This is a genomic window from Nocardioides daejeonensis (genome assembly GCF_003194585.1).
GTDB classification, from domain to species: Bacteria; Actinomycetota; Actinomycetes; order Propionibacteriales; family Nocardioidaceae; genus Nocardioides; species Nocardioides daejeonensis.
Window position 1 is genome coordinate 112,373 of sequence record NZ_QHKZ01000005.1, and the last position, 55,271, is coordinate 167,643.

The 55,271-nt window shown below is 69.1% G+C and carries 59 protein-coding genes (2 of these 59 running past the window's edge); 40 read left to right on the forward strand and 19 right to left on the reverse strand.

Features of this window, described 5'->3' with window-relative positions; translation table 11 throughout:
* Positions 1-295 carry the 3' portion of a DUF4446 family protein gene (locus tag DNK54_RS14070; RefSeq protein ID WP_110207635.1) on the forward strand. The gene continues 101 nt to the left of window position 1, outside the view, so 295 of the gene's 396 nt are visible here — the last part of the coding sequence; the start codon falls outside the window, past its left edge; its stop codon occupies positions 293-295.
* A 31-nt stretch (positions 296-326) separates the two neighbouring features.
* Positions 327-809 (forward strand): nitroreductase family deazaflavin-dependent oxidoreductase, encoded by a 483-nt coding sequence (locus DNK54_RS14075; protein WP_239460101.1) that lies wholly within the window; start codon positions 327-329, stop codon positions 807-809.
* Between the two features lie 79 nt (positions 810-888).
* Here DNK54_RS14075 and DNK54_RS14080 read toward each other — a convergent pair whose 3' ends face one another.
* On the reverse strand, positions 889-2,553 hold the full coding sequence (locus DNK54_RS14080; protein WP_110207636.1) for an FAD-binding dehydrogenase: 1,665 nt from the start codon (positions 2,551-2,553) through the stop codon (positions 889-891).
* A gap of 196 nt (positions 2,554-2,749) precedes the next feature.
* Between DNK54_RS14080 and DNK54_RS14085 the strand changes: the two genes are divergently transcribed.
* Entirely contained in the window at positions 2,750-3,442 is a 693-nt protein-coding gene (locus DNK54_RS14085) for an AzlC family ABC transporter permease (protein ID WP_239460102.1), read from the forward strand.
* On the forward strand, positions 3,439-3,756 hold the full coding sequence (locus DNK54_RS14090; RefSeq protein WP_110207638.1) for an AzlD domain-containing protein: 318 nt from the start codon (positions 3,439-3,441) through the stop codon (positions 3,754-3,756). The genes DNK54_RS14085 and DNK54_RS14090 overlap by 4 nt, the downstream gene beginning before the upstream one ends.
* An 83-nt stretch (positions 3,757-3,839) precedes the next feature.
* On the opposite strand, the gene DNK54_RS14095 is transcribed toward DNK54_RS14090, so the two are convergent.
* Positions 3,840-4,508 (reverse strand): hypothetical protein, encoded by a 669-nt coding sequence (locus DNK54_RS14095; protein ID WP_162602470.1) that lies wholly within the window; start codon positions 4,506-4,508, stop codon positions 3,840-3,842.
* Between the two features lie 3 nt (positions 4,509-4,511).
* Positions 4,512-5,582, reverse strand: a complete 1,071-nt coding sequence (locus tag DNK54_RS14100) for an endonuclease/exonuclease/phosphatase family protein (protein ID WP_110207640.1) — start codon at positions 5,580-5,582, stop codon at positions 4,512-4,514.
* 72 nt (positions 5,583-5,654) lie between these two features.
* On the opposite strand from DNK54_RS14100, the gene zwf reads away from it, so the two are divergent.
* The 5 genes from zwf to DNK54_RS14120 all read left to right on the forward strand — a co-directional run bounded on the left by zwf (position 5,655) and on the right by DNK54_RS14120 (position 10,264).
* Positions 5,655-7,088: a glucose-6-phosphate dehydrogenase gene (gene zwf, locus DNK54_RS14105; protein WP_110207641.1), complete on the forward strand. Its 1,434-nt coding sequence runs from the start codon at positions 5,655-5,657 to the stop codon at positions 7,086-7,088.
* A gap of 80 nt (positions 7,089-7,168) precedes the next feature.
* The gene (locus DNK54_RS14110) at positions 7,169-8,200 is read left to right on the forward strand and encodes a MerR family transcriptional regulator (RefSeq protein ID WP_162602471.1); all 1,032 of its coding nucleotides are present in this window, start codon (positions 7,169-7,171) and stop codon (positions 8,198-8,200) included.
* A 192-nt stretch (positions 8,201-8,392) separates the two neighbouring features.
* Positions 8,393-8,527 (forward strand): hypothetical protein, encoded by a 135-nt coding sequence (locus tag DNK54_RS21730; RefSeq protein WP_275426270.1) that lies wholly within the window; start codon positions 8,393-8,395, stop codon positions 8,525-8,527.
* A gap of 11 nt (positions 8,528-8,538) precedes the next feature.
* Positions 8,539-8,979, forward strand: a complete 441-nt coding sequence (locus DNK54_RS14115) for a hypothetical protein (RefSeq protein WP_110207643.1) — start codon at positions 8,539-8,541, stop codon at positions 8,977-8,979.
* A gap of 43 nt (positions 8,980-9,022) precedes the next feature.
* On the forward strand, positions 9,023-10,264 hold the full coding sequence (locus DNK54_RS14120) for a M20 family metallopeptidase (protein ID WP_110207644.1): 1,242 nt from the start codon (positions 9,023-9,025) through the stop codon (positions 10,262-10,264).
* Here DNK54_RS14120 and DNK54_RS14125 read toward each other — a convergent pair.
* Genes DNK54_RS14125 through DNK54_RS14140 form a run of 4 tightly spaced genes read right to left on the reverse strand, consistent with a single transcriptional unit; the run spans position 10,261 to position 13,726 of the window.
* Complete coding sequence (locus DNK54_RS14125; RefSeq protein ID WP_275426271.1) at positions 10,261-10,578, reverse strand: DMT family transporter; 318 nt, start codon at positions 10,576-10,578, stop codon at positions 10,261-10,263. The genes DNK54_RS14120 and DNK54_RS14125 overlap by 4 nt on opposite strands.
* The gene (locus tag DNK54_RS14130; protein WP_110207645.1) at positions 10,575-10,928 is read right to left on the reverse strand and encodes a DMT family transporter; all 354 of its coding nucleotides are present in this window, start codon (positions 10,926-10,928) and stop codon (positions 10,575-10,577) included. Before DNK54_RS14130 ends, DNK54_RS14125 begins: the two co-directional genes overlap by 4 nt.
* Positions 10,929-10,970: 42 nt before the next feature.
* Complete coding sequence (locus DNK54_RS14135) at positions 10,971-12,128, reverse strand: acyl-CoA dehydrogenase family protein (RefSeq protein ID WP_110207646.1); 1,158 nt, start codon at positions 12,126-12,128, stop codon at positions 10,971-10,973.
* A gap of 2 nt (positions 12,129-12,130) precedes the next feature.
* Positions 12,131-13,726 (reverse strand): class I adenylate-forming enzyme family protein, encoded by a 1,596-nt coding sequence (locus DNK54_RS14140; protein ID WP_110207647.1) that lies wholly within the window; start codon positions 13,724-13,726, stop codon positions 12,131-12,133.
* A gap of 122 nt (positions 13,727-13,848) precedes the next feature.
* Between DNK54_RS14140 and DNK54_RS14145 the strand changes: the two genes are divergently transcribed.
* Together DNK54_RS14145 and DNK54_RS14150 are read left to right on the forward strand one after the other, a co-directional pair.
* Positions 13,849-14,322, forward strand: a complete 474-nt coding sequence (locus tag DNK54_RS14145) for a MaoC family dehydratase (protein WP_110207648.1) — start codon at positions 13,849-13,851, stop codon at positions 14,320-14,322.
* A 26-nt stretch (positions 14,323-14,348) separates the two neighbouring features.
* Complete coding sequence (locus DNK54_RS14150; RefSeq protein WP_110207649.1) at positions 14,349-14,993, forward strand: TetR/AcrR family transcriptional regulator; 645 nt, start codon at positions 14,349-14,351, stop codon at positions 14,991-14,993.
* 19 nt (positions 14,994-15,012) lie between these two features.
* On the opposite strand, the gene DNK54_RS14155 is transcribed toward DNK54_RS14150, so the two are convergent.
* From DNK54_RS14155 to DNK54_RS14165, 3 genes are read right to left on the reverse strand one after another with little or no spacing between them, the layout of a single operon-like run.
* Positions 15,013-15,525 carry a flavin reductase family protein gene (locus DNK54_RS14155; RefSeq protein ID WP_110207650.1) on the reverse strand — a complete coding sequence of 171 codons (513 nt, stop codon included), beginning with the start codon at positions 15,523-15,525 and terminating at the stop codon, positions 15,013-15,015.
* Positions 15,518-16,357: a VOC family protein gene (locus tag DNK54_RS14160; protein WP_110207651.1), complete on the reverse strand. Its 840-nt coding sequence runs from the start codon at positions 16,355-16,357 to the stop codon at positions 15,518-15,520. Before DNK54_RS14160 ends, DNK54_RS14155 begins: the two co-directional genes overlap by 8 nt.
* On the reverse strand, positions 16,354-17,085 hold the full coding sequence (locus DNK54_RS14165) for an enoyl-CoA hydratase/isomerase family protein (RefSeq protein WP_110207652.1): 732 nt from the start codon (positions 17,083-17,085) through the stop codon (positions 16,354-16,356). Before DNK54_RS14165 ends, DNK54_RS14160 begins: the two co-directional genes overlap by 4 nt.
* 72 nt (positions 17,086-17,157) lie before the next feature.
* Here DNK54_RS14165 and DNK54_RS14170 point away from each other — a divergent pair, with 72 nt between their 5' ends.
* The 12 genes from DNK54_RS14170 to DNK54_RS14225 all read left to right on the forward strand — a co-directional run bounded on the left by DNK54_RS14170 (position 17,158) and on the right by DNK54_RS14225 (position 30,228).
* Positions 17,158-18,018, forward strand: a complete 861-nt coding sequence (locus DNK54_RS14170; protein ID WP_162602472.1) for an alpha/beta fold hydrolase — start codon at positions 17,158-17,160, stop codon at positions 18,016-18,018.
* A gap of 269 nt (positions 18,019-18,287) precedes the next feature.
* On the forward strand, positions 18,288-19,676 hold the full coding sequence (locus DNK54_RS14175; protein ID WP_162602473.1) for an ABC transporter substrate-binding protein: 1,389 nt from the start codon (positions 18,288-18,290) through the stop codon (positions 19,674-19,676).
* Position 19,677: 1 nt separating this feature from the next.
* Positions 19,678-20,514, forward strand: a complete 837-nt coding sequence (locus DNK54_RS14180; RefSeq protein WP_110207655.1) for an ABC transporter ATP-binding protein — start codon at positions 19,678-19,680, stop codon at positions 20,512-20,514.
* Complete coding sequence (locus DNK54_RS14185; protein ID WP_110207656.1) at positions 20,511-21,422, forward strand: ABC transporter permease; 912 nt, start codon at positions 20,511-20,513, stop codon at positions 21,420-21,422. The genes DNK54_RS14180 and DNK54_RS14185 overlap by 4 nt, the downstream gene beginning before the upstream one ends.
* A gap of 5 nt (positions 21,423-21,427) precedes the next feature.
* Positions 21,428-22,315, forward strand: a complete 888-nt coding sequence (locus tag DNK54_RS14190; RefSeq protein ID WP_110207657.1) for an ABC transporter permease — start codon at positions 21,428-21,430, stop codon at positions 22,313-22,315.
* Positions 22,312-23,133, forward strand: a complete 822-nt coding sequence (locus DNK54_RS14195; RefSeq protein ID WP_110207658.1) for an ABC transporter ATP-binding protein — start codon at positions 22,312-22,314, stop codon at positions 23,131-23,133. Before DNK54_RS14190 ends, DNK54_RS14195 begins: the two co-directional genes overlap by 4 nt.
* On the forward strand, positions 23,126-24,511 hold the full coding sequence (locus DNK54_RS14200) for a zinc ribbon domain-containing protein (protein ID WP_110207659.1): 1,386 nt from the start codon (positions 23,126-23,128) through the stop codon (positions 24,509-24,511). Before DNK54_RS14195 ends, DNK54_RS14200 begins: the two co-directional genes overlap by 8 nt.
* A 4-nt stretch (positions 24,512-24,515) precedes the next feature.
* Positions 24,516-25,700: an acetyl-CoA acetyltransferase gene (locus DNK54_RS14205; RefSeq protein WP_204164612.1), complete on the forward strand. Its 1,185-nt coding sequence runs from the start codon at positions 24,516-24,518 to the stop codon at positions 25,698-25,700.
* Positions 25,697-26,608, forward strand: coding sequence for an SDR family NAD(P)-dependent oxidoreductase (locus DNK54_RS14210; RefSeq protein WP_204164613.1), 912 nt, complete (start codon positions 25,697-25,699; stop codon positions 26,606-26,608). Before DNK54_RS14205 ends, DNK54_RS14210 begins: the two co-directional genes overlap by 4 nt.
* Positions 26,609-26,645: 37 nt before the next feature.
* Positions 26,646-27,149, forward strand: a complete 504-nt coding sequence (locus DNK54_RS14215) for a VOC family protein (protein ID WP_110207661.1) — start codon at positions 26,646-26,648, stop codon at positions 27,147-27,149.
* On the forward strand, positions 27,149-28,687 hold the full coding sequence (locus DNK54_RS14220; protein WP_110207662.1) for a class I adenylate-forming enzyme family protein: 1,539 nt from the start codon (positions 27,149-27,151) through the stop codon (positions 28,685-28,687). Before DNK54_RS14215 ends, DNK54_RS14220 begins: the two co-directional genes overlap by 1 nt.
* Positions 28,684-30,228, forward strand: a complete 1,545-nt coding sequence (locus DNK54_RS14225) for a class I adenylate-forming enzyme family protein (protein WP_110207663.1) — start codon at positions 28,684-28,686, stop codon at positions 30,226-30,228. Before DNK54_RS14220 ends, DNK54_RS14225 begins: the two co-directional genes overlap by 4 nt.
* A 155-nt stretch (positions 30,229-30,383) precedes the next feature.
* Here the strand turns inward: DNK54_RS14225 and DNK54_RS14230 are convergent, their stop codons facing one another.
* From DNK54_RS14230 to DNK54_RS14240, 3 genes are read right to left on the reverse strand one after another with little or no spacing between them, the layout of a single operon-like run.
* On the reverse strand, positions 30,384-31,142 hold the full coding sequence (locus tag DNK54_RS14230) for an enoyl-CoA hydratase/isomerase family protein (protein ID WP_110207664.1): 759 nt from the start codon (positions 31,140-31,142) through the stop codon (positions 30,384-30,386).
* Entirely contained in the window at positions 31,142-32,137 is a 996-nt protein-coding gene (locus DNK54_RS14235) for a zinc-binding dehydrogenase (RefSeq protein ID WP_110207665.1), read from the reverse strand. Before DNK54_RS14235 ends, DNK54_RS14230 begins: the two co-directional genes overlap by 1 nt.
* Positions 32,134-33,120, reverse strand: a complete 987-nt coding sequence (locus DNK54_RS14240; RefSeq protein WP_110207666.1) for an MBL fold metallo-hydrolase — start codon at positions 33,118-33,120, stop codon at positions 32,134-32,136. The genes DNK54_RS14235 and DNK54_RS14240 overlap by 4 nt, the downstream gene beginning before the upstream one ends.
* A 70-nt stretch (positions 33,121-33,190) precedes the next feature.
* Here DNK54_RS14240 and DNK54_RS14245 point away from each other — a divergent pair, with 70 nt between their 5' ends.
* The 12 genes from DNK54_RS14245 (at position 33,191) to DNK54_RS14310 (ending at position 45,563) form a co-directional block, all read left to right on the forward strand.
* The gene (locus DNK54_RS14245; protein ID WP_162602474.1) at positions 33,191-34,726 is read left to right on the forward strand and encodes an AMP-binding protein; all 1,536 of its coding nucleotides are present in this window, start codon (positions 33,191-33,193) and stop codon (positions 34,724-34,726) included.
* Position 34,727: 1 nt separating this feature from the next.
* Complete coding sequence (locus DNK54_RS21160) at positions 34,728-35,879, forward strand: acyl-CoA dehydrogenase family protein (protein ID WP_162602475.1); 1,152 nt, start codon at positions 34,728-34,730, stop codon at positions 35,877-35,879.
* Positions 35,880-35,892: 13 nt separating this feature from the next.
* Positions 35,893-36,903, forward strand: a complete 1,011-nt coding sequence (locus tag DNK54_RS14265; protein ID WP_110207669.1) for an acyl-CoA dehydrogenase family protein — start codon at positions 35,893-35,895, stop codon at positions 36,901-36,903.
* 70 nt (positions 36,904-36,973) lie between these two features.
* Positions 36,974-38,062: an LLM class flavin-dependent oxidoreductase gene (locus tag DNK54_RS14270; protein WP_162602476.1), complete on the forward strand. Its 1,089-nt coding sequence runs from the start codon at positions 36,974-36,976 to the stop codon at positions 38,060-38,062.
* Positions 38,059-39,066 carry an LLM class flavin-dependent oxidoreductase gene (locus DNK54_RS14275; RefSeq protein WP_110207671.1) on the forward strand — a complete coding sequence of 336 codons (1,008 nt, stop codon included), beginning with the start codon at positions 38,059-38,061 and terminating at the stop codon, positions 39,064-39,066. Before DNK54_RS14270 ends, DNK54_RS14275 begins: the two co-directional genes overlap by 4 nt.
* Positions 39,063-40,601, forward strand: a complete 1,539-nt coding sequence (locus tag DNK54_RS14280; protein ID WP_110207672.1) for a class I adenylate-forming enzyme family protein — start codon at positions 39,063-39,065, stop codon at positions 40,599-40,601. Before DNK54_RS14275 ends, DNK54_RS14280 begins: the two co-directional genes overlap by 4 nt.
* Positions 40,598-41,584, forward strand: coding sequence for an LLM class flavin-dependent oxidoreductase (locus DNK54_RS14285; RefSeq protein ID WP_110207673.1), 987 nt, complete (start codon positions 40,598-40,600; stop codon positions 41,582-41,584). The genes DNK54_RS14280 and DNK54_RS14285 overlap by 4 nt, the downstream gene beginning before the upstream one ends.
* Before the next feature lie 95 nt (positions 41,585-41,679).
* Positions 41,680-42,651: an enoyl-CoA hydratase/isomerase family protein gene (locus DNK54_RS14290; RefSeq protein ID WP_110207674.1), complete on the forward strand. Its 972-nt coding sequence runs from the start codon at positions 41,680-41,682 to the stop codon at positions 42,649-42,651.
* Positions 42,652-42,656: 5 nt separating this feature from the next.
* Positions 42,657-43,640 (forward strand): LLM class flavin-dependent oxidoreductase, encoded by a 984-nt coding sequence (locus DNK54_RS14295; protein WP_162602477.1) that lies wholly within the window; start codon positions 42,657-42,659, stop codon positions 43,638-43,640.
* Positions 43,637-43,975, forward strand: coding sequence for a VOC family protein (locus DNK54_RS14300; RefSeq protein ID WP_110207676.1), 339 nt, complete (start codon positions 43,637-43,639; stop codon positions 43,973-43,975). Before DNK54_RS14295 ends, DNK54_RS14300 begins: the two co-directional genes overlap by 4 nt.
* Positions 43,975-44,772: an enoyl-CoA hydratase/isomerase family protein gene (locus DNK54_RS14305; RefSeq protein WP_110207677.1), complete on the forward strand. Its 798-nt coding sequence runs from the start codon at positions 43,975-43,977 to the stop codon at positions 44,770-44,772. The genes DNK54_RS14300 and DNK54_RS14305 overlap by 1 nt, the downstream gene beginning before the upstream one ends.
* Positions 44,773-44,813: 41 nt before the next feature.
* Positions 44,814-45,563: a nitroreductase family protein gene (locus DNK54_RS14310; RefSeq protein ID WP_110207678.1), complete on the forward strand. Its 750-nt coding sequence runs from the start codon at positions 44,814-44,816 to the stop codon at positions 45,561-45,563.
* On the opposite strand, the gene DNK54_RS14315 is transcribed toward DNK54_RS14310, so the two are convergent.
* Positions 45,516-46,136, reverse strand: coding sequence for a DinB family protein (locus tag DNK54_RS14315; RefSeq protein ID WP_110207679.1), 621 nt, complete (start codon positions 46,134-46,136; stop codon positions 45,516-45,518). The genes DNK54_RS14310 and DNK54_RS14315 overlap by 48 nt on opposite strands.
* A complete protein-coding gene (locus tag DNK54_RS14320; RefSeq protein WP_239460103.1) occupies positions 46,133-47,137 on the reverse strand; it encodes a sigma-70 family RNA polymerase sigma factor in 1,005 nt (334 codons plus the stop codon). The genes DNK54_RS14315 and DNK54_RS14320 overlap by 4 nt, the downstream gene beginning before the upstream one ends.
* 153 nt (positions 47,138-47,290) lie before the next feature.
* On the opposite strand from DNK54_RS14320, the gene DNK54_RS14325 reads away from it, so the two are divergent.
* Positions 47,291-47,686 carry a VOC family protein gene (locus DNK54_RS14325; protein WP_110207681.1) on the forward strand — a complete coding sequence of 132 codons (396 nt, stop codon included), beginning with the start codon at positions 47,291-47,293 and terminating at the stop codon, positions 47,684-47,686.
* Positions 47,687-47,702: 16 nt separating this feature from the next.
* Here DNK54_RS14325 and DNK54_RS14330 read toward each other — a convergent pair whose 3' ends face one another.
* Together DNK54_RS14330 and DNK54_RS14335 are read right to left on the reverse strand one after the other, a co-directional pair.
* Positions 47,703-49,235: a glycerol-3-phosphate dehydrogenase/oxidase gene (locus DNK54_RS14330; RefSeq protein ID WP_110207682.1), complete on the reverse strand. Its 1,533-nt coding sequence runs from the start codon at positions 49,233-49,235 to the stop codon at positions 47,703-47,705.
* The gene (locus tag DNK54_RS14335) at positions 49,232-49,804 is read right to left on the reverse strand and encodes a TetR/AcrR family transcriptional regulator (RefSeq protein ID WP_110207683.1); all 573 of its coding nucleotides are present in this window, start codon (positions 49,802-49,804) and stop codon (positions 49,232-49,234) included. The genes DNK54_RS14330 and DNK54_RS14335 overlap by 4 nt, the downstream gene beginning before the upstream one ends.
* Positions 49,805-49,821: 17 nt before the next feature.
* Here DNK54_RS14335 and DNK54_RS14340 point away from each other — a divergent pair, with 17 nt between their 5' ends.
* Together DNK54_RS14340 and DNK54_RS14345 are read left to right on the forward strand one after the other, a co-directional pair.
* Positions 49,822-51,393, forward strand: a complete 1,572-nt coding sequence (locus DNK54_RS14340; RefSeq protein WP_239460104.1) for an FAD-binding oxidoreductase — start codon at positions 49,822-49,824, stop codon at positions 51,391-51,393.
* Positions 51,390-52,286, forward strand: a complete 897-nt coding sequence (locus tag DNK54_RS14345; protein WP_110207684.1) for a diacylglycerol/lipid kinase family protein — start codon at positions 51,390-51,392, stop codon at positions 52,284-52,286. The genes DNK54_RS14340 and DNK54_RS14345 overlap by 4 nt, the downstream gene beginning before the upstream one ends.
* A 109-nt stretch (positions 52,287-52,395) precedes the next feature.
* On the opposite strand, the gene DNK54_RS14350 is transcribed toward DNK54_RS14345, so the two are convergent.
* Positions 52,396-53,097 (reverse strand): pirin family protein, encoded by a 702-nt coding sequence (locus DNK54_RS14350; protein ID WP_162602478.1) that lies wholly within the window; start codon positions 53,095-53,097, stop codon positions 52,396-52,398.
* Positions 53,098-53,131: 34 nt separating this feature from the next.
* Here DNK54_RS14350 and trxA point away from each other — a divergent pair, with 34 nt between their 5' ends.
* Complete coding sequence (gene trxA, locus DNK54_RS14355; RefSeq protein ID WP_110207686.1) at positions 53,132-53,494, forward strand: thioredoxin; 363 nt, start codon at positions 53,132-53,134, stop codon at positions 53,492-53,494.
* A 5-nt stretch (positions 53,495-53,499) separates the two neighbouring features.
* Positions 53,500-55,221: a DEAD/DEAH box helicase gene (locus DNK54_RS14360; RefSeq protein ID WP_110207687.1), complete on the forward strand. Its 1,722-nt coding sequence runs from the start codon at positions 53,500-53,502 to the stop codon at positions 55,219-55,221.
* A gap of 33 nt (positions 55,222-55,254) precedes the next feature.
* Here DNK54_RS14360 and DNK54_RS14365 read toward each other — a convergent pair whose 3' ends face one another.
* A protein-coding gene (locus DNK54_RS14365; protein ID WP_110207889.1) for a GNAT family N-acetyltransferase crosses the window boundary here: on the reverse strand, positions 55,255-55,271 show its final stretch. The gene runs 892 nt beyond the window's last position; the window shows 17 of its 909 coding nt (coding positions 893-909); its start codon lies beyond the right edge, outside the window; the stop codon is at positions 55,255-55,257.

A 55,271-nucleotide genomic window follows, 5' to 3' on the forward strand; every position in this document is an offset into this window, starting at 1 on the left:
CGACGGTCTGCCCGAGGACGTCTTGGGGCTGCGTCAGGAGGTCGCCGCGCTGCGCGCGGAGGCGCGTGGATCGCTGCGGCATCTCGCCGTCGTCCGCTACGACGCCTTCGGCGACATGGGCGGCGCGATGAGCTGGTCGGTGGCCCTGCTCGACGATGCGGGAGACGGCGTCGTCCTGACCTCGATCCACGGACGCTCGGAGGCGCGCAGCTACGCGAAGCCGGTGCTCGCCTGGAGCAGCGACCAAGTGCTCTCGCCCGAGGAGGCAGAGGCGATCACCAACGCCCGGCCCTGATCTGCGGCAACCTGCCTCTAGATTGAGCACCGTGTACGCCGCCTATGCCCGCCTGGTCCGCCCGCTCGCCATCCTGATCGGCAGCCGGCCTTGGTTGCCCCGGATCAACCGTCAGCTCGTCGCCGTCGACAAGTTCCTGCAGCGCCTCACGCGCGGGAACGTCGGTCTGGTGGCTCTGGCCGGACTCCCCGGCCTGATGCTGACCGTCAAGGGAGCGAAGAGCGGTCTGCTGCGCAGTACGCCGCTGCTGTGCGTGCCGCACGAGGGAGGTTGGCTGGTCGCCGGATCCAACTGGGGCCACCCCAAGCCGCCGGCCTGGGTCGGCAACCTTGCCGCCGCCTCGGAGGCGTCGGTGAACTTCCGCGGCACCGAGTACGCCGTCACGCCCCACGAGGCCGTCGGCGCGGAGCGGGAGCGGCTCTGGGTCGTGATGAACCGCACCTGGCCCAACTACGCCAAGTACGCGACCCGGACCGATCGCACGATCCGGGTCTTCGTGCTCGAACGCAGCTGAACCTGCTGAGGGGCCGTTTGCGCGGTCTCAACCCGTCATTTGCGCAATCTCAACGTGTGCTTTGCGCGAGCTCGACGGTTCAGTGGCTGAGAGCCAGCCCGGCTGCTCGCCCGGAGAAGATGCAGCCGCCGAGGAACGTTCCCTCCAACGCGTTGTAGCCGTGCACCCCGCCGCCGCCGAAGCCGGCGACTTCACCTGCGGCGTACAGCCCGGGGACCGGAGAGCCGTCGGCTCCGATCACCTGGGAGTCCAGGTTGGTCTGGATGCCGCCGAGCGTCTTGCGGGAGAGGATGTTGAGCCGCACCGCGATCAGCGGGCCGTTGGCCGGATCGAGGATCTTGTGGGGTGAGGCGACCCGGATCAGCTTGTCGGTGCGGGAGAGGCGAGCGTTGTTGATCGCCATCAGCTGCAGGTCTTTGGAGAAGGAGTTCGCCAGCTCGTTGTCGCGGGCCACGATCTGAGCCTCCAGGTGAGCCGGGTCGAGCACCGCTCCGTCGCGGCCCAGCTCGTTCATCCCGGCGACGAGGTCGGCCAGGTTGTCGGCGACCACGAAGTCCTCGCCGTGCTCCTTGAACTTCTCCACCGGCCCGGGCGCACCCTTGGCGAGGCGCGACTGCAGCATGAACTTGAGGTCGCGGTTGGTGATGTCGGGGTTCTGCTCCGAGCCGGAGAGCGCGAACTCCTTCTCGATGATCTTCTGGGTCAGCACGAACCACGAGTAGTCGTGACCGGTGGCGAGGATCGCCTTCATCGTGCCGATCGAGTCGAATCCAGGGAAGTTCGGCGCCGGCAACCGGTTGCCCAGCGCGTCGAACCACAGTGATGACGGCCCGGGGATGATCCGGATCGCGTGGTCGGGCCAGATCGGGTCCCAGTTGTGGATGCCCTCGGTGTAGGCCCACATCCGGTCGGAGTTCACCAGGTTCGCACCTGCGCGCTCGGAGATGGCGAGCATCCGGCCGTCGACGTGTGCCGGCACGCCGGCGATCATGTGCTTGGGCACCGGCCCCAGACGATCGATGGGCCAGTTCTTCCGCATCAGGTCGAAGTTGTGACCGATGCCGCCCGAAGTCACCACCACGGCTGGGGCGCGAAGCTCGAAGTCGCCGACGACCTCCCGTGAGGACTTCACTCCGCGGGCCAGGTCGGTCGGCTCCAACAGGGAGCCACGGACGCCGACAGCCGCGCCGTCCTCGACGACGATCTCGTCGACCTGGTGGCGGAAGCCGAACCGCACCAGGCCTGCCTTCTCGCCCGCCAGCACCGGGTTCGCGAAGATCTCCACGACCGCGGGGCCGGTGCCCCAGGAGAGGTGGAAGCGCGGCACCGAGTTGCCGTGTCCGGTCGCCGAGCCGGAGCCGCGCTCGGCCCAGCCCACGAACGGGAGGAACTTCAGGCCCAGGGAGCGCACGTAGTCACGCTTGCCGCCGGCTGCCCACTCGACGTACGCGCGGGCCCACTGCCGGCCCCAGACGTCCTGGTCGTCGGGACGATCGAACGCCGCCGATCCGGCCCAGTCCTGGTGGGCGAGCTCGACGTTGTCCTTGATCCCCATCCGGCGCTGCTCGGGGGAGTCGACGAAGAAGAGGCCGCCCAGTGACCAGAAGGCCTGCCCACCCAGGTTGTTGCGGTTCTCCTGGTCGAGCACCAGCACCCGCTTGCCGGCCTTGACCAGCTCGTGGGTGGCGACCAGGCCGGCCAGGCCGGCGCCGACCACGATCACCTCGGGTTGGAAGTCGCTCATGGGGGTCTCCTGGAGGTGGCGGGCGGGTCGGCCGTCAATCTACCCAGGATCCATCAAGTGGGACGAGTGTCTCAAGAAGCCTCGATGGAGTGGTGGGGCTGCCCCATCCACTCCCGCGCAGCCCGCACGCTCCATCGAAGACTTTGCTGACGAGGGCAGCCACGATCGTGGTTCCCCGATACGAGATCATGGGTCGGTGCGGATCGGATGGGTGGAGCAGCTCGGGCGACCGCTGTTGCGCGACATCCTGCTGGTCAACGTCGCTATCGGCATCGTCGGCATCTCCTACGGCGCGATCACCGTCAGCCAGGGGCTCCCTATCTGGTTGCCCAACCTGATGTCGGTGGTGGTGCTCGGCGGAGCCAGCCAGTTCCTCTTCACCGGCCTCCTCGTCGCCGGCGCCAGCCCGGTGGCCGCTGTGGTCGCCGGCGCGCTGGTCAACGCCCGGCACCTGCCCTTCGGCTTCGCCCTGGCCGACACCGTACGGCGGCACCCCTGGCTCGGCTCCTACCTGATGATCGACGAGGTGGTCGCGTTCACGCTCGCCCAGCGCGACGAGGAGCGGAGGCGCGCGACCTTCTGGGTCTGCGGGCTCTGCCTGCTCTTCTTCTGGAACCTCGGATCGCTGATCGGAGCACTGGCCGGCCAGGCCGTCTCGGACACCGAGCGCTGGGGGCTCGACGCGGCCTTCCCCGCCGTGCTGCTGGCGCTCGTGCTGCCCGCGCTGCGCGACCGCAGGGTGGCGAAGGTGGCAGCGCTGGGCGCCGTGATCGCCGTCGTCCTCACGCCCTTCCTTCCCTCGGGGACCGCGGTGCTCAGCTCCCTGCTCGCGTTGCTCGTCCTCCGGCCGGGCAAGCGGGAGTCGACCGCGGCAGGAGGGGGGCGATGATCAGCACCACCACACTGCTGGTGGCCGCCGGAGCGCTCGGGGTGGCGACGTACGCCTTCCGGGCCGTGGGTCCGGTGCTGCACACGCGGCTCACGATCAGCGAGACGACCCGGGAGCTGATGTCGACCGGCGCCACCGTCCTCCTCGTCGCCCTGTGCGTCACCTCGGCGCTCTTCGACGGCAAGGAGTGGGCCGATCCGGCCCGTCCTGCAGCCATCGTCGTCGCGGGCGTGATGGCGTGGCGTCGGTGGCCCTTCCTCGCCATCGTTCTTGTCGCAGCGGGCGTGGCGGCGACACTGCGCGCCCTGCTCTAGGTCGAAGCAGCGCAAATTGCGCGTTGAGTTCGCGCTCATGGCGGGTTGAGTGTGCGCAAATGGTGCGTCGAGCCAGCAGCGACTCAGCCGGCGCGACACCCCTGGGCGTCGCAAGCGATCCGTTCCGTCGGATCGGACGCGGCGACACGGCGTAGATCGACGATCGTCTCCGGCAGCCGGGCCAGGGCGGACTGCTCGACGACCACCAGATCGAGCTGCTGGGTGATGCGGTGGGCAGCGACGAGGAAGAGATGCTCCGGCAGCTTCGCCGGGTCGAGCTCCTCCAACACGGCCAGTACTGCGGCAGCACCGTCGGCCGGCGTCGGCTCCGCCATGCCGTCGGGCACGGGAGGGAAGCCGGCCTCGAGCCAGACCTCGTCCTCGCCGACCTCACGCACGCTCAGCTGGGCCGGCTCGATGTGAAGGTCGGCAGCAGCGAGCGCGACCGGCGCCGCCACCACGAGGTCGTACGGATCCACACGGACCTCGCCGACCCGGACCCGTGAGATGCGCTCCTCCTCCAAACGCTCCCAGGCTGCCTCGATCTCCGTCGTGCGTGCACCGTCGCTGAAGACGACCTCGCGGATCCCGTCGCGTTCGAGGCTGATGGTGTCGATGACGCCGGGTTCGTCGAGGAGGTCGCCGATCAGCCGGTGCCGACGCTGGTCCGCAGAGGTGAGCCAGAGGGCGAAGCCGGCCCCCACGAGTGCCAGGACGATCAGCCCGGTCAGCATCCGTGTGCGAGCCGTCATCGGTCAGCGGCCCTTGCGCACGATCTTCTGACGACGTTCGGGGAGGGTGGCGGTGGCGACCACGATCGGATGGTCGGTGGTGCGGGCGACGGCGGCGCTTCGGTCGGCGACGTACCCGCTGAAGGTGACCTGCTTGGACCCGAAGATCCAGTCGACCTGCATGGGGGAGGGCGGCAGGCAGGCGCCCTCGTTGCTGCCTCCGTCGGCGGCCCGCAGATCGGTGTTGCCGGTGAGGCCGCAGAAGTAGCCGGTGCGGTCGTTCATGTCGCCGGTGAAGAAGACCGGGTAACCGTCGAGGGCGAGCGTGTTGGCCAGGTCGATCTCGCGGCGCAGTGCCTCAGCCCGCCACCGGGAGGCGTCACCGTGGGCGTTGGCAGGGTTGTGGAAGTTCGCCACCCAGATGCGCTGCTTGGTCTCCAGGTGCTCCAACTGCACGTAGGGCATCTGCCGGATCTCGCCGAAGAAGTAGGGGATGGAGACGGTCTCGGTGCGCACGGCCCGGAAGACCGAGCGGCGCCACGCGATCGAGTTGGGCATGGAGAGCCGGTCGCTGCCGCCGGGGTAGACCTCCCAGGTGCTCGACCGGCCGTTGAGCACTCCCCACTGCTGCGGCTGCAGCTCCTGCATGCCGACGACGTCGACCTGGTGCGCGTCGAGCAGCCCGAGCTGCCAGCCCATCCGGACCGGACCGGCGGCGAGCCGGGCCTTGTGGCCGCCCGGCTCGGTGTGGGAGTGACCGAGCAGGTTGAAGGAGGAGATCCGGAAGCTGGTCTGCGGGAAGATCCGGACGGCAGGCTTCCGCTTCAGCGTGACCGGGGGCGCCTTCAGCTTGCCCGGCGGCCGGGCAGGGAGCGGATCGTCCGGCTTGCTCTGCTTGGTGGGCTCGCTCGTGCGCGGCATGGGGTCGTCGGTCAGGTCGGACCCAGGGGAGGTGACCACCGGAGCACTCGGGATGACCGCTGCCTCGGGGGTGCCCTCGTCGGGGCCGACCATGAGGAAGCCGAGCACGAGCACGAGTGCGGTGATCAGCGCGGCAGGCGCGATGATCATCACGGACTCGGGCAGCTTCTTCACGCCGGAAGGGTACCTGCCGACCCGGTAGCGACGTGGCTGCTGCAGTCACCTTCTGCGTGGCAGGCTGGACTCATGGCGCAGCAGAAGGCTGGATCACCCGGGCCCCCGACGACGGTCGTCCTCTTCGGAGCGAGTGGCGATCTCGCCCGGCGCAAACTGCTCCCGGGTCTGCTCCATCTGTGGCGAGCCGGGCTGCTGCCGCAGCTCCGGGTGGTCGGCACCTCCCTCGAGACGCACACGCGCGACTCCTTCGTCGAGCTGGCCCGCACGGCGATCGCGGAGCACAGCGACGACGCCGAGGACAAGGCTGCCTTCGAGGAGTTCGCCCGTCTGCTCCACTGGGCCGAGCCTGGTGTGGAGGGGCTGCGCGCGACGGTCGAGGAGGCGGAGTCCGACTGCGATCAGCAGCACGCCCGCCTGCACTACCTCTCGGTGCCGCCGAAAGCCGCCCTCTCGGTCGTTGCGGAGCTCGACGAGGCGGGCCTGGTGCCCGGTAGCCGGATCGTCATGGAGAAGCCGTTCGGCACCGACCTCGAGTCGGCCCGTGCTCTCAACGAGGCGATCCACGAGGTCTTCGACGAGTCGCAGATCTTCCGCATCGACCACTTCCTAGGGAAGGAGGCGGCACTCAACATCCTCGCCTTCCGCTTCGCCAACGGGCTCTTCGAGCCGATCTGGCACCGCAACAACATCGACCACGTGCAGATCGACGTGCCAGAGACGCTGGGGCTGGAGGGACGCGCCTCCTTCTACGAGAACACGGGTGCCTACCGTGACATGGTCGTCACGCACCTCTTCCAGGTCATGGCGTTCACGGCCATGGAGCCTCCAGTCGCTCTCGACCCGCAGTCCATCAGTGAGGAGAAGCACAAGGTCTTCCGGTCGATGCTGCCGATCGAGCCGAGTGACGTCGTACGCGGGCAGTACGACGGCTACCGCGCCGAGCCCGGCGTCGACCCGAAGTCGACGACCGAGACGTTCATCGCGTTGAAGTGCTTCGTCGACAACTGGCGGTGGGCCGACGTGCCGTTCTTCCTGCGCACCGGCAAGAAGCTCGCTGCCGGACAACGGATCATCTCGATCGCCTTCAAGGAGCCGCCGAAGTCGATGTTCCCAGCCGGCTCGGGGATCGGCGACGACGGGCCGGACCACCTCACCTTCGATCTGGCAGACGCCTCCCGGATGTCGCTCTCCTTCTACGGCAAGCGCCCCGGCCCGGGCTTCCAGCTCAACAAGCTCTCCATGCAGTTCGCCATGGAAGACACCGGGTGGGCGGGTTCGGGCCTCGAGGCCTACGAGCGCCTGATCCTCGAGGCAGTGAAGGGGAACCACACGCTCTTCACCACGTCGGAGGGTGTCGAGCGACTGTGGGAGATCTCCCAGCCGATGCTCGACAACCCGCCGCCGGTGCGGGTCTACCCGCAGGGCTCCTGGGGCCCGAACCAGATCCATCAGTTGATCGCCCCGCACGGGTGGCGGCTCCCCTTCGAGCGCACCTGGCACTAGCGAGTTGCTTGACCTTCCCCTGGGGGAAGGCCACAGCGTGGCGTCGCGGCGAAGAGTTCGCCGAGACGAGGATGAGTGACATGACGCGCCTGAGCATCGGCGACTTCGCCACAGCAACGGGACTGACGCCCAAGGCTCTCCGGCTGTACGACGAGATGGGCCTGGTGCGTCCGGCTGCGGTCGAGGCGAGCAACGGCTACCGGTGGTACGAGCCCACCCAGGTCGAAGGCGCCCGCCTGGTCGCCCAGCTCCGACTGGTGGGGATGCCGCTGGCCCGGATCCAGGAGGTGGTGGGCCTGCAGCCGGAGTTCCGACCCGCCGAACTGCGGTCCTGGTGGCGCCAGGTCGAAGCGGACCATGTGGCCCGCCGTACCCGGCTCGCTCTCCTCGTCGCCTCGACAGGTGAGGAGCAGATCATGCAGATCGATCAGGAGATCCAGCCGCTCGTAGCCGCTCGCGGTGGTCGTGGCGCCCGCGAGCTGCAGCTCGACGTCCAGCACGTTGGCTGCCGCGTCCATGCCATCGCCGACGGGTTCGGGCAGGACGCCGGCCTGCCGCGGGCGGTGGCGGACGCGCTGGCAGGGGTGGCCGAGCCGGTCGGCACACTCGACCCGGTCGGCTTCCTCGACGCCGTGGTCGCCAGGGTGGCGGCCGCGGTGGCAGCACGCGACGGCGCCGGCACCACGCTGACGCTGTTGTTGATCGGTGACGACCGAGCCGCGATCGCCCATCTTGGCGACAGCCGCGCTCACCTGGTCCGCGAGGGCAGCGTGGAGCGGTTGACTCGCGACCACAGCTTCGTGCAGGCCCTGGTCGACGAGGGTCGGCTCACTCCCGAGGAGGCCCGCGTCGAAGACGGTCGTGCGCGAATCACTCGGGCCCTCTCGGGCGAGCAGCCGGCCGAGGCGGACGTCACGATCGTCGCCGTACGGCCCGGTGACCGGTTCGTGCTCACCACCGACGGCGTGCACGCCGTCCTGCCCGCGCGGGAGCTGGCCGAGTTGCTGACGCGCCCCGACGATCCTGAATCGGTGGCTGCGGCGGTAGAGGCGGCGGTCCGCGAGCGCGGAGCGCCGGACAACTACGGCGTAGTGGTGATCGAACTGCCGTGAGTAGGTGAGCCGGACTCAGCCCGCTGCTGGCTGACTTTCGCTCGCGACGGCGTGCTGGCGCAGGCTCTTGTTCCGAGGCTCGGAAGGTCGATTCGGAATGGATCGGTGTTGCCGGCTATATGGTCAATGCCGAGGGGTGCTGCTTGTCTGTCGCCGCAAGGGTGGGTGTTTAACAGCGCCGACACTGCTCGCGTGGCCCGCAACTGGGGTTGGCCGATCAACTGCGGTGCACGAGTGCGCACCTTCGTCCGCGGCACGGTCTATAGGCAGGAGACCGGGAGCTACGTGACCGGCGGTTGGTACAGCACTCCGTTTGCCAAGAAGTGAGCGAGGTAGTCATGGGCCAGAGGGTCTTGGTTTGGATCGGCGGTGCGGCTTGTGCGGCGGTGCTCTTCCTGGGATCCGCGGCAGCGGGAAGCGCGCTCTTCGATGGCGCGCCTGGGGAGAAGCCGGCCGAGGCGGCACAGCGCTGGGAGCCTGACTTCGAGCGCAACGAACAAGGATTGACCTATGGGGGCATCACCGCTGGTGAGGATGAGTACGTCGACGAGGACGCGTATCGCGATCTCATGCTTGTCGTGAGTGACGAGGGCAGGCGCGGATACGTCTACGCGGAGGAGTTCTTCCCTCGCCCGCCGAGCACTCTCGAGGAGGCGCGGGAGATGGCGGCGAATCCGCGGGCTGCGGTCCTGGACGTGTTCGAGTCCGATGGAGTGACCAAGATCGGCACCTTCACGATCACCACCGGCGAGCGACCGGGTGCGCCAGCAGCGCCCTAGAGCGAGCCTTGCCACCGGCTCTCAACTCCGAGATCATCGGCCGGTGACTGAGATCTCGGAGCGTCCGGATACCACTGCGTCGGCGCTCTATTCCTCCATCGAAGACACCCTCGCTTCCTGGCGCGACCAACTGGTCGCGACCAGCCACGACCTGCACGAGCACCCGGAGGTCGCCTTCGAGGAGCACCGTTCCGCTCGCGTGGTCGCCGACCTGCTCGAAGCGGCGGGCTTCCGTACGCAGGTCGGCGTCTATGGCCTGGAGACGGCGCTCGAGGCGGTGTCAGGCAACGGCTCGCTGACGGTGGTCATCTGCGCCGAGTACGACGCGCTGCCGGGAATCGGTCACGCCTGCGGGCACAACATCATCGCGACCGCGGGGGTGGGGACGGCCATCGCGCTGGCAGGCATCGCCGACGAGCTCGACCTGACGGTCAAGCTGCTCGGCACCCCGGCCGAAGAGGTGGGTGGCGGCAAGGCGCTGATGCTGGAAGCCGGTGCCTGGGAGGACGCGACGGTCTCGCTGATGGTCCACCCGGGTCCGCCGATGGCGGTGCGCACACAGGACATGGTCACCCAGGGCCGGGACCGCTTCCGCGTCACCTTCTCCGGACGGGCCTCCCATGCCGCTGCGGCACCTCAGCTGGGCATCAACGCTGGGGACGCCGCCACGATCCTGCACGTCGCCCTCGGGTTGTTGCGTCAGCAACTCCGCGACGGCGTCCGTCTGAGCGCGGTCACCCTCTCGGGGGGTGACGTCTCCAACGTCATTCCTGCCTCTGCGTCCGTCGAGGGCGAGGTGCGCTCGATGGAGGTCGAGGAGCTGGGCTCGCTCAGGGCGAGGTTCCTTGCGTGTGTGGAGGGCGCGGCGATCGCCACCGGGTGCACCTTCGAGGTGACACCCGTCGACCCCATCTATGAGCCGTTGGTGCAGTACCCCTTCCTCGCCGACAGCTATGACGCCGCCATGAGGCGGCTCGGCCGGGAGGTGCCGGAGGAGGCCGTTGTCATGATGGGTGGCTCCACCGACATGGGCAACGTCAGCCAGGTCATCCCCGCGATCCACCCCGCCATCGCGGTGCACGGAGCCGCGGGCATGCCCCACACCCTGGAGTTCGCCTCCGAGACCAAGAGCCCAGCTGCCGACGATGCCGTCCTGGCCGGTGCCTACGGACTCGCCTGCGCGGTCGTCGACCTTGCCACCGATCCCGATGCGCGTGCTGCGGTGCTCCGGCTGCAGGCCGAGCGACCCGTCGGCTCCACCCGCAAGCCCGCTTACCGCGGCTAGCTGCCCACCTCGATCGCCAGCACCCCCGCTGCGATCAGCGCGATGCCCAGGGCCATGGTCGGGGTGAGCGGCTCTGCGAAGAGCAGACGGCTGAGAACGGCGGTCAGCGCCACACCGACGGCGGACCAGATGCCATAGGCCACCCCGAGTGGCATGCCGTGCGCCAAGGTGACGCCGAGCATGCTGAAGGCACCCACGTAGCCGACGAGTACGCCGACCATCCAGATCCGTCGGCCGGTCGCCGCCATCCGCAGCGACAGGGTCCCGGAGAGCTCGAGGATGATCGCGCCGGTCAGCGCTAACCAGGCGATCACGACGCCTCCTCCGCCCGTGGGCGAGCGCCCAGCTCGACGCACAGCACGCCGGCGATGACCAGCACGATGCCCACGCCCATGAGCAGGGTCAGCGGGTCGTCGTACAACACGGTCGACAGCACCGCTGTCAGTGCCACACCGGCCGCACCCCAGATGCCGTAGGCGACGCCCAGCGGCATGCCGGCGCGCAACACCAGACTCAGGCAGGCGAACGAGGCGAGGTACCCGGTCGCGACAAGCAGGTAGAGAGCGGGCCGATCGAGCGCGGCCTTGAGCGCGAGACTGCCCGTGACCTCCGCGCCGATCGCTCCGGCCAACAGTAGCCACGCGCGGGCGGGCTCGGCGATCATGCCGGAAGGGTATCGGCGACCTCGTGCCTCGCCGTCGCCTACTCAGAGACCCATCTGCCGAGCGATGATCATCTTCATGACCTCGGAGGTGCCGCCGAAGATCCGGTTGACGCGGTTGTCGGCGTAGAGCCGGGCCACCGGGTACTCGGTCATGTACCCGTAGCCGCCGTGCAGCTGCAGACAGCGGTCGATGACGCGCGAGGCGACCTCCGTGCAGAAGAGCTTGGCCGACGCCGCCTCGGCTGCGGTCAGGGAGCCTGCGTCGAGTGCCTCGAGCGCTCGATCGGCTACCGCTTGCGCGGCGTCGACCTCGGCCTGGCAGGCAGCCAGCTCGAACTTCGTGTTCTGGAAGCTGACCAGGGCCTGGCCGAAGACCTCCCGCTGGCGGACGTAATCGACAGTGAAGTCGATGGCCGCCTTCGCTTGGGCGTACGCGGAGTAGGCGATGCTGAGTCGCTCCTTGGGGAGGTTGTCGCCGAGGTAGTGGAAGCCCTTGTGCTCCACGCCCAGCAGGTTCGCTCGTGGCACCAGGACGTCGTCGAAGGCCAGCTCGGCGGTGTCCGAAGCCAGCAGCCCCAGCTTGTTGAGCTTGCGCCCCACGGAGAAGCCGGGCGTCGTCGTGTCGACCACCAGCAAGGAGATGCCGAAGCGACGGTCGGTCTCGCTGGGTGGCGCGGTTCGCGCGCAGACGATGATCCGATCGGCTTGGGCTCCGCCGGTGATGAAGGTCTTGGCGCCGTTGAGGACGTAGTGAGTGCCGGCATCGTTCAGGCGTGCGCTGGTTGTCATGCCCGCCAGATCCGAGCCGGTGCCCGGCTCGGACATCGCGATGGCGAACATGGTCTCGCCGGTGACGAACTGCGGAAGCCAGGCTCGTAGCTGCTCCGGTGTGGCCAACTGCAGCAGATAGGGCAGGCATAACGCGACGTGTACGCCGGAGCTGCCCAGGATGACCCCCGCCCGCGCGGTCTCCTCGCACTCGATCGCGGCGAACTTGAAGGAGTCGATGCCTGCGCCTCCGTACTCCTCGGGCACCTCGATGCCGAACATGCCCAACTCGCCGAGCTTGCGGTAGAGCGAGCGTGGCACGGCGCCGGCGGCCATCCACTCGTCGTAGTGGGGGACGACCTCGGTCTCGATGAACCTGCGCAGGGTGAGGCGGTAGCTCTCGTGGTCTTCCTGGAAGACGGTGCGCTCCATGGTCAGCGGCTCTCCTCGCTCGTGGCCACCTCGGACCTGATCACTCGCTTGAGTACCTTGCCGCTCGCGTTGCGGGGCAGGGCATCGACAAAGCGAACCTGCTTGGGCGCCTTGAAGTGCGCCAGCTCGACACGACTCCACGCGATCAGCTCATCGCTGGTGAGCGTCGATCCCGATGCCCTCACCACGATGGCCAGCGGGACCTCCCCCCACTCGTGGGAGGCCACTCCGACGACGGCGCACTCGGCCACCTCGGGATGCGCGCTGAGGACGCGCTCCACTTCGGCCGGATAGACGTTCTCGCCGCCTGAGACGATCATCTCCTTGAGCCGGTCCACGACGAAGAGATAGCCCTCCTCGTCGATGTATCCGATGTCGCCGGTGCGGAGCCAGCCTTCGGAGAACGCCGCCTCGGTGGCTTGCGGGTCACGCCAGTAGCCGGCCATCCGATGCGGGCCGTGGATCCAGATCTCGCCTCGCTCGCCCGGTGCTGCGCCGGCGCCGCTCAGGTGGTCGACGACGCGCAGGTCCACGCTGGGCAGGGCCCGGCCGGCAGAGGTGAGGAGACGGGGTTCGGTCAGGCCGCGCTCGTGGTCCGCGTGATCGAGGATGGTGACGCCGCCGGAGGACTCCGTCAGACCGTAGCTCTGCACGAAGCGGCACTCGAGTGTCGTCATCGCCGCACGCAGGAGGTCCGGGGTGATCGGTGCTGCGCCGTAGATGACGTAGCGCAATCGTGGCAGGCACCCTGGCGCGGCGTCGGGCAGTTCCAGCAGCCGTTGGATCACCGTGGGTACGACGATGGCGTGGGTGACTGCCAACTCGCGCAGGCTGCGGAGCAGCGCGTCGGGCGCGTGAGGGGTGAAGGCGAGCAGCTCGGCGCCCACCAGAGTGGCGACCAGGGCCAGACCCAGGCCGGAGATGTGGAAGAACGGGATCGGTGCCATGGCCACCGACGACTCGTCGAGCTCAAGCAGGTTCTGGACGCCGGCCAAGGCCTGCGACAGGTTGTGGCCGGTGAGCATGACGCCCTTGGGGTGGCCTGTCGTGCCGGAGGAGTAGAGGATCAACGCGGTCTGGTGGCCGGCACCATCGGCGTGCGGGTCGATGGCCGGATGGTCGCGGACCCACTCCTCCAGCGAAGCGGCGTCGGCATCGACGACGAGGGGCCCGCCGTTGGCCCCCTCGATCGCGGGGACGAGGTGTTGCTCGTCCGCTCCGACGAAGACAACGCGTGGGTCGGCGTTCTCGATGATCCAGGTGACCTCGCTTGGCGCGAGGAGGATGTTCACCGCCGTTGCGACGGCCCCGGCCTTGGCGGCGCCGTACAGCGCAGCGAGGAACTCTGGCGAGTTGCGGGCAACGCAGGCGACGCGATCGCCTGGGCGGACCCCCGCGGCGATCAGGCGTTGGGCGATGCGTGAGGACAGGTCGTCGATCTGACGGAAGGTGGTGACCGTGTGGGGGGTCCGCATCGCCACGCCCTCGGGCGTGGCGAGGGCGCGCGCTCGGATGATGTCGGCGACGCGGGTCAATGGCTGTCCGTCGGGAAGGCGAGAGATCAGCGGGCTGCTGGTGTCGGCAAGAGGCACGGTCATCGATCCAAACGTCCGGGAGGAGTACGAGTGGGCGCGGTGGAGGAGCGCTCCGAGGGGCGAGTGCGGCCGGATCGGAGTGTTAGCATTCCCTCCGGTCGGTATTATCCATGAAGGGGCGTGAAATGTCTGCACCCAGCACCACAACCGTGGTCAGGCCGGGCGATCTTCTCGAGCTCGTCGGCAGAGAGCTCGGCGCGAGTGGGGAGCATCGGATCAGCCAGGCCCAGGTAGATGCCTTCGCGGAGGTGACCGGGGACCACCAGTGGATCCACGTCGACGTGGAGCGGGCCGCTCAGGGGCCCTTCGGATCGACCATTGTGCACGGGTTCTTCACGCTGGCTCTCGTGCCGCTGATGCTGGCGGACATCCTGGTGGTCGAGGAGACCTCGATGGGAGTCAACTACGGTCTCGACAAGGTCAGATTCGTCTCGCCGGTGAGACCGGACGAGCCGATTCGTGCCCGGGCAGAGCTGCTTTCTGCCACAGTGCTGAAGGACGGCGGCGGAGTGCAGGCGTCTGCTCGGGTCACCGTCGAGCGCGTTGCAGATGCCACAGTCTGCTGCGTGGCGGACATAGTCTTCCGTTACTACGACTGAGCGATGAAGCCGAACGGGGAAGAGTGATGCCAGAGGAGAAGAAGTCCGGTCGTCGTAGGTGGCCCGACGGCTACGACCCTGGGCGGACCCGGGGCCAACTCGTCGACAGCGCCCTGCGCCTCTTCGAGGAGCAGGGTTTCGATCGGACGTCGCTGCAACAGATCGTCTCGGACGCAGAGCTGACCAAAGGTGCGTTCTACCACCACTTCCAGAGCAAGGAGGATCTGCTCTGGCAGATCCAGGACGAGTACCTTGCCTCCCAGTGGGAGGCGGCGGTCGCCATCTCGGAAGGCGATGAGGAGCCGATCCAGAAGATCAGGTCGCTGATCCTGCTCAGCCTCGAGGGGGTCGCCAAGCATCGACCCCACGTCGCGATCTTCCAGCAGGAGCGGCGCAACCTGACCGGCGAGCGTCTCGCCGACGTGACGGCGAAGCGCGACCGTGTCGACATGCTCTTCCGTCAGACGGTCCAGGAGGCGATCGACGCCGGTCAACTGCGGGCTGACGCGAGCCCGCGCCTGGTGACCTTCGGCATCCTCGGCATGTGCGCCTGGGCCTTCCAGTGGTTCCGCCCGGGCGGCAGCATGAAGATCCAGGACGTCGCCGACCAGTTCTCGACGATGATCCTCGACGGGCTGGCCGTCGACCGCGCCTCCTTCCCGGCCACGTGAGCTGCCCCGGGCGTCGTGCTCACGAGCCCGGGGTCAGGAATCGGCCGCGGTGGAAGCCGAGGGCGGTGAACTCGGAGGGCTTGTGATGGACCTCGTCGACGTCGATCAGGATGATGACGTGGTCGCCGCTCGTGATGATCGGCCCGGGCCGGCCCACGAGGGTGGCCGACGTGCTCTCGATGATCGGCACGCCGTCCGGGCCTGAGGACCACTCGATCCCTTCGAGCTTCGTCTCGCCCGAGAGTCCCGAGGTCGCGAAGCGTCGAGCCAGATCCTCCTGGTCCTCGCGCAGGATGTGCACCGCTATCTGTCGGGCGACCTCGAGGACGGGGAAGCTCGAGGAGGAGGTCGCCAGGCAGAAGAGCACCTGCGGCGGGTCGAGGGAGACCGATGTGAACGAGTTGACCGTCAGCGCGGCGAGTCGCCCGTCGCCGGTGACGGCAGTGACAGCAGTGACCCCGGTCGGGAACTGGCCACAGGCGTCCCGGAACTCGCGGGTGTCGAAGAGCGGCTCGGTGAGAGGTTCAGTCATGGGGGCCTGCCTGTCGGGCTGGTGCGAACGGGGCCGTACGTAATGAGGACTCGAGTTCGATGAGGTAGAGCGGGTTCTCCTCGGAGTCGTGCACGACGTGAAGGGTCCCGTTCGGGCTCGATACCGGGCCGATCACGGAGGCGCCCCCCAGGCTGACGACCCGGTCGATCGCGTCGGCGAGCGTGGCGACGTTGAAGTAGGGGACCCAGCGGGCGGGGAGCTCGTTCGGCCAGGCGCTCTCCAAAGTCAGCAGGCCTGCGACGGGTTGCCCGTCCAGCTTGAGGACCGAGTACGGCTGGCCCGTCGAGGAACGGAGCAGGTCGGCGGTGAAGCCGAAGAGTGCGCCGTAGAAGGCAGCGGTGCCGGCCGGGTCGCCGGTGGAGATCTCGTTCCAGCACAGTGAGCCGATCGAGTTGAGGGCCTCGACCCCCGCTCGTGCCCCCGCTTCGTAGAGCCCCAGAACGGCGCCTTGGGGATCCACGATGGTCGCGCCGGTGCCGGCGGCGGGCAGGTGGCGCGGCTCGAGCAGGACCGTTGCCCCCAGCGAGGTGGCGCGGTCGATGGCACTCTCGATGTCGTCGACGGCGAAGTAGGTGATCCACCCGTGCCGTCGGCCCGCGTGCAGCAGGGCGGAGTCGATGATGCCGGCGACATCGTGGCCGCCTGCCTCGCAGATCCGGTAGGCGCCCTGGCCGAACTGCTCGCGCCGTACCGTCCAACCCATGAGCGCCCGGAAGAACGCCTCCGCCTGGTCCGGCCGGGCGGTACACAGTTCCACCCAGGCCGGCTCGCCCGGCGCGAAGGGCGGGGCTGCGCCGCCGTGATGGTTCATCGGGTGTCTCCTTGGGTGAGAGCGGTGGTGACCGTCCGAGCCGCGATCTCGTAGGCACGGTCGGGCCGGCCCGTGACGCGGCTCGACTCGACCACCTCGACCACGGCGCGGAGAGTGCCCGCGGGGATCCGCGCCAAGGTCTCCACGAGGCCGTCCACCTGCTGGTCCAGGTCGCCGCCGTGCACAACCCGTGAGACCAGCCCCCAGGAGGCGAGCTGCTTCGCGTCGGCGGTGCCGTGAGTGAGCAGCGCGTACGCCTGAGCGCGGGGCAGTGCCTGGGCGATGAGGTGGCCGACGCCGGCGGGTGCGAAGCCGAAGCCGACCTCCGGCATCGATAGCTCGACGTCGTCGGCGGCGATGCTCAGGTGCAGGGCGGCGAGCAATCCAACGCCGAAGCCGATCACCTTGCCGCGGACGCCGGCGACTACGGGGACGGGAAGGTCGCGGATCCGCGCCAACAACTCGTCGCTGGTGCGCAGGCTCGCGGCGACCGCGTCGGTGCCGCTGGCGGCGAGCGAGGCGAACGAGCTCGTGTCCCACCCTCCGCAGAAGTGGCGCCCGGCCATGTCCAGCCGTACGACGGCACACTCCGGCCGGGCAGCCGCCCGTTCGAGGGTGGTGGCGAGCTCGTCCAGCTGAGCGAGCCCGAAGCTGTTGCCCCGGGCGGCGTTGTCGTACCGGACCACGGCAACGCGATCGCCTCGTTCACGTGACAAGGTGGTGGACATGGTGCGAGCATACGTACCAGTCGGTATGAATGTAAACCGCGGGTCTGCAATCGAGTTCCGAGAGGTGTGGAGATGGTCCAACTGGAGAACGGCAAGCGCAGGGTTCCGATCGACGGCTACGAGGTGCACTGCGAGATCATCGGCACCGGTGCTCCGCTGCTCATCGTGCACGGAGGCATGGGATACGGGTACAAGGGCTTCCGGCCCTGGCTCGACCCTCTGGGGGCGGAGCGCACTCTGGTGTTCGTGGATCTCCCTGGCAACGGCGGAAGTGACACGCCAGCCGACTATGAGCAGTGGTCGACGGTTGGCCGGCTCTCCGACGTACTGCACCGGCTGCGTCAGGCTCTCGGCCTCGAGAGGTGGAGCGTGCTGGGGCACTCCTTCGGCGGCTACGTCGTGCAGTCCTACGCGCTCGACCACCCGGGCGATCTGGACGCACTGGTCATCTCCTGCTCGACCTCGATCATGGACCACATGGACGAGTCGATGCGCGCGGCCCGAGCGGCCAGCCACAGTGACGAGCAGTTCGAGGTGATCCGCGACCACCTCATGGTCCCCAAGGCCAGTGACGAGGAGTTCGATCGCATCACGGCGCTGGCCCGCTCGGCCTACTTCGCCGATCCAGATTTCCTTGGTCGGGACGTGCCGATGCCGACGGGCGGCAGCGCTGCCGCGTTCAATGCGACGCTGCGGATCTGGGAGAACAGCGACCTCGCCGAGCGGATTCCGCAGATCGGCGTCGTTCCGACGCTTGTCCTCGGGGCGGCGCGTGACTGGACCTTCCCGGTCGCGGTGGGTGCGCGGCGGACCCATGAGCTGGTCCCTGGGTCGGCGTACCACGAGTTTGCTGACTCGGGGCACTTCCCCTACGTCGAGGAGAACGAGGAGTACCTGACGATCGTCTCCGGCTGGCTCCGAGAGCGTGCCTGAGGCGGTTCCTCGACCGTCCGGCTCAGGCTCGTGTGAGCCCGATCTCATTTGGCTGTTGACTTGATACCGGCTGGTCGGTACTTTGTGATCGTCGTCTCGGAAGCGCTGAATCCACACCGCAGGAAAGATGAGGGACCATGTTCAATCAGAAGCGCAGGGGGTTCCGCCGTTCGGCGGCTGCCCTCGCCGCGGCCGGGCTCATGATCGCCGGGCTCGCGGCTTGCGGAAGCGATAGCTCCGCGAGTGGCAGCTCGGACACCCTCCGAGTCGTGCTCGCCGCCCAGCCCACCACTCTCGACCCGATCGCCGGTGCTCGCTCCGGTCAGGTCGTCTGGGACACCGTCATCGAGCCGTTGGTGCACACCGACCTCAATCTCGAACCGACGAAGGACGGCCTGATCACCGATTGGGAACGTACCGACGACACCACCTGGACGTTCACGCTGCGCGACGGGGTCACCTTCAGCAACGGCGAGCCGGCTGACGCCGAGGCGGCGGTCTTCGCCCTGACGAAGGTCCGTGACGAGCCGACCTCGATCCTGAAGTCCTTCTGGACCAACGCCGAGTCGTTCGAGGCGCCGGACCCGACGACGCTGGTGATCAAGACCAAGGCTCCGCAGTACGACCTCGTCAACAACCTGGGCACCATCTACATGATTCCGCCCACCTACTACGCCGAGAAGGGTCCGGAGGGCTTCTCCGCCGCGCCGATCGGCACCGGCCCCTACCTGTTCGACGGCCAGCGTGCAGGCCGGGACATGACGGTGGTTCGCAACCCGGACTACTGGGGTGACGCAGCCAAGACCAAGAAGATCGTCTACAGCTGGTCGTCCGAGGCGTCGCAGCGCCTGGCCCTGCTGCGTAGTGGCAGTGCCGACGTGGTCTACGACCTGCCCCCGACCCAGCAGGAGGAGGCCAAGAAGGCCGACCTCGAGGTGATGGCAACGGAGTCGGCGATGAAGATCGTGGGCTTCCTGCAGACCGACAAGGCGCCCTTCAACGATGCGGACGTCGCGAAGGCTGCGGCTCTCGCGGTCAATCGTGACCAGATCGTCAGCGGAATCTTCCAGGGCGCCGCGGCAGCCGATGGTGGCCTGCTGAACGTCAAGCCCGGTGAGCAGCCCGACGATGTCGTCACCCAGGACGTCGACGAGGCCAAGAGCCTCATGGGCGGACGCTCGGTCGCCGTCACGGTTACCTACCCTGCCGGGCAGTACACCAACATCGAGGAGGTCGCCCAAGCAGTCGGTGGCCAGCTCGAGGCGGTTGGCTTCAAGGTGAAGTACAACCCGATCGACTACGGCAGTCTGGTCACGCAGGTCGGCGGTGGCGAGCTCGACGGGCTCTACATCTTCGCCGCGGTGCCGAACGTCGCGGTTCCCTCCTTCTTCGTCAACGGGTTCGTCCGCTCCGCGTCGATCACCAAGAACTGTGGAGACCCGAAGCTGGACGCGATGGCCGACGAGGCCGTGGCGGCCCCGGACAAGGAGGCGGCCGAGGCGATCTACGACGAGATCAACAGGATCGCCGTCGTGGAGAAGAACTGCTACATCCCGCTCTACCGTCAGGTGTATGCGATCGCCACGGCCAAGAACGTCTCCGGCCTGGTCTACAACCCGATCAACGCCTCTGACTTCACCGGCGTGACCGTCGGCTGACATGACCAGCACATCCCACGGAACCAGCCTGGTCGGCGCGGACTCCTCCTCCGCGCCGGCCGGGCCGGTGCTCGACATCACCGACCTCGTCGTCGAACATCGACGTGAGAAGTCCAGGGAGCTCTTCCGTGCAGTCGGCGGCGTCTCCTTGAGCATGCAGCCCGGAGATACCGTCGGCGTCGTCGGGGAGTCGGGCTCAGGCAAGACCACCCTGGCCATGGCCGCCACCGGCCTCGGCCCGCGCACCTCGGGAAAGATCGAGCTGTTGGGTCGTGACCTCGATACGTTGAGCAAGCAGCAGTTGCGCGCGCTGCGGCCCGAGGTCCAGGTCGTCTTCCAGGACCCGCACGGATCCCTCGACCCGCGCCAGTCCGTGCGCTCCGGCTTCCGCGAGCTGCGACGGCTGCAGCCGAAGCGGACCTCGTGGACCGATGACGTTGCACTGCTGGACCAGGTGCGACTCGGTCCCGAGATGCTCGATCGCTATCCGCATCAGCTCAGCGGCGGCCAGGCGCAGCGGGTCTGCATCGCTCGAGCCCTGCTCATGCGACCGCGGCTGATCGTTGCCGACGAGCCCACCTCGGGCCTGGACGTCTCCGTGCAGGCCGACGTGCTCGACCTGCTCCGCGAGTCCCTGGCCGACAGCGGCGCCTCGATGCTCTTCATCAGTCACGACCTTGCCGTCGTGCGCAACCTGTGCAGCCACGTGATGGTGATGCTGCACGGCGAGGTCGTCGAGGCAGGGCCGACCGAGGAAGTGCTGAACGCGCCTCGACACGACTACACGCGCAAACTGCTGGCCGCGATGCCAGGTGCGCGGTGGAGGGAGAAGAGATGATTCGCCGGATCCTGATCCGGGTGGCCGCCGTCCTGGTCACGTTGCTGATCGCGATCAGCATCGCCTTCGCCCTGGGCCGGCTCTCCGGTGACCCGACCGCCTCGATCCTCGGCCCGATGGCAACGGAGGGCCAGCGCGCCGATCTGCGCGCCGAGCTCGGGCTCGACCAGCCGCTGCTCCTGCAGTACTTCGACTATCTCGGCGGCATCTTCACCGGAGACCTGGGCAACTCGCTCCAGTTCTACCAACCCAACCTGACGATGATCCTCGATCGCGTGCCGTTCACGCTGCAGCTGGTCGGGGCCGGCATGCTCATCGCCATCGTGATCGGCGTGCCGCTGGGCGTGCTGGCCGCCACGCGCGAGGGCAGCTGGTGGGACCGCGCAGCGTCCGCTCTCGCTCTCCTGGGGCAGTCGATCCCGGTCTTCTGGCTCGGCATGATGCTCGTGCTGCTCTTCGCCGTCCAATGGGGTTTGCTGCCGGCTGGGCAGTCCGGGAGCGTGCAGCACCTGGTACTGCCGGCCTTGACGATGTCGCTCTATCCGATGGCACACGTCGCCCGGCTCACGCGCGCCACGATGAGCGACGTCCTCCGCGAGCCCTATATCGACGCTGCGCGCGCCCGGGGCCTGAGCGCCGGAAGCATCGTGTGGAAGCACGCCTTCAAGAATGCCTCCCTCCCGGTGCTGACCATCGTCGTCCTGCAGGCCGGCACACTGCTCTCCGGCGCTGTTGCCGTCGAGTACGTCTATGCCTGGCCCGGCCTCGGTCAGTTGGCACTGCAGGCGATCCAGTTCCGCGACTTCCCGCTCGTTCAGGCCATCGTGGTCTTCGGCGCGATCACCTTCGTGCTTCTCAACCAGCTCGTCGACCTGCTCCACGCCCTCATCGACCCGAGAGTGAGGTGAGTGGGATGACCGAAGCGATCGCGGCCCTCGACGAAGTGACTCCGCGGCGTATCCGCACCAAGCGGGCACGCACCTCGGTGTTCTGGCTCTCCCTGCCGTTGCTCGCCATCGCGGCGACCGTGGTGATCCTGCCGCTGACAGGGCTGCTGCCCGACCCCAACGCACAGGACCTCGACAACACGCTGGCTCCGCCGGTCTGGCTTGCCGGAGGTACCTGGGAACATCCACTCGGCACCGGAAAGCTCGGGCAGGACATCCTCAGCCAGATGGTCGCGGGCGGCCGGCTCACGCTCTTCATCGGCGTGGTCGGTGCCTTGGTGGCCATCGGCCCGGGCACACTCATCGGTGTCGTCGCCGGCTACTACCGCGGCTGGGTGGACATCGTCATCTCGCGCCTCATCGACGCGCAGCTGGCACTGCCGTTCATCCTCATTGCGCTGGCCATCATCGCCAACCGCGGCAACTCCCTCCCGGTGCTCTTCCTGGTGCTCGCGCTCACCGGTTGGGCGCCCTGCGCCCGCGTCACACGATCGGTGGCGATGGAGGTGCGCGAGCGCCAGTTCGTGATGGGCCTCCGTGCGGCAGGAGCCTCCGAGCCGCGCATCGTCTTCCGGCACATCATCCCCAACCTGATAGGAACGGTGGTTGCCCTCGGCTCCTTGCAGGTGGGGACCGCGATCCTGGTCGAGTCCGCGTTGAGCTTCCTCGGCATGGGCGTGTTGCCTCCCGACGTGAGCTGGGGAGCCATGCTCTCGGCCGGTCAGGACGTGCTGACCAACGCCTGGTGGGTGGCACTCTTCCCCGGCATCGCCATCACCTCGGTCGTCCTCCTGGTCAACCTCCTCGGCGACGCGCTGCTCACCCACAACGACCCCCGGAAGAGGAAGCGATGAACGCCGGCGGAACGCTTCTCGAGGTCAGCGACCTGACCGTCACCGCAGCCGTGATGGACCGGAGTCTCACCCTCCTGCACGGTGTGAGTCTCACCGTCGCCCCCGGCGAGGTGGTCGGTCTGGTCGGTGAGTCCGGCAGTGGCAAGACCACGCTCGCTCGCTCCGTACTGGGTCTGCTGGAGAGCAACATCACGATCGCGGGCGGCTCGATCTCGCTGCGCGGAGAAGAGATCGTCTCGCCCGCTGCCGACCGCACCGTCTCCATTCGCGGCAAGCACGCGGGCATGGTCTTCCAAGACGCGTCGCGATCCCTCAACCCTCTCTTCACCGTGCGCAGCCAGCTTGCCGAGGTGCTGCGGCGGCACGTTCCGGGCATCGGCAAGGACCAGATCGCCGCCCGGTCCGCACAGGTGCTGGAGCGGATGCGCATCGCCGACACCGGACGAGTTCTGGACAGCTACCCGCATCAGCTCTCCGGTGGCCTGCGGCAGCGGGTGGCCATCGGGCTTGCCGTGGTCACGGAGCCGGCTCTGGTCGTCGCCGACGAGTGCACCACCGCGCTGGACGTCACGACGCAGGCTGAGGTCGTCGTCCTGCTGCGCAGCCTTGCTGCCGATCTCGGTGTCGGCCTCCTCTTCGTCACCCACGACCTGATGCTCGCCAGCGATCTGTGCGACCGGATCGCCGTCATGTACCAGGGCGAGATCGTCGAGCTTGGAGCGGTCGACACCGTGCTGCTCCATCCCGAGGTCGACTACACCAAGCGGCTCCTGGCCGCCGTCCCTCAATGGAACGGAGCAACCTCACCCCATGCCTGACCGTCCTGGCATCTCGGCGTACGCCGCCTATCTGCCACTTCACCTGCTCAACGACACCCGGCTCGGACCCGGGCCCTCCCTCGGCGGACGACGCTGCCGAAGCGTGGCGAACCACGACGAAGACGCCCTGACCATGGCGGTCGAGGTGGCGGGCCTCTTGGGCGAGTCGACGGAGTCCGCTCCGCGCCTGCTGGTCGCCAGCACCTCCGCGCCGTACACCGCGCGCACGGCCGCGACCCTGGTCCACGAAGCGCTGGGGCTGAGTGCGGCAGTATCCGCGGTCGACCTCGCGGGGCACCGTGCCGGGTTCACCGCCCTCGATCTGGCCGTGGAGTCGTCGTCGCTGGCGGTCGCGTCCGACACCCGACTGACCCGCCCCGGCGCCCCCGACGAGCTCGGGCAGGGTGATGCCGCAGTCGCCTTCCTCGGCGGCACCGCCGCGGCGGCTGAGCTGCTCGGTCGCGGCTCCCGGACCCTCGAGCTCCTTGATCGCTGGCGGCTGCCCGGCGAGGTGGTGGACCGCACCTGGGATGAGCGCTTCACAGCCGACGTGCTGGTTGAGGCCGCAGGTGACGCCGTCCGCTCGACGCTGGAGGCGGCCGGTGTCGAGAGCGCGGACATCGTGGTGGTGAGCTCCACCAACCCGCGTGCCGGAGCTGCGTTGCGCCGGGCCCTCGGCTCCGACGGCTCCGACGCCGCCTTGGAGGCCGTGGTCGGCTTCACCGGGGCAGCGCACCCCGGTCTGCTGCTCGCTGATGCGCTCGACCGGGCCGAGCCCGGTCAGACCATCCTGCTGGTCTCGGCGGCGGATGGGGCCGACGCCTGGCTGCTCCGGGTCGGCGACGGCGTCCGTACGGCGCGTCGCGGCCGCAGCGTCGCCGAGCTGGTCGCGCGTCGCCAGCCCGTCGCCTATGCGGACCACCTGCGCTGGAAGGGGCTGCTCGACGTACAGGGACCGGCGCGTCCTGCATCTGCGCCGCCAGCCGCACCGCCGATGCATCGTCGACGTGGTTGGAAGTACCGACTCGAAGCGGTTCGCTGCGCGGACTGCTCGACTGTCACCACACCGCCGGGCAAGGCCTGTGCCGGCTGCGGATCGACGGCAGGCGGCAAGCCCGAGCTGCTCCACGCGAGTGAGGCGACGGTCGTCAGCGTCACGCAGGACCTCCTCACCACGATGCCGGTTCCATCGGTCGCCGTGGTGGTCGCCGACTTCGACGGGGGCGGCCGGCTCAGTGGCTACGCCACCGATGTAGCTGCCGACGACGTGGCGGTCGGAGCTCGGATGCGGCCCACCTTCCGCCGGATGTGGACCACCGAGGGCATTCACAACTACTTCTGGAAGCTGCGCCCTGTGGAGGGATCCGATGTCGAGTAACCGCATGATCCACGACGTTGCCATCGTCGCGATGGGCTGCACGCCCTTCCGTGACCACTGGACCAGTTCGGCCGACGACCTGGTCGTCGAAGCGGTCAACGAGGCCGTTGCCGGGGTCGCGGGCCTGACGCTCTCCGACATCGACGCCTTCTGGGTCGGCACGCAGGGGTCGGGGATGAGCGGGCAGACGCTCTCCAAGCCGCTGCGCATGAGCGGCAAGCCGGTGACCCGGGTCGAGAACTACTGCGCCACCGGATCGGAGGCATTCCGCAATGCTGCCTACGCCGTTGCGTCGGGTGCCTACGACATGGTGATGGCTGCGGGGGTGGAGAAGCTCAAGGACGCCAACGTCTCAGGACTGACCGCAGTGTGGCCGCCTGCCGACGGATCGGATGTCGACTGGACGGCCCCGGCAGGGTTCTCCTTGCTGGCCCCCGCCTACCAGAGTGCCCACGGAGTCGACGACCAGACGCTGCGGCAGGTCCTCACCGCGATCGCCGTCAAGAACCATGCGAACGGCGCCCTCAACGAACGCGCCCAGTTCCGCAAGCCGGTCAGTGCCGAGACCGTCGAGAAGGCGCCTCGCATCGCAGGACCCCTCGGTGTGATGGACTGCTCGGGTGTCTCCGACGGGGCGGCGACCGCGATCCTGGTCCGCGCCGAGGACGCGCACAAGTACACGGACAAGCCGATCTTCCTGCGGGGCATGGGCTTCGTCTCCGGGTCGGGAGAGGGCCTGGCGACCGACGGCTACGACTTCTCGACCTTTCCCGAGGTCGTGGAGGCGGCCCGTGTGGCGTACGAGCAGGCAGGCGTCACCGACCCGGCCACCCAGATCGACCTGGCTGAGGTGCATGACTGCTTCACCCCTACCGAGCTGGTGTTGATGGAGGATCTCGGCTTCTCCGAGCGAGGCAAGGGATGGCGCGACGTGCTCGACGGCCGCTACGAGCTCTCCGGTGCGCTGCCGGTGAATCCCGACGGCGGGCTGAAGTCGTTCGGCCACCCGATCGGGGCCACTGGGCTACGGATGATGTTCGAGGCCTGGCTGCAACTGCGCGGTGAGGCAGGGAAACGGCAGGTTCCCGACGCCGAACTGGCGTTGACCCAGAACCTGGGCGGGCAACCTGGGTCCTGCGTGGCGTTCGTCGCCGTCCTCGGCAATGCGTTGGGGGGCGAGAAGAGGTGAACGAGTCGCGCATCGACTTCACCGGACGCACCGTGATCGTCACGGGGGCCGGCAACGGTATCGGACGGGCACATGCACTGCTGCTGGCTGAGCGCGGTGCTGCGGTCGTGGTCAACGACATCGGCGGCTCGGTGCACGGTGCCGGCGGCGACGCTGCTGCGGCACAAGGGGTGGTGGACGAGATCCGTGCCGCCGGCGGCACGGCGATCGCCTCCACCGACTCGGTGGCCGACCCCGAGGGCGGCGAGGCTCTCGTCGCGCTCGCCGTGGACACCTTCGGCAGGATCGACGCGGTGATCCACAACGCAGGCATCCTGAGGGACCGCACCTTCGCCAAGATCACTCCCGACGACATCGACCCCGTGCTCGACGTCCACCTGCGCGGCGCGTTCCACGTGCTTCGTCCGGCCTGGCCGCACATGATCGAGCAGCGCTACGGGCGGATCCTGTTGACCACTTCGGCCTCCGGCCTGCTCGGCAACTACGGGCAGGCCAGCTACGCCGCTGGCAAGGCAGGTCTGCTCGGCCTCATGAACGTGCTCTCCGTCGAGGGAGCGCGCCACGGCATCCGCGTGAACGCGCTGTCTCCGACCGCGGCCACCCGGATGACCGAAGGGCTGCTCGGTGAGCTGGCCGACCACTTCGACCCGCGCCACGTCGCCGCGGTGGCGGCGTACCTCGTCTCCGAGCGGTGCGAGCTCACCCACCACGTCATCTCGGCCAGTGGCGGCCGGGTGGCGCGGCTCTTCGTCGGCTCCACCCGCGGATGGTACGGCGGGACCGAGCCGGTCGACCCCGAGGCCGTCCACGACGCCCTTGGTCAGATCTGCGATCTCGACGGCTTCATCGTCCCGGAGGACGGGAACGACGAGGTCGCACTGATCCAGCAGGCACTCCAGGGGAACTGACCCCATCACCTCGACCAATCCCGGGAGGGACCAGCAGATGCCAGTCAGCGAAGTGCACCACGTGGCCGTCACCGTCTCCGACGTGGAGAAGGCTGCGGCCTTCTACGAGAAGGCGCTCGGTTATCGAAAGACTCTGCGCACCGACGTCGGTGGCCCGGGCATCGAGACCTCCCTGGGCCTGCCTCCCGGCACCACCGGAAAGGTGCAGTACCTCCAGGGGCCCAGCAAGATCGGGCAGCTGGAGCTGATCGAGTGGAACGGCGTCAAGCGGCGCAGCGAGACCGCCGGACACCTCGAGCTCGGCACCTTCCTGCTCAGCTTCGAGGTGCCCCGTGACGAGCTCGACGAGGTCTACGACCGGGTCGTCGCCTGCGGGGGTGAGTGCCTTACTCCGCCCAACAAGGTGATGCTCCCCAACTACGGGTTCATCCACGCCTTCGCAGCCCGCGACCTCGACGGCAACCTGCTCGAGTTCGTGTCGCTCCCCACCAGGGAGGAGATCCTGGCCCTGCGGGCCGGCGAGACAGAGAGCGACGCCTGATGGCGACCCTGAACTTCACCCAGACGCTCCGCAGGCAGGCGAACCGGCGGGGCGACCACGAGGCGTTGGTGGACGGTGACCAACGCTGGACGTACGCCGAGCTCGACGCCGAGGTGGATCGGTACGCCGCCGCACTGCTGGCCGGTGGGGTGACGGCAGACGACCTCGTCGGGATCCTCGCTCGCAACCATGCGTCGTACGTGCTGGAGCTCCTTGCCCTCAGTCGGATCGGAGCCGTCTCCGTGCCGCTGAACTGGCGGCTGCACGCGACGGAGCAGGCCTGGATCATCGACCAGGCCGGAATCTCGGTGCTGCTCGCCGACGATGACTTCAACGACGACGCCGAGGTGGTGGCGGCCGAGACCGGTCTCCGGTTGGTGATCGGCAACCAGACCCGTCGTGTCGTGTCGGGTCCGCTCCTGGGCGATCTTCTCGCCGGAGTGCCAGCCGGAACGCGCGTGCCGGACGCCGAGAAGTCCGCCGGTGACCTGCACCGGCTGCTCTACACCTCGGGGACGACGTCGCGCCCGAAGGGCGTGATGCACACCTGCGGCAACGTGGCGGCCAACCACTACGCCCAGGTGCTGGAGCTGGAGCTGACGCCTGCGGATCGCATCCTGATCTCTGCACCGCTCTTCCACGTGAGCGGCCTGGAGGCACCTGGACTGGCCACCTTCGTCGCCGGGGGCACCATGGTGCTGTGCCCGACCTTCAAGCCCGAGGACATTGCCGAGGCGGTACGTCGCGAGCGCGTCACGGGTCTCGTGCTGGCTGCCCAGATCCTCTTCGGGATCAAGGAGATCGGCCGGATGGCGGACCTGGCGGAGGTGAAGTACCTGCTCTTCGCTGGGGTCGCCCCGACGGTACGGCGCCAGGTGAAGGAGCTGCTGCCGGCGGTACGCCTCGTCGACACGTACGGCATGACCGAGCTGACCAACGGCGCCTGCTACATGGACGCCGCGCACGAGCAGGAGAAGGTGGGCTCGCTCGGGCCGCCGGTCGCCGGTGTGCAGCTGCGGATCGTGGACGGCGACTTCAACGAGCTGCCCGCCGGTGAGCAGGGCGAGATCATCGTGCGTGGGCTGAAGGTCTCTGCCGGCTACTGGCGTGACGAGGAGACCACGGAGCGCAGCCGTCGTGACGGCTGGTTCCTGACCGGCGACGTGGGCTACCTCGACGAGGACGGCTACCTCTGGTTCGTGGATCGGCGCACGGACCTGATCAAGTCGGGCGGCGAGAACGTCGCGACTGCCGAGATCGAGCGCGTCCTAGCCGCCCATCCGGCGGTCGCTGAGGTAGCCGTGATCGGCGTGCCCGACGCGCGGTGGGACGAGGTCCCGAAGGCGTTCGTGATCGCGCACGGCGGTGTCCTGCTGACGGAGGACGACCTGCGCACCCACTGCCGTGCCAACCTGGCGAAGTTCAAGGTGCCGCGCGACTTCGCCCTGGTCGACTCCCTGCCACGCAACGACTCGGGCAAGGTACTCAAACGCGTCCTCCGAGAGGACGAGGCGAAGACGACTGGAGCCGCACGATGAGCACCGTGAACCTGAGCCGGATGCTGCTGCGCAACGCCCGGCGCTTCCCCGACGCGGAGGCCCTGGTCTTCGAGGGACGACGCTGGAGTCACGGAGACCTCGATCGGGACGTCAACGCTCTCGCGGCGACGCTGCATGCCCGGGGTCTCGGCCGGGACACGCGTGTCGCGGTGGTTGCCAACAACGTCCCCGAATATCTCGTCCTTGCCCTTGCCTTGGCCAAGCTGGGCGGGGTCCTGGTGCCTCTGAACTACCGGCTCACCGGCGGTGAGCTGGCGCAGCTCATCGGGCATGCCGGCGTCCATGCTGTGGCCACCGTCCCTGAGTTCGCCCCGGTCACGGCCGAGGCGCTGGAGCTCGCTTCGCTCGACGTCGAGCGACTCGCGCTCGAACCGATCGACGGCTGGCAGTCGGTGCGGGCAATGATCCAGCAGGGGCAAGGGCAGCGCGTGGCCGATGTGGAGGTGGAGGCCGACGACCTGCAACGGGTCGTCTACACCTCCGGAACGACCTCGCTGCCCAAGGGCGTCCGACTCAGCCACGGCAACGTGAACGCGAACATGCATGTGCATGTCCTCGAGCTGGGTCTCACCCCGCAGGAGCGACTGCTCGTCTTCGCGCCGCTCTACCACGTCGGTGGCACCGACATCCCAGGCTTCGCCGTCTGGCATGCGGGCGGCTGCCTGGTGCTGCAGCGGCGCTTCGACCCGACCGCCGTGCTCGGCGTGATCGGTGAGGAGCGCGTCACCGGCATGGTGCTGGGCGCCACCATGCTCGACATGCTGAGGCGCGCTGCCGAGAGTGCGACCCAGCCGCCGGAGCTCGGCAGCATGCGGTGGATCATCTACTCCCAGGTCACCCGGCCGCTCCATGCGGTGGCTCGCGATCTTTTCCCCGCAGCGAGGCTTATCGAGGGATACGGCTTGACCGAGACCTGCAGCGCGTTGACCTATATGGACGCGGGCCATGCCGAGTCCAAGCAGGGCTCGGTGGGAACGCCGGTCGCCTGGGTCGACGTGCGGGTGGTCGACGAGGACGACAACGAGGTCCCCCCAGGGGTGCCGGGCGAGGTCGTTGCACGCGGCCCCAAGGTGAGCTCCGGCTATCTCGATGACGACGACGCGACCGCCGTCGCCTTCCGTGGCGGCTGGTTCCACACGGGCGACGTCGGGATCATCGACGAGGACGGTTTCCTCTTCATCCGTGACCGGCTGAAGGACATGATCCGCAGCGGAGGGGAGAACATCGCCAGCGCCGAGATCGAGGCGGCCCTGGCCGAGCACCCCGACGTTCTGGCGGTCTCCGTCGTCGGCGCTCCCCACCCGGTCTGGGTCGAGGTGCCGGTCGCCTTCGTCATCGGCCGGCCGCAGCTGCGGGTAGACGACCTGGTCGCGCACGCGCGCCAGCATCTGGGCGGCTACAAGCAGCCCAAGGAGTTCTACCTCGTCGACGAGTTCCCCACGAACGCCTCCGGCAAGGTGCTCAAGCGATCACTGCGCGAGATGCAGCCCGACCTGGAACCGGCCTGGACCTACGCCTGAGGTCGAGCACAGCCCCCGGTGGTCGAGCCCTTCGACAGGCTCAGGAACCACTTGTCGAGACCGGCTACAGAAATGGTCTCGACAAGCTCGACCACTGGGCCCGACCACTGGGCTCGGCGGGTTCGACCACCAGGGGCGTGACTAACTGCGTGGGGTCAGTCGGGGTCGGCGTGGAGGTGGGGTTGAGGCCCGGGGCGTTGGGCGGCAAGGTTCTCCAACTGTGCCTGCCATTCCAGATCCCATGCCGAGGTTTCCTCGGCTCGGGAGGCACGGGCGAGGCGCAGCATCCGGGTGCTGACCTCGGGCTCGTGCTCGGCCATGCTGGTGGCGAGACGGAGGGCTGCTGCGTCGAGTTCGTCATCGGGCACCACCTGGGTGACCAGGCCGATGCTCGCCGCCTCGGCGGCGGTAAGCGCCTCGGCGGTCAGCAGCAGCCGGCGTGACCATGCCTGGCCGACCGCGCTGGGAAGCATGGCGCTCGAGCCCCAGCCGGGGACCTGGCCGACACGCAGGTGCCGGTCGCCGAGGCGAGCGCTCTGCCCGGCGATGGCGATGTCACAGGCGAGGGTCAACTCCAGGCCGCCGCCGTACGCCGCTCCGTTGACCGCGGCTACCGTCGGCACCGGAGCCGAGCGCAGGTTGAAGACAAGGTCACGGCCGCGGCGCAGGAAGGCCTGCAACGCCTTCGGGTCTGCCAGGAGCGCCGTGCCCTCGGCCATGTCTGCGCCGGCGCAGAAGGAGCGGCCCGTCCCGGTCAGCACGAGGGCACGGACCTCCGGTGCGTGCGCCTCCTCCAGCCAGCCTTCCAACCCTGCCATCACCGCACTGCTGCAGGCGTTGCCGGAGTCGGCTCGGTTGATCCGGGCGTGCAGTACCGGGCCCCGGCGGTTGATGACGACTGCGTCGGTAGTCATCAGATGCTCACCACCAACTTGCCGTAGGCCTCTCCGCTCAACATCCGGCGTACCTGCTGGGGCGCCTGGTCGAGAGGCACGGTGCTGTCCACCGCAGGCCTGAGTTGATGCTGGTCGACCAGGCCCATCAGGGCGGTGAACTCCTGCAAGGTGCCCATCGTCGAGCCCTGGACCGAGATCTCCCTGGCGAAGAGGCGGGCGAGGTTGAGCTCCACCTGGAAGCCCGTCGAGGCCCCGCAGACGACCACGCGGCCACCGACAGCGGTAGAGGCGAGCGAGTGGTCGAAGGTAGCCGGGCCGACCGTCTCGATGACCACGTCAGCGAGATCCGGGAGCCGTTCGCCGGTCGCCAGCGCCAGGTCCGCGCCGAGGGCGATCGCCTGGTCCCGCTTCTGCGCGGAGCGGGAGGTCGCGATCACGCTCGCACCGAGGGCCTTCGCCAGCACGATGGCGGCGGTGGCGACGCCGCCGCCCGCTCCCTGGATGAGCACGGTGTCCCCGGCCCTCAGTCGACCCTGGGTGTGCAGCATCCGATAGGCGGTCAGCCATGCGGTGGGCAGTGCGGCGGCCTCGGGCCACGTCAGGTGCGCGGGTTTGTCGACCACGTGCCCCGTCGGCACGACGGCCTCCTCCGCAAGCAGTCCGTGGCCGATGTCGCTGAGGAGTACCCCCTGTGAGACGGTCGTGCGTGGTCGGGACCCCTCGCTCGGCGGGGGAGCGACGGGATAGACGATCACCTCGCGGTCGCCGACGACGCCGGCGGCGTCGCTACCCAGGATGCAGGGGCCGTTGCCCGGCAGTGGAGCGATGCCGCGCAGCATCCAGACGTCGTGCATGTTGAGCGCAGCGGCGCGAACCCGCAACCGGGTCCAACCCTCGCGTGGGGAGGGTGCGGGGTGAGGACCAACGGTGAGGGCCGCGGCAGGGTCGTCGGGGCACGGCGTCGTGACGGAGGCCGCGCGCACATGGTTGTCGGTCGTGTCGGATGCACTCATCGGAGATCTCCCGAGCGGGTCTTGAGCAGGGCGTGGGTGTGGACGAGGGCGAAGCGCTTGGTGCTGATGCCCATCTGGTCCCAGGGCTTGGCCCATGTGAGGTGGGGGGTGACCGCCCACGCCTCGACCGGTTGCGTCCCCAGGGCGAGGGCTCGCGCGGCCTCTGCGCGATGCAGTCCATACAGCTCTCGGCAACGCTCCTCGATGCCAGTGAAGGGGTACTGGTGGGCCGGGCAGGCGAGGGTGGCGCCGAGCTCCGAGATGCGCGCCACGGTGGCGAGGAGCTGGCCCGTCGGGTCGTCGTCCGCGAGTGGGGCCAGGGCAAGCTGCGTGGGTCCCTCCGGCATCAGGGTGTCGCCGGTGAAGATGGTGCCACCCGAGTGCAGGTAGACCGTATGCCCGTAGGTGTGCCCGGGTGCGTGGATCGCCCGGATGGTGACGTCACCGAAGACCAGGTCGACCTCGGGCTCGGTGAGGAGGCGATCGGCGACGAGATCCTCGTGATGCACGGCGACCTTCGTGGCGGCGACGAACATCTCCTCGATGACGTCCGCGGGCGCGCCGGTCTGGTCGAGGACCGTGCGCAGCTGTTCGAGGAAACGCCCCCGCGAAGCATGCTGGCGGGCGAAGTCGTCGTCGGCATGGATGACCACCTCCGCCCCCGAGGCTCGTCGTATCCGATCCGCCAAGCCCACGTGATCAGGGTGGTTGTGAGTGAGCAGTACGGCGATCACGTCCGAGACCTTGTAGCCCGTCTGCGCGAGGGAGTCGACCAGGCTCTCCCAGCACGTCGGGTGGTCGTAGGCGGCGTCGATGAGGACGAGCCCGGCGCTGGTCTCCACCGCATAGACGAAGACGGAGCGCAGGGGGGAGCCGGCCAGGGGAACCGCGAGCGCATGGATGCCGCGGCCGAGATGGGTGGGTGGCGCCATCCGCCGCGCATGGTGCAGTGCCGCGAGTTCGTCGAGCTGGGGTGTGGACATCGGATCAGGTCCCCTCTAAGGTTGACCTAGAACATACCGAATGGTCGGAACTAAGTCCAAGGGGTTGAGCATGTCTGAGGAGGACCGCATCGGCTTCCGTCTGTGGGCGGCGGCCGAGCCGGACCTGATCGCTGTGATCGATGCGGAGGACACGCCGATCACCTACGGCGAGCTCTTCGCCGAGGTGAATCGGATCAGTCATGGCTTCCGGGAGCTCCACGGGCTCACCGAGGGCGACACGGTGGCCTGCGTGATGAACAACTCGGTCGGCATGGTTGCGCTCTACCTGGCGGCAATGCAGAGCGGCCTCTATCTCGTCACGATCAACTACCACCTGACGCGTCACGAGATCGAGTACATCCTCGCGGACAGCGGCGCGGGACTCGTGGTCTGCTCGACGCGCGCCGAGGAGGCTGTGGTCGCTGCAGCCGCTGGCGTGCCGGTCGCCGTGGACGGCGAGCCGCAGCACGGGGCCCTGCCATGGGAGTCGCTGACCCGAGGCATGTCGGCGTCGTCTCCGATTGAGACGCCTGCCGGCTCGCTGATGATGTACACCTCGGGCACCACCGGCCGCCCCAAGGGCGTACGCCGACCGCTGTCCGGCGCTACCGCCGACGAGGGTGCCCGGACCTACCTCTGGCTCTTCTCCGAGTTCGGCATGGCGCGCTCCGCATTCGGCTCCTGGCTTGTCTCCGCGCCGCTCTACCACTCGGCGAACATCACGCCGGCCATGGGCGCACTCCATGCAGGGGGGACCCTGGTCTTGATGCGCGGCTGGACGCCGGAGGGGTTCCTGCGGCGCGTTGAGGAACGGCAGGTGACAGGCACCAGCATGGTGCCGACCCACTTCCACCGGCTGCTCCAGCTGCCGACGGAGATCCGCGACCGGGCAAGCATCGACTCGCTCGAGTATGTGATCCACGGGGCGGCGCCGTGCCCCCTCGAGGTCAAGCAGCGGATCATGGAGTGGTTCGGACCGGTGGTCTACGAGTACTACGGGTCCACCGAGGTCGGCACCACCATCGCCCGACCCGACGAGTGGTTGACGCACCCTGGCACGGTCGGCCGGGTGGCCTCGATATCGACGTTGAAGATTCTCGACAACGACGGCAACGAGGTGCCCACCGGCGAGTCCGGGATCGTCTACATGAGGCAGGGAGACGACACCGTCAAGTACCACAACGACCCGGACAAGACTGCCGCGTCACGGCGCGACGGCTTGCTGACCGTCTGGGACATCGGCCATGTCGACGAGGACGGTTTCCTCTACATCACGGGTCGAGCCAGCGAGATGATCCTGGTCGGCGGGGTGAACGTCTACCCGGCGGAGATCGAGTCCGCGCTGCTCTCGCATCCGCTCGTCGCGGACGCCGGCGTCGTCGCGCGGCTCGACGCGGACCTCGGAGAGGTGCCTGTCGCTCACGTCGCCCTGCTCCCCGAGGTCACCGACGTCGACGAGGCGCTGGTCGACCTGCGCGCTCACCTGAGCGAGCGGCTCGCGGCCGCGAAGCGCCCGCACGCCTACGTGGTCCACGACCAGCTGCCGCGCGACCCCAATGGAAAGCTCTACAAGGCTCGACTGCGTGACGCCCTGGAGGTGGGCTGAGATGGACTTCGAGGACACCGCTGAGGAGCTGGCCTTCCGTGCGGAGGCGGCTGCCTGGATCGACGCGGCGATGGTCGACATCCCCGAGCAGGAGTCACTGCCGCAGACGGAGCGCGAGGAGTGGTCGCGGGTCTGGCAGGACCGGCTCGCCGAAGGCGGCTGGGTCGGCCTCTCCTGGCCCATCGAGCACGGCGGGCGGGGGATGGACGCACTCTCCCAGGCGATCTTCAACGAGGAGTGCGCGCGCCGCGGTGCGCCGTACCCGCTCAACGGCGTCGGCATGATGCTGGCCGGGCCCACGATCCTCACCCACGGGAACCCGGCTCAGTTGGCGCGTTACCTGCCGCCGATCCTCGCTGGCCAGGAGTACTGGTGCCAGGGGTTCAGCGAACCCGGCTCGGGCTCCGACCTGGCCAGCCTGCGGACCTCGGCGATCAAGGTCGATGGTGGCTGGGTCGTCAACGGCTCCAAGATCTGGACCTCGAACGCGCACCACGCCTCCAAGTGCATGCTGCTGGTGCGCACCGACGGCCAGGCCGCCAAGCACCGAGGCATCAGCTACTTCCTGGCGGACATGGACAAGTTCCGGGTCAGCCCGCTGACGATGATCAACGGCGACCAGGAGTTCAACGAGATGTTCCTCGACGACGTCTTCGTCGCCGACGAGGACGTGCTCGGCGGCATCGGGAACGGATGGAAGGTCGCGCTGACCACCCTCGCCTTCGAGCGCGGGAGCATGGCTCTCAACCTGTGGGTGTGGGCACGGGAGGCTGTCGACCGGGTCATTGACATCGCGATCGAGACCGGGGCGATCGAGGACCAGGCCGTGGTCGACGCGGTCGGCGACCTGCACTGCACAGCCGAGGCGGTCCGGGTCGGATCGATGCGGATGGTGGGCGAGACACGCGCCGGCGCGGCCCCCGGGCCGGAGACGTCAGCACTGAAGAGCCTTTGGGCGGGGGTTGTGCAGAACGCCAACCGCCTCGCCGTGCAACTCGACGGTGCCTCGGGTGTGCTCATGGACACCGAGGGTGCCGCGGCTCGGATGCGCCGTTACCTGCGGGCCCGGGCACACACCATCGAGGGCGGGTCAGAAGAGGTCCAGAAGTCGATCCTGGCGGAGCGGGTGCTCGACCTGCCCCGCTCGCGGTGAGTGGAGAGATCGCATGAGAGCAACGTTCACGCAGGAGCAGTCCGATATCGCCAAGACCGTGCGCGCGATGGCCGACGGCGGAGTGGTGAGTACCCGGGCCGCCCTGGAGCACGGCTGGCAGCCTCCCGGCTGCGACGAGGTGCTGCTGCGCGACTTCAGCGTCCTCGGTGTGCCGGAGGGCGCAGGTGGCGTCGGGTCGAGCCTGATCGACCTGCTGGTCGCCGTCGAGGCGTTGGGCCAGTGCCTGGCGCCGTCGGCCTTCGTCGCCCACGCCGCCGCCCTCCAGTTGGCGGTGGGCGCGGGCGCGGATCTCACGAGCGCGCTTGCGGGCGACCAGCGGTGGGTCCCCGCGGTCGACGAGCCCGGCGTCGCCGGATGGCTCGGTCTGGCCGGTACTGCCGACTCGCCGGTGACGAAGACCTTGGTGCCGTATGCGTCAGGTGCCGATCGTGTGGTCGCGCTCGGTCGTGACGGTGTCACCATCGGCGAGGCCACCGAGCTTCGCGAGCGCGTCTCCTTCGATCCGTCCCAGCCGCTGGCCGACGTGCTGCCCTCGGCCGGCACCGCCCTTCCGGAGGGGAGGGGCGCCCAGCGGGCTACGCTCGTTGCATCGGCCGAGCTCTGCGGTGTCGCTCAAGGGGCCATCGCCCTGGCGGGTGGACATGCCCGGACACGTGAGCAGTTCGGGCGGGTGATCGGCTCGTTCCAAGGCGTCGCCTTCCAGTTGGCTGAGGCCGTCGCCCTGGCCAAGGCTGGGTGGGATCTCACGCTCCATGCGGCCTGGGCGGTGGAGAACGACAAGGACGAGGCCGAGATGCAGGTGCATGCGGCGAAGGCCGCTGCCGGCAAGGCAGCTGTCTTCGCAGCCGAGCGCTGCATCCAGGTCCATGGCGGGATGGGCATCACGATGGAGGCCGACCCGCACCTCTACCTGCGCCGAGCGATGGTGCTGGACAACTGGCTGGGCAGCTCCGCCTGGCATCGCCGCCGTGCCGGCGAGCTGCGTATCGCATCTCGCCGCTGACCCTCAACCCCTTGCCGGGGACACCTCTCCGGCGATAACATACCGTCTGGTCGGAATAAAGGAGTTCCCGTTGAAGTTCGGAATCATGAACCTGTTCCCGGTGGCCGAGGGAGGCTCGGACAACCAGGTCCTGCGGGACACCTTGGACGAGATCCAGCTCGCCGACGAGCTCGGCTTCGACTCGGTCTGGCTTGCCGAGCACCACTTCTCGAAGTACGGGATCCTCGGCAGTCCGCTCAACTTCGGCATGGCGGTCGCGGAGCGGACCAAGCAGATCACCATCGGTACGGCGGTGCTGGTGATCCCTCTGCACAACCCGCTACGTCTCGCCGAGGACATCGCCGCCCTCGACGTGCTCTCGCAGGGTCGCGTGACGATCGGGGTCGGACGCGGCTACGCCCCGGTCGAGTTCGCCGGCTTCCAGGTCCCGCTGGCGGAGTCCAAGGCGCGCTACCGCGAGACGCTGGAGATCGTCCGGCTGGCGCTGAGCCAGGAGAACTTCTCCTACCACGGCGAGTTCTATCAGTACGACTCGATCACCACCTATCCGCGACCGCACACCCCGGGCGGCCCGAAGATCCTGCAGGGGACCGTCTCGCCGGAGAACTTCACCGAGCGCGGGCGGATCGGCGACCCCATCATCACCTCGCCGAACTTCACGCCCCTGGGCCTGATGAAGAAGAACTTCGACCTCTACCGTTCGGCCATGGAGGAGAACGGGCACGACCTGGCCGGGATCGACCTGCCGTTCATGCAGCAGGTCTGGTGCGGCGACAGCCAGCAGGGGTTGACCGACGCGGCCCAGGCGGCGCTCAACTACTACCGATCCGTGGGCAAGGTCATCCCCGGCTCGAGCGAGGCCGTCGAGCAGGAGCGGAGCTACTACGAGGCCGTCGCCAAGAACATCAACCTGCTCACCCTGGAGCAGACGTTGACGCACGGCGGCAACTTCGGCTCCGCCCAGCAGGTCATCGAGACGATCGAGATGCTCGGCGAACAGCTCGGCATCAACCACTACATCGGTTGGTTGCGGATTCCGACGCTGGAGCGCAAGGAGGCGCTGCGGTCGATGGAGGAGTTCGCGACCAAGGTCATCCCGCACTTCCGGGCCAAGGAGGCCGCTGAGGGCAACGCGTCGGTGGGAGCGGTGGCGGGGTGAAGACGAGCCTCTTCCTCAGCGCCCAGTTCGATCCGGGCACGGAGATCGCCGACGGCATCGACGGGGTCTTGGCGCAGGCGGTCGCGGCCGAGCAGGGTGGCTTCCACACGCTCTTCCTCGGTCACCACTACCTCGCTCAGTCCGCGTTCCTCCAACCCATCCCGCTGGCCGGCTACCTGGCTCGAGCCACGACCGAGGTGCGGCTGGGCTTCGGAGTCCTGCTGGCGCCGCTGCTCAACCCGGTCGCGCTGGCCGAGGAGCTCGCCACCCTCGACGTGCTGAGCGGTGGACGCCTGACCGTCGGCATGGGCGCCGGCTACCGCCGCAGGGAGACCGAGGCGTTCGGCGTCGAGTGGCCCGACCGGCTGAGCCGACTACGCGACTACGTCCCGATCCTGCGGCGGCTGTGGTCCGGTGAGACCCTCGATCTCCAGGGCACCTGGGGCACCGTTCCTGGTGCGGGCCTGGCTCTGCGACCGGTCCAGCCGGGCGGGCCGCCGCTGTGGATCGGTGCTTTCGCCGAGCCCGCCATCCGCCGGGCCGCCCGGCTCGGCTGTTCGTGGCTGATCGGTCCGAAGGGAGCCGACGCCGAGGTGGCCGCGAACCTGGCGCTCTACCGGGAGACGCTCGTCGAGCACGGTCACAGCCTTGACCGCGCCTATCCGATGAGCCGTGAGGCCTTCGTCGCCGACACCCATGAGGCGGCGGTCGCCGGGATCCGCCCGCATCTCCAGCGCCAGTACGCCGGCTACAAGTCCTGGGACGACGCCCAGTCCATCGATCTCGACCGTTACATCGAGGAGGACTGCCTGGTCGGCACAGCCGAGGAGGTCGTCGCCAAGCTCCGCCGCTGGGAGGCGGAACTCGGGATCACCGAGGTCGCGCTCCGACTCCAGTTCGTCGGGGCCAGCCAGGACGAGGCGATGGAGCAGATCGCCCGCTTCAGCGCCGACATCATTCCGGCGGTTGCCGGCGGCGCCCAGGCGGGAGGGGAGCACCGATGAATCCCAACCTGGGCACCATCCTCGAGACCCGTGCGTCCGAACAGCCGAGCCTGCCCGGCTTGTTCGATCAGGAGGGAAACAGCCTTACCTTCGCCGAGGCCGACCGCCTCGCCGGGGGGATCGCCATCGCGCTCCGCGAGGCAGGGGTACGCCGCGGGGACCGGGTGGCGGCGTACGTCACCAACGGCCCCGAGGTGGCGCTGTTGCTGTTCGGCGCGTGGAAGATCGGGGCTATCCCGGTCACGATCAGCAGCCTCTACAACGAGCACGAGCTAGCGGAGTCGCTGCAGAAGACCGAGCCGGTGCTGCTGCTCGTCGACGACGCGAAGCCCGGCGTCGTGGCGAAGGTCCGCGGCCAGGTCCCCATCCGGGTGGTCGCGGGCGTAGTCGACGGCGTGGAGCCTCTCGACTGGCGACACCCCGCGGCACTGTCGTCGATCGAGGTCGCTGCGGACGACGAGGCCTGCATCCTCTTCACCGGAGGCACTAGTGGACGACCCAAGGCGGTCAGCGTCACCCATGGCGGCATTCGCGACTCGCTTGCTCGCCTCTCTCGCGTCTCCACCGGCAGCGCCGACGCCGGCACGGTGCATGCGGAGGCCGCGCCCAACCTGATCGCCCTGCCGCTCTTCCACAGCGGCGGTCAGCACTCGTTGCTCTTTGCTCTCCATGTCGGCCGCGGATGCGTCGTCTGGGAGCGGTTCAGCCTCGACCGGCTGCGCACTCTGCTGGAGCGGCACCGGTTCGACAATCTCTTCCTGCTGCCCACCATGCTCTTCGACATCGTCCACGCGGAAGAGTCGCTCCCGCTCGACCGGGTCAAGCACGTGCTGGTCGCGGGCCAGGCACTCAGCTGGACGGTGCGCAAGGCCTTCGAGGAGCGCTATCACGTGCCGATCCTGGTCAACTACGGATCGACCGAGTCGGGGCATATCGCCGGTTGGACCGGCCGTGACATGCGGGCCGGGCTCTGGAAGCCCGGCTCGGCAGGCAAGGTCTATCCGGGCGTCGAGCTGGAGATCCGGGACGACGACGGCCTGGCGCAGCCGGTCGGCGTGCACGGCGAGATCGTGGTTCGCTCGGAGATGACGCGCGGCTACGTCGACGACGCCGCAGCCTCCGCTGAGCTGGTCCGTGACGGATGGGTGCACACCGGCGACATCGGCTACGTGGACGAGGACGGCGTGCTCTTCCTGGCTGGACGCAAGCGCGACATGATCAAGTGCGGAGGCTTCCAGGTCTGGCCCGAGGAGATCGAGGACGAGCTGCGCACGCATCCCCTCGTGCACGACGTCCGCGTCGTCGGCACCCCCGACGACCGGCTCGGGGAGGTGCCGACGGCGCTGGTGGTCAGGGTCGCGGACCCGACCGTCAGCGACACGGCACTCTCCGAGCTGCTGGTCGCCCACGCCCGTGATCGCCTCGCCCACTTCAAGACGCCGCGGCACATCGAGTTCGTGCCTGAGCTGGAGCGCAGCGAGGCGGGCAAGATCAAGCGCGGGGCACTGCCCGCGGGAGTCGGGGGCACCGCATGAAGTTCGGCATCATGGCCTCACACCAGTACCCGCACGACGAGGATCTCCGAACGCACCTCGATGCGCTCTTCGGCACGGTCGAGACCGCCGCGGAGCTTGGCTACGACTCGGTGTGGACCATCAACCACTTCCTGTCCAACCTGGCCACTCCCCAGCCGATCTCGATGATGGGGGCGCTGATCCCGCGCACCGGCGACATGATGCTCGGCACGGGCATCCTGTTGATGCCCATGTTCCACCCGGTGCACATCGCGGAGGAGTTCGCCACCCTCGACCAGCTCTCGGGAGGCCGCGTGGTCCTCGGCGTCGGTGCGGGCTACCGGGAGAACGAGCTCGCCGCCTTCGGCGTCGACGCCGACTCGAGGTTCCGCCGGCTCGACGAGTCGCTCCGGCTGATCCGTGCGCTGTGGTCGGGCGAGACCGTGAACCACGACGGCGAGTTCTATCCGCTCACCGACGCTCGGATCGGGGTGCGTCCGCTCACCCCCGGCGGCCCCCCGATCTGGGTCGGTGCCGGCGGGAAGGTGGCGGTCCGGCGGGCGGCCCGGCTCGGCGATGCCTGGTATGCACCGGGCAACTCGCCGCGACCGACCTTCCTCCCGGATCACCTCGCCATCTTCGACGCCGAGCGGGAGCGTCTCGAGCTGCCGACCGACGGCATCGAGAGGCCCGTCGGGCTGGAGGTCTTCTGCGCGCCCACCACGGAGCAGGCTGTCGAACAGGGGCTCGCCTACGCCCGTGGAGAGTACGCGACCTATGCCGAGTACCCGGCGCTGCGTTGGCAACGGGACCGGTTCGACGAGCTGGTGGCCAACACGCTCCTGCTCGGGTCGCCCGAGATGCTCATCGAGCGGATCGGCGCGCTGCGCGACATGGGCTTCAACCACATCATCTTCCGGCCCGGCTGGCTCGGCATGCCACCGGAGATGGTCCGCGCCTCGCTGAGGCTCTTCGCCCGCGAGGTCTTCCCGGCCTTCCGCTGACGACTCCCGTCGTCGGCTTCACGACCACACATCCACACGTCGGACCGCGAGCTCCGTGGGACGTCGACGCGCAGTACCCACACGAGAGGAACATCATGAAGAAGACCGAAGCAGAACTCCTGGAGCGCCAGTGGGATGCCGAGAACATGGTGACCGACCAGGCGACCATCGAGAAGTACGTGACCTACGAGGTCGACGAGGAGCGTGCCGTCGCCACGATCTGCTTCGACCGGCCCGAGATGCTCAACGCGATCCCGGTTGCCGCCTTCGAGCGTGTGGGTGATCTGGTCCGCGAGGCAGAGTCCGACGATCGCGTGAAGGTGATCGTCTTCAAGGGCAACGGCGAGCACTTCGGAACCGGCGCCGATGCGGCCGAGCTCGGCCACTACATCGGCTACAAGTCCGGCACCGACAAGGCGTCACGTCGTCGCCCGGCCCAGCGCCAGCGGATCCTGCCGGACCGCAACGTGCTCAGCTCCGGGTTCACCCGGCCCATCATCGAGTCGCTCAAGGCGACGATCTGCCAGGTGCAGGGCTACTGCTACGGCGGCCACTTCCAGATCGCCTTGTCGGCCGACATCGTGATCGCCACGCCCGACGCCAAGTTCACCCACCCCGCCTTCCGCTACCTCGGTCCGGCGCCGCAGGACATGTACCACTGGATCGAGAAGATGGGCCTGACGACCATGAAGGACGTCATGCTCACGATGCGCGCGATCGGTGCCGAGGAGGGCGAGCGCAAGGGTCTGGTCACCAAGGTCGTCGAGCGTGACGAGCTCGAGCAGTGGGTGTCCGACTACGCCGAGGCGATCGCGTTCATGCCGCTCGACTCGCTCATGATGGGCAAGTCGATGATGCAGGTGATCATGGAGGCCCGCGGCAAGGGCCTGGGCGCCATGACCGGTTGGGTCGGGCACGGCTGGGCCACCAATGTCTCCTTCGAGGAGGGGGACTGGAACTTCCTCAAGGAGCGTCGTACCCGCGGTGTCTCCGGCGCCCTGGCCGACCGTGACCAGCGGGTGGCACCCTACTTCCGGCTCAGCAACACCCGCGCCGCACAGGACTGACCGGCGTGAAGTTCGGAATCCTGCTCGACCACCAGTACGAGCGTGGCGATGATCTCGGACGCCGCACCGGTGAGTTGGTCGAGCTCACCCAGCATGTACGCGACCTCGGCTTCGACTCGCTCTTCGGCATCCACCACTACCTGTCGTCGTTGAGTACGCCGCAGCCGCTGCCGTTGCTCTCCAGGCTGATCGAGCACACCGGCGAGATGCAGATCGGCACGGGCATCCTGATCCTTCCGCTGGGTCACCCGGTGCACTGGGCCGAGGAGATCGCGACCATCGACCAGATGTCCGGCGGACGCTTCGTGCTCGGCGTCGGCTCGGGGTACCGCGAAGATGAGTTCCAGTCGTTCGGGATCGAGCGACGCACGCGCGTCTCCCGGATGAACGAGTCGCTCGAGGTCATGCGGAAGCTGTGGAGCGGTGAGCCGGTGCACCACCGGGGCAAGCACTTCGAGCTCGACGGCGTGCAGTGCAGCGTGCTTCCTGCGCAGGAGGGCGGCCCGGAGGTCTGGGTCGGTGCCAACGGCCCGATCGGGATCAAGCGGATCGCCGGCCAGGGTCTGCCCTGGCTGGCGCCGAGCAACGTACGGCGCAACTGGGCGGTCGGCAACCTGACCGACTACCGCCAGCACCTGCGCGAGGCCGGGCACGACGAGACAGGCATGACCTTCCCGATCCACCGCGACCTCTGCGTGGCCGACTCGTTCGAGGAGGCCTTCGAGATCGCCGGCGAGCCGGTCCGGCGCTCGTACGACGAGTACGTGCAGTACGGCATGGACTACTTCGAGACGCAGTGGGAGGGCATCAAGCACAAGGCGCTCTTCTTCGGCTCGCCCGACGACATCACGGCGAAGATCCAGGACTTCTCCGATGCCGGCTACAACCACTTCGTCTTCCGGGTGCAGTGGCTGGGGCTGCCGATCGAGCGGTCGATGGAAATCCTGGAGAGGTTCGCTCGCGAGGTCATGCCGAGGTTCCGCGCATGAAGATCGGACACGTCATCGTGCCGGTGACCGACCTCGATGCGGCGACCCGGTTCTACGTAGAACGCCTCGGGCTGGAGGCGCGCTTCCGCGACGGCGACCGCTACGCCGCCGTCGGCGACGGATCGGTGACCCTGGGCCTCGCCGCCCCGGTCGAGCAGCCGGTCGCGGACCGAGTGGTCCTCTCGTTCCAGGTCGACTCCCTCGATGCCTTCATGGAGGCCTGGACGGCGGAGGGTGAGCAGTTGGGTGAGATCGTCGAGGGGGGCCACGAGCGGAAGCTGACCGTGCACGACCCCTTCGGCAACCCTGTCGTGGTCTACGAGCGGACCGGCTGATGGGAGCCGAACCGGTGCTGCTCGTGGAGCGCGCACGGGGTCTTGCGCGGGTGACCCTCAACCGCGCTGCCCATGGAAACGCCCTGGACACGGCGTTGAAGGACGCCTTGGTCGCCGAGCTCACGGCGATCGCGGCGGACGACGGAGTTCGCGCCGTGCTGCTCTCGGGTGCCGGCCCGGTCTTCTGTGTCGGGCAGGACCTGGGCGAACTCGCCGGAACCCTCCGAGACGCGCCTGAGCGGGCTTCGGAGACGGTCGAGCTCCACTTCAGCCCGATCACCCGACTGCTGGCGACCATGCCGAAGCCGGTGGTGGCCGCCGTGCACGGCACCTGTGTGGGTGCGGGCCTCGGCTTCGCGCTGGCCTGTGACCTCCAGGTCTGGGGCAGCGGAGTGACGCTCGGGACGGCCTTCTCCAAGGTCGGACTGACCTGCGACTCCGGCGTCTCGCTCACGCTTCCCGCGCTCGTCGGCCCGGCGCGCGCTCGCGAGCTGCTGCTGCTCGCCCGGAGCTTCACACCTGACGAGGCCGTCGGCTGGGGCTTCGCGGGTCCGGTGGTGCCTCAGGAGGAGGTGACTGCCGTCGCCCTCGCCCTGGCAGAGCAGCTGGCGACCGGTCCGACGCTCGCCTACGCCTCCACGAAGCGCCTGCTCGGGCTGGCGAGTGCCGGGCTGCCGTTGGACGACGTGCTGGCAGCCGAGGGCGTGGAGCAGGCACGATGTGGTCGCTCCGCCGATCATGCGCACGCCGTGGAGTCGTTCCTGGCGAAGCGTGAGCCGGTCTTCAGCGGGCGTTAGGCCGGCGACGCGGATGATGAGTTCACGACGGGAGAGCGCCCATGGCTGCTGAGGGACGTCAGATCCTCACCGATCTCAATCAGGTGCTCACGACGACCCGAGCCGTTCGCATGCGACTCGACTACGACCGGCCCGTCCCGCTCGACGTGGTGGGTGAATGCCTGCAACTCGCGTTGCAGGCACCGACGGCTGGTGGAGCCGAGGACTGGCGATGGCTGGTGATCGCCGATCCCGAGCTCAAGGAGGAGCTCGGCCGACTCTATTTCGCAGGTTACGACGAGCACGTGTACCGGCCACTCCATGGTGAGCGCGGCGCACAGGACCCGGTGGTTGCCGGCCGACTCGGCGGCGTCCAGGCGGATGGGTCGCTCTCACGGCGTACACAACGGATCCTCGAAGGTGCGGACCACCTGGCTCGCAACATCGGTCGGGCGCCGTACCTGGTGATCCCGTGCGCAACGCGCCCCGACCCTGCCCAGGGCGGAGCGGGGAGCTCGTCGGGGCTCTACGGGTCGATGTATCCGGCGATCTGGCAGTTCAACCTGGCGTTGCGTGCGCGGGGCCTCGGCACCTGCTTCACCTCGTTGCATCTGCACCACGCCGACGCGGCGGCGAAGCTGCTCGGCCTGCCCGACGAGGCGGTGCAGATCACCATGCTTCCCGTCGCCTACACGCTCGGCACGGAGTTCAAGGTCGCGACTCGCAAACCGGTCGACGAGGTCGCCTATCTCGATCGATGGGGCTCATCGCTTCCGTATCGGGAACGGCCCTTTCCTCTCGGTCCGGCCTGACACAGGTCGCCCCAGGTGGGCCAGCAGCCGCTCCCCCGGAGTCGCGTCGTACGCCGTCTCGAGAGCGGGCGCGAACCGGCCGGGACGGTCGGCGCTCGCCAACAGCAGCCGGGCTCCGGGGAGCAGGCCTTCGGCAAGATCGTCGGGCAGTGCGCGGAGTGTGTGGCTGCGTGAGTCGTGCGCGAGGCCGGCGGTCTGCATCACGTCCCAGCCGTGCACCGTGATCTCTACGGCTGCGGCGTGCAGGAGCACATCGGCGTGGAGCGCCTGGTCGTGGACCCACACGTCGGCCGCGGAGGGGGCCGTCCACGCGGCCAGGAGGGCGCATGCCTTGCCGCGCAGCTCGTCGATGCGTGTGGTGTGTGACGGGACCGAGCCGAGTGCGACGAACCCGCAGCTCGCCTCGGTGAAGGCGTCCAGCCCGTCGGACATGTGGGCGAGGAGGTCGCCGAGGTTCCACGCGGTGCACGGGGTGCGCGCGGTGAGCGGGATCCCCTCGGCGTCGTACAGCGCCTGGCGGGTCCAGCCGATCGCCCGTTCCAGCAGTGCCACCGGTGTGGTGGCGCAGGTCATCGCGGGCTGGTGGTCGCTACGGGCAGGTCAGCACGGTGCAGCACCCCCGGCAGCCCGAACGCCTCGAAGAGGCGGGGGTCGAAGAAAGCCGACACGTGCCGGACCCGCTCGCCTTCCAGGTGTAGCACCTGGAGGTGGAAGGGACGGTAGGTGCCGTCCGGCTGCGCCATGTAGAGGCCGAAGGCGGGCTGGCCGTTGGCCATCGTGGGCAGCATCGGCATGTCGTGGACGCCACCGGGGCACTGGGTGTCGATCAGCTCGCCGATGGTGACGTTGCCCTGGTACCAGCCGGTGAAGGGCGGCATCTCCCAGACAGCGTCGACGGTCAGCAGCTTGACGATCCGGTCGATGTCCTTGTGCCAGAAGGCGTCGACGTACTCCTTGAGCATCGCCTCCTGCCGGGCATCGAGATCGGGCTCGACGGTGTCTTCGGTGAGACCCGCGCTCGCGAGCTGCGCGTGCGCTCGTTGGAGCGCGGAGTTGACGGCGGCGGGGGTGGTCTCGAGGGCCTCGGCCACCTCCTTGGCCGACCAGCGCAGGACGTCGCGCAGGATCAGCACGGCACGCTGTCGTGCCGGAAGGTGCTGGAGGGCGGCGACGAAGGCGAGACGGATCGAGTCGCGTTCGGTGACCACCACGGCGGCGTCCGGGACCGGCTCCAGCCACGGGATCTCCTGGTCGGAGACGAGCTCGTCGCCCACGTGGGAGTCTGAGGTGCCGAGGCCGCTGGGCAGTGGCCGCCGCTGCTTGCCGTCGAGGTTGGTCAGGCACACGTTGGTGGCGATCCGATAGAGCCAGGTGCGCACCGAGGAGCGACCCTCGAAACCGTGGAACGCCCGCCATGCGCGCAGGTAGGTCTCCTGCACGAGGTCCTCCGCCTCGTGCAGCGACCCGGTCATCCGGTAGCAGTGCGCCAGGAGCTCGCGCCGGTGGGTGTTGGCGAGCTCGCGAAACTCGTCCTCGTTGCCGACGCCTGCGGCTGCTTCTAGCTTGCTGGTCACCCGTGCCTCCTCGACATCCGAAGTCTTGCAGGACTTACGACTCGGCGACACCCGTGAATTCATCGCTCATGCTCCGATGAGTTCTCTGCCCCCGGTCGGTCGACATGGACAACACCGCACCGCCAGGGTGCGGAGACAACCTGAGGAGGCCCCATGAGCCGGATGATCTTCCCGAACCTTCCCGTCACCGACGTCCAGCGCAGCCGCGACTTCTGGACCGGGCTCGGCTTCGAGTTCAACGACCAGTTCAGCGACGAGAACGCCGCCTGCCTGGTGATCAACGAGCTGGCCAGCGTGATGCTGCTTCGTACCGACTTCTTCCACAGCTTCCACAACACCCAGCCGCATACCGGCACCTCAGTGCTGATCGCCGTCTCCACCGAGTCCCGCGACGAGGTCGATGCCTTGTGCGAGCAGGCCGCGGCAGGAGGCGCCCGCTTCGTCGAGGACGGGCAGGAGCAGGGCCCGATGTACTCCCGCTCCTTCGCCGACCCGGACGGTCACATCTGGGAGATCATGTGGATGGACATGGCTGCCATGGCGGGTTGAGCACGTCGCCCGCGCGTCAGCGTCTGCCGAGCGCGAGGGCCCGCTCGGCAGCCGGCCGGGCCAGCTCCCGGTCGGCGGGGACCAGCCCGATCCGGGTCCGTCGGTCGAGCAGGTCGTCGACGTCGACCGCACCTTCGTGGGTGACCCCGAAGACGAGCTCCGCCAGGGTCGTCGGCAGGTGCGGTGCGACGGGAGCGAGCAGCTCCTCCTCGCTCAGGCCGGTCACCGCGACGGCGTCGGCGAGGACGTAGCCTGCCTCGGTGCCGAACCGCCGGACCAGGCGTCCGGGCGCCTCCAGCGCCGCGAGGAGCTGCCGGTCGGCGGCTCCGAGCAGGGGGGTCTCCTTGGTGACGCAGCGCTCGGGAGCGAGTCCGGTGGCGTCCACGGCGTCCTCGGCCATCTGCCGGTAGGTGGTCAGCTTGCCGCCGACCACCGTGATCACGCCGGTCTCGGAGGTGAGCACGGCGTGCTCGCGGGAGAGGTCCGCGGTCGACCCACCGGCGTCGAGCAGCGGCCGTAGGCCGGCGAACGCCCCGACGACGTCGCTGCGCCGCAGCGGCCGCTCGAAGGCAGCAGCGACGACGTCGAGGAGGAAGCCGATCTCCGACTCCGTCGGCTCCGGTACGTCGGGGATCGTCTCGTCATCCAGCGGCTCGTCGGTGAGCCCGACGTAGTAGGTGCCGTCAGGCTGGGGGAGCACCATCAGGAAGCGATTGACCGAGTCGGGCACCGGCACGGTCACGGTCGCCCTCAGCCCGGGCAGCGTGTCGGCGCGCAGCACCAGGTGGGTGCCCCGGCTCGGCCGCAGCTTCACGTCGACGAGGCTGCCGGCCCAGACGCCGGTCGCGTTGATCACCGCCCGCGCTGCGACGGTGCGAGTCTCGCCGGTCAGCTCGTCGCGGACCGTCACAGCGTGCCCGGTCGCGGAGACCACGCGTGCGCGGGTGCGCACCTCGGCGCCGTACGCCGCGGCGGTGCGGGCGATGCAGGTGACCAACCGGGCGTCGTCCTCGAGCTGGCCGTCCCAGGAGAGCAGGCCGCCGCGCAGCCCCGCCACGCGTAGACCGGGGGCGAGCGCGAGGGTCTCCGCCCGCGAGATGCGGCGTGGGGGTGGCAGTGTGGCGCGGTCGGTCCGGGCGCCGCGCCGCAGCACGTCGCCGGCGAGGAATCCGGCCCTGGCCAACGCGGCCTGGGGCCGGGAGACGCTGGACATCAGGGGCAGCAGCATCGGGTTGGCATGGGTGAGGTGCGGGGCCGTGGTCTCCATCAGGATGCCGCGTTCGACCGCGCTCTCGTGGGCGACGCCGACCTGGAGCTTGGCGAGGTAGCGCAGGCCGCCGTGGACCAGCTTCGACGACCAGCGGGAGGTGCCGAAGGCGACGTCGTGCGCGTCGAGCGCCACCACGCGCAGTCCGCGGGTAGCGCCGTCGAGGGCCACTCCCGCGCCGGTGACGCCGAGGCCGATGACGACGAGGTCGGCCTCGGTGGGCAGGTCGGCGAGTCCGGCGCGGATCCGCCCGGACGCGCTGCGGGGGCCGGTGTCGTTCATGGGCGCAGTCCCTTGGTGAGCAGCCGCGCGAAGGTGGCGTCGAGAGTGTCGAGGTCGACGTCGTCGCCGGTCATCGTCTCGGCGGAGAGCGCCAGGCCGTGTGCGGTCAGCACGATGGTGCGGGCCAGCGCGGCGGGGTCGCCGGCGACGACGGTGCCGGCCACCTGGGCGGCGCCGACGACCCCGGTGAGCACGTCGAGGATCGCCTGCTGGGAGCGGCCGCGTCGCTCCAGCAGGTAGGGGAGCAACAGTTCGGGATCGACGTCGAGAACCCGGCGGAAGAGCTCGTTGCCGCGCAGCGCGCGGATCAGGGCGAGGACGCCCTCGGCGATGGTCTCGGGGCTGGGCTCGTCGGTCTCGATGGGACCGATGCCCGCCGTCATCTCCGCCCACTCGCGCGTCATCAGGTCGCCCATCAGTGTGGACATGTCGGGCCAGGCGCGATAGATCGTCATCCGGGACACCCCGGCGCGACGGGCGATGTCGGTGAGCGTCGCACGCTTCCACCCGACGTCGAGCAGCGCCTCTCGGGCCGCATCCAGATAACTGTTGTGACGAAGTGACGTCATGTGTAACACTGTAACACATGACCACTGAGATGCACCCGACCCGCTGGGGCGACCCGGCCGAGGCAGCCCCGCTCCCGCAGGCCACCCGTGACCTGGTGGAGCTCGCACTCGGCGTCCGTGACTCTCCCGCCGTCGAGCATGCCGCACTTCCTCCGTCCGGGATCTCCGCCGAGGTGCTCGCGGAGCTGCGAGCGCTGCTCGGCGACGACCAGGTGCTGACAGACGACGACACCCGTCGCCTGCGGACGCGCGGCAAGTCGACCCCCGACCTGCTTCGGGCCCGCCAGGGTGACCTGAGCGATGCCCCCGACGCAGTGGTCCGCCCGGCCACCCATGCTGACGTCCGGGCTCTGCTCGATCTTGCGGTCCGGCACCGGCTCGCTGTCGTCCCCTTCGGGGGCGGCACCTCGGTGACCGGCGGCCTGGTGGCCCGTCGCGAAGGCCTTGCCGGCGTCCTCTCCCTGGACCTGTGCCGGATGAAGGCGCTGCGCGACGTCGACCTCACCTCGATGACCGCCGTCCTCGAGCCCGGGCTGCGCGGACCCGAGGCCGAGGCCCTGCTCGCCGAGCACGGACTCACGCTGGGCCACTTCCCGCAGTCCTTCGAGTACGCCTCGATCGGTGGCTTCGCGGCCACCCGCTCCAGCGGCCAGTCCAGTGCCGGCTACGGCCGCTTCGACGCGCTGGTGGTCGGGCTCACGATGGCCACACCTCAGGGCACCCTCGAGCTCGGCTCAGCGCCGGCCAACGCCGCTGGCCCCGACCTGCGGCAGCTGGTGCTCGGCTCCGAGGGGACCCTCGGCGTGATCACCGCCGTGCGGGTGCGGGTGCGACCGCGTCCGACGATCAAGGTCTACGAGGGCTGGCAGTTCGACTCCTTCGCCGTCGGCGCCGACGCGATGCGCACGCTGGCCCAGGCCGGCCTGCTGCCCACCGTGATCCGCCTCTCGGACGAGAACGAGACGGCACTCAACCTGGCCAGCCAGTCCGACGTCGGCGGCTCCGCTGCAGGCGGTTGCCTGATGATCGTCGGCCACGAGGGTGTCGACGCGGAGCTGATCGAGGCCCGTCGCGGCCTCGTCACCGCCCAGCTCACGAGGCTCGGCGGCACCGCGCTCGGCGAGGAGCGCGGACAGGCCTGGGCGGAAGGACGGTTCCATGCGCCGTACCTCCGGGACTCGCTGCTCGATGTCGGCGTGCTGGTGGAGACGCTGGAGACGGCGACCTTCTGGAGCAACCGGGAGCGGCTGTACGGCGCGGTCAAGGCGGCACTGACCGAGAAGCTCGGCGAGCAGACCCTGGTGCTGTGCCACATCAGCCACGTCTACGAGACCGGCTGCTCGCTCTACTTCACCGTCGCTGCGCCCGGGGGCGAGACGCCGTTGGAGACCTGGCAGGGCGCCAAGGCCGCTGCCACGCAGGCGATGGTCGACGCCGGCGCGACGGTGACGCACCACCATGCCGTGGGCAGCGACCACAAGCAGTGGTTCGCGCAGGAGATCGGCCCGGTCGGCGTCCAAGTGCTGCGCGCGGTCAAGCGCGAGCTGGACCCGACCGGCGTGCTCAACCCGGGCGTGATGATCCCGTGACGCGCGCGTTCACCTTCTTGGTCAACCCGACCTCGGGTGGCGGGGCCGCACCGCGCGCGGTCGTTCCGGTCGCGCGGGCGCTGCGGGATGCCGGTGCCCGGGTGGAGGTGACCTACTCGCCGGGGCCGAAGGCGACGGTGGCGTTGGTGGCGGAGGCCGTCGAGCGTGGCGACGTCGTCGTCTCGGTCGGTGGCGACGGCATGCTCTCCTCGATCGCCGGGCAGGTGGCCGCCACGGGCGGCACCCTCGGCGTCGTGCCTGCCGGACGAGGCAACGACTTCGCCCGGATGCTCGGGCTCCCCGACGCCCCCGACGAGATCGCACGCATTCTGCTCGAGGCCGAGCCCCGGCGAATCGACCTGGTCGAGGTCGACCTTCCCGACGGCTCCTCACGAGTGGTTGCGGGATCGGTGTACGCAGGCGTCGATGCCCACGCCTCGGAGATCGTCGACCGGATCCGCTGGATGCCACGCAAGCTGCAGTACCCGGTGGCTGCCGTGCGCGCACTGGCAGCCTTCCGGCCGGTCGCGGGCACGGTCACCGTCGACGGCGAGACCCACCGGGTACGTGCCGCGACCGTGGTGACGGCCAACTCGGCCTTCTACGGCTCGGGCATGAAGATCGCGCCACCTGCCGTCCTCGACGACGGGGAGCTCGACATCGTGGTCATCGCCGCAGCCGGCAAGCTCGACCTGATCCGCTCCCTGCCCAAGGTGTACGACGGCTCCCACGTCGCGCTCGACGAGGTGACGGTGCTGCGCGGTCGTGAGATCACGCTGGCGATGGAGCGCCCGGTCGCTGTCGGCGGGGACGGCGAGCCGCTGGGGGTCCTGCGTCCCGGTGAGCCGTGGACGATCCGCGTGCTCCCCGCTGCGCTCTCCCTGCTTTCCTGAGCTTTGCAGCCTCGTTCGTGCGTGTGAACTCGCGCGAGGGTGTGCCGACCTGACAGATTTTCCTGCGCGACCTCTGCCGTCCGGTTCCGGCCACGCGCCGCTGGCATGGTCAGCCCGAGGCGGCGAAGGTCCACAGCAGGAGGTGGGCGGTGCTTCCAGCGGCGAGCATCGCCCCCTCCGCCCGCAGGCGTACGGCGTCGCCGGCGGTCAGCTCCACCGGGTCGCCCGACGCCGGGGTCAGGGTCACCTGCCCGTCGGCGACGAAGAGGTGGGCGTGCGGCACGTCGGGCACCTCGAGTGCCCCACCTCGGGGAGGAGAGGCGGCCCAGAAGGTAGCGCCTGTCGCGGCGATCCGTGCCGCGCCGTCGGCTCCGCCGGCGACGGGCGTCCATGCCTCGCTCAGGCTGACGGCGCCCGAGGAGTAGCTCGGCTCTCCGCCGGGCTCGTCGGGCATCAGCCAGGTCTGCAGGAACCGGGTCGGTCCGGAGGCGGCGTCGACGGTCTCCGCATGCACCACCCCGGAACCGGCGGACATCGTCTGGACCGTGCCCGGTGTGATCACGCCGGCGTGGCCGCGGGAGTCCTGGTGGTGCAGCTCCCCGGAGAGCACCCAGGTCACGATCTCGATGTTCGAATGAGGGTGGTCGGGGTACCCGTGTCCGGGTTGGACGAGGTCGTCGTTGTGGCAGAGCAACAGACCGAAGCGCAGATTGGCCGGGTCGTAGTGGTTGCCGAACGATAGCGAGTGCCGGGTGTCCCGCCCCTCGGCGACGGTGCGGAACCGGTCGGCGGCGCGGCGTACCTCGATCATGGCCCCATTGTCTCCACCGCCTACGCTCGTCGTCATGGGTGCCATCGAGCTGACCGCCGAGAACTTCGAGTCCACCATCACCGGCAACGAGATCGTGCTGGTCGACTTCTGGGCGTCCTGGTGCGGACCGTGCCGGCAGTTCGCCCCGATCTACGAGGCCGCCTCCGAGGCGAACGGCGACGTCGTCTTCGGCAGCATCAACACCGAGGAGGAGCAGCAGCTCTCCGCCGCCGCGCAGATCACCTCGATCCCGACCCTGATGGCCTTCAAGAAGGGCGAGCTGGTCTTCCGCGAGGCCGGCGCACTGCCTGCCGACGCGCTCGACCAGCTGATCGCCGCCGTGCGTGACCTCGACATCGACGCGGTCAAGGCCGCGGCGGAGGCCGAGGGCAAGTAGCGCGAGTGGCCGCTGCTCGCCGATCCGGTGCGCGCCGACGCAGCACGCCCGCGCGTCGTAGCGGCGCCGTACGGCCGTTGCCGGTGGCGGGGCCGGGCGAGCGGATCTGGGTGCTCGACGTGCCGTACGGCACGCAGGTCGACGAGGCGTCGTGGCACCCGGCCGTCAAGACCCATCTGTACGTCGGTCGCTCGCTGCCAGCGTCTCTTGCGCCGTATGCGCCAGGTCCCTACACGCTCGGGCGGTTCCTCGAGAACACTCTGAACCCGGAAGACCCGACTCCGAATCCGGAGCCGACGGACGCACTGGAGCCGCGGCGGATCCAGTTCGAGGCGGCGGACGCGATCGCGGCGTGCGCAGCGGCAGGAGGGCGCCAGTTCCTGCTGGCCGACGAGCCCGGCGTGGGCAAGACGATCTCCGCGGTCCTCGGAGCCACCGCCGTCGGCGACCTCCGGGGTGCACGACGGGTGCTCGTGGTCGCCGACCGGCCCGCCGCGATCACCATCGGTCATTGGTGCCGCACCATCGCGGCACTGGGCGACGGAGGTCTGGACTGGGTGGTGATCACCTGGGACCGGCTGGAGAAGGTCGCCGGGTACGGCTGGGACGTGGTCATCGCGGACGAGGCGCACGCGCTGCGGCGGACCACGACGAAGCGGTGGAAGCACTGGACGCGGATCTCGGGGCACGCCCATCCTCACGAGGCGGCGCCGTTCGTGATCGCGACCACCGCGACACCGGGACACACGCCGCTGGAGCTCCCCTACCTCGCTCCGGCGTATGCGCAGGTGCACGGCGAGTCGATGCGGGAGTGGACCTCGGCGACCCAGCCCGGCGCGGTATTCGCCGCGGCACTCGAACGCCACGGCGTCAGTGTCGAGCAGGGACGGTACGGCGCCACCTGGACCACCGACCCGGCGCGGCGGGCTGCGGATCTCAAGCTGGTGCGGGGCTGGCTCGCCGACGAGCGCCCTGCCGCGATGCTGCACCGGGCCGCGCCCTGGGGCCCGGTGCCGATCTCGGGGATGCCGGTGACCCTGACGCCGGCGGAACGGGCGGCGTACGAGGCCGAGTGGGGCGAGTTCTGTCGCGAGATGGACATCGCCCGTCGCGGTCGCAATCTCGCCAAGGGGCGGGCTGCGCTGCTGCGGTTCCGGCAGAAGGCCGGCCTGATCCGGGTCGAGTCGACGGTCGCCTGGATCGTCCAGCAGGTGCAGGCTGAGCGTCAGGTGGCGTGCTCGGTCGAGTTCGTCGCGACCGCGGCGGATCCGATCGCCGACCGGCTGCGCGACTCAGGGGTCGAGGTCGCCACGATCTACGGGCGCGACCGCTTCGATGTCGAGGCCGAGCGGCTCCGGTTCCAGACCGGGGAGGCGCAGGTCTGCGTCTTCACCACGGTGGCCTCGATCAGCCTGCACGCCGGAGAGACTCTCCCCGACGGCCGTCAGGCGACCCTCGAGCCGCGGGTCGGCCTCTTCCACCAGGCCCGCTTCTCGGGCATCGCGGGTCGGCAGGTGACCGGCCGCACCCACCGCGACCACCAGGTCTCGCCCTGGCACATCGCCTACGCCGAAGGCACCGTCGAGGAGCAGGTCGGCAAGGCGATGGTGGAGCGCATCGCCGCGGCCTCCGACGCAGTCGGCAGCGACACCACCGGCCTCGCCGAGCTCGCTGAGCTGCTGGGCGCCGACTGGCTGCCCGCCGCAACGCTGACCGAGGGCGGCTGAGCGGGGCTGCGTGTCACTGGTGCCACGTGGCACTCACCACCGGGCGGCGC

Coding starts and splice junctions, on each gene's coding strand:
- DNK54_RS14205 (WP_204164612.1), top strand. CDS start 24,516: ATGATCCACGACGTTGCCATCGTCGCGATGGGCTGCACGCCCTTCCGT.
- DNK54_RS14325 (WP_110207681.1), top strand. CDS start 47,291: ATGAGCCGGATGATCTTCCCGAACCTTCCCGTCACCGACGTCCAGCGC.
- DNK54_RS14145 (WP_110207648.1), top strand. CDS start 13,849: ATGTCTGCACCCAGCACCACAACCGTGGTCAGGCCGGGCGATCTTCTC.
- trxA (WP_110207686.1), top strand. CDS start 53,132: ATGGGTGCCATCGAGCTGACCGCCGAGAACTTCGAGTCCACCATCACC.
- DNK54_RS14115 (WP_110207643.1), top strand. CDS start 8,539: ATGGGCCAGAGGGTCTTGGTTTGGATCGGCGGTGCGGCTTGTGCGGCG.
- DNK54_RS14280 (WP_110207672.1), top strand. CDS start 39,063: ATGAATCCCAACCTGGGCACCATCCTCGAGACCCGTGCGTCCGAACAG.
- DNK54_RS14240 (WP_110207666.1), bottom strand. CDS start 33,120: ATGTCCACACCCCAGCTCGACGAACTCGCGGCACTGCACCATGCGCGG.
- DNK54_RS14335 (WP_110207683.1), bottom strand. CDS start 49,804: ATGACGTCACTTCGTCACAACAGTTATCTGGATGCGGCCCGAGAGGCG.
- DNK54_RS14185 (WP_110207656.1), top strand. CDS start 20,511: ATGATTCGCCGGATCCTGATCCGGGTGGCCGCCGTCCTGGTCACGTTG.
- DNK54_RS14265 (WP_110207669.1), top strand. CDS start 35,893: ATGAGAGCAACGTTCACGCAGGAGCAGTCCGATATCGCCAAGACCGTG.
- zwf (WP_110207641.1), top strand. CDS start 5,655: ATGGCGCAGCAGAAGGCTGGATCACCCGGGCCCCCGACGACGGTCGTC.
- DNK54_RS21160 (WP_162602475.1), top strand. CDS start 34,728: ATGGACTTCGAGGACACCGCTGAGGAGCTGGCCTTCCGTGCGGAGGCG.
- DNK54_RS14155 (WP_110207650.1), bottom strand. CDS start 15,525: ATGACTGAACCTCTCACCGAGCCGCTCTTCGACACCCGCGAGTTCCGG.
- DNK54_RS14245 (WP_162602474.1), top strand. CDS start 33,191: ATGTCTGAGGAGGACCGCATCGGCTTCCGTCTGTGGGCGGCGGCCGAG.
- DNK54_RS14315 (WP_110207679.1), bottom strand. CDS start 46,136: ATGACCTGCGCCACCACACCGGTGGCACTGCTGGAACGGGCGATCGGC.
- DNK54_RS14195 (WP_110207658.1), top strand. CDS start 22,312: ATGAACGCCGGCGGAACGCTTCTCGAGGTCAGCGACCTGACCGTCACC.
- DNK54_RS14305 (WP_110207677.1), top strand. CDS start 43,975: ATGGGAGCCGAACCGGTGCTGCTCGTGGAGCGCGCACGGGGTCTTGCG.
- DNK54_RS14170 (WP_162602472.1), top strand. CDS start 17,158: ATGGTCCAACTGGAGAACGGCAAGCGCAGGGTTCCGATCGACGGCTAC.
- DNK54_RS14290 (WP_110207674.1), top strand. CDS start 41,680: ATGAAGAAGACCGAAGCAGAACTCCTGGAGCGCCAGTGGGATGCCGAG.
- DNK54_RS14150 (WP_110207649.1), top strand. CDS start 14,349: ATGCCAGAGGAGAAGAAGTCCGGTCGTCGTAGGTGGCCCGACGGCTAC.
- DNK54_RS14165 (WP_110207652.1), bottom strand. CDS start 17,085: ATGTCCACCACCTTGTCACGTGAACGAGGCGATCGCGTTGCCGTGGTC.
- DNK54_RS14200 (WP_110207659.1), top strand. CDS start 23,126: ATGCCTGACCGTCCTGGCATCTCGGCGTACGCCGCCTATCTGCCACTT.
- DNK54_RS14300 (WP_110207676.1), top strand. CDS start 43,637: ATGAAGATCGGACACGTCATCGTGCCGGTGACCGACCTCGATGCGGCG.
- DNK54_RS14225 (WP_110207663.1), top strand. CDS start 28,684: ATGAGCACCGTGAACCTGAGCCGGATGCTGCTGCGCAACGCCCGGCGC.
- DNK54_RS14330 (WP_110207682.1), bottom strand. CDS start 49,235: ATGAACGACACCGGCCCCCGCAGCGCGTCCGGGCGGATCCGCGCCGGA.
- DNK54_RS14285 (WP_110207673.1), top strand. CDS start 40,598: ATGAAGTTCGGCATCATGGCCTCACACCAGTACCCGCACGACGAGGAT.
- DNK54_RS14310 (WP_110207678.1), top strand. CDS start 44,814: ATGGCTGCTGAGGGACGTCAGATCCTCACCGATCTCAATCAGGTGCTC.
- DNK54_RS14160 (WP_110207651.1), bottom strand. CDS start 16,357: ATGAACCATCACGGCGGCGCAGCCCCGCCCTTCGCGCCGGGCGAGCCG.
- DNK54_RS14220 (WP_110207662.1), top strand. CDS start 27,149: ATGGCGACCCTGAACTTCACCCAGACGCTCCGCAGGCAGGCGAACCGG.
- DNK54_RS14215 (WP_110207661.1), top strand. CDS start 26,646: ATGCCAGTCAGCGAAGTGCACCACGTGGCCGTCACCGTCTCCGACGTG.
- DNK54_RS14235 (WP_110207665.1), bottom strand. CDS start 32,137: ATGAGTGCATCCGACACGACCGACAACCATGTGCGCGCGGCCTCCGTC.
- DNK54_RS14135 (WP_110207646.1), bottom strand. CDS start 12,128: ATGGAGCGCACCGTCTTCCAGGAAGACCACGAGAGCTACCGCCTCACC.
- DNK54_RS14180 (WP_110207655.1), top strand. CDS start 19,678: ATGACCAGCACATCCCACGGAACCAGCCTGGTCGGCGCGGACTCCTCC.
- DNK54_RS14350 (WP_162602478.1), bottom strand. CDS start 53,097: ATGATCGAGGTACGCCGCGCCGCCGACCGGTTCCGCACCGTCGCCGAG.
- DNK54_RS14095 (WP_162602470.1), bottom strand. CDS start 4,508: ATGACGGCTCGCACACGGATGCTGACCGGGCTGATCGTCCTGGCACTC.
- DNK54_RS14130 (WP_110207645.1), bottom strand. CDS start 10,928: ATGATCGCCGAGCCCGCCCGCGCGTGGCTACTGTTGGCCGGAGCGATC.
- DNK54_RS14110 (WP_162602471.1), top strand. CDS start 7,169: ATGACGCGCCTGAGCATCGGCGACTTCGCCACAGCAACGGGACTGACG.
- DNK54_RS14190 (WP_110207657.1), top strand. CDS start 21,428: ATGACCGAAGCGATCGCGGCCCTCGACGAAGTGACTCCGCGGCGTATC.
- DNK54_RS14080 (WP_110207636.1), bottom strand. CDS start 2,553: ATGAGCGACTTCCAACCCGAGGTGATCGTGGTCGGCGCCGGCCTGGCC.
- DNK54_RS14140 (WP_110207647.1), bottom strand. CDS start 13,726: ATGACCGTGCCTCTTGCCGACACCAGCAGCCCGCTGATCTCTCGCCTT.
- DNK54_RS14340 (WP_239460104.1), top strand. CDS start 49,822: ATGACCACTGAGATGCACCCGACCCGCTGGGGCGACCCGGCCGAGGCA.
- DNK54_RS14090 (WP_110207638.1), top strand. CDS start 3,439: ATGATCAGCACCACCACACTGCTGGTGGCCGCCGGAGCGCTCGGGGTG.
- DNK54_RS14230 (WP_110207664.1), bottom strand. CDS start 31,142: ATGACTACCGACGCAGTCGTCATCAACCGCCGGGGCCCGGTACTGCAC.